Genomic DNA, 55,418 nt, shown 5'->3' on the forward strand with positions numbered 1-55,418 from the left:
CGCGGACGCTAGCGCATCCCGCAATGAATCGCGGTGTCGGTCGTCAGCGAACTCCTGGTACTCGATGGCCACGTGGTGCAGGTCGTGCGCCGCGACACCGAGGTAGTGCGCGCAGGTGCGCACGTGCGGCTCCAGGTGCTCGGCGACAGCGGCCAGGTCTTTTCCGTGCGATCGAAGTGGAACGTGCGGTTGATGCGGATCACCTGGTCGAACCAGGCTTGAGCGCGGCCGGCATGCGCAGGGCCCGCCAGCGCGCGAGGAATTCACTGGCCAGCCGGCGCGACAGGGACCGCTCGCGGCGCGGGCTGGCATTGATGACAAGTACGTTCATGCGGGTGCTTCCGATGGGGGTGGTGGGGACGCGATCGATCAGGGGCTCATTCATGGTCGGGGCCCAGCAACACACGCAGGTCGATGCTGTCCGCCATGGCCCGGTACCCGCTGTCGCCGGGATGCAGGTGATCGCCGGAATCGAAGGCCGCGCGCAGGCGGGTGGGACGGGACGGGTCACGCGCGAGCCGATCGAAATCGACCACGGCATCGAACGCGCCGGCGTGGCGGATCCATTCGTTGAGCCGCTGGCGCAGCGCCTCCTTCTGGGGGCTGTAGTGGCCTTCCAGCGGCGTGTCCTTGAGCGCGTCCTCGAAGGGCATGAGGGTCCCGCCGATCACCCGCACACCCCGCACACGCGCTTGCTCGATGAGCTGACGCAGGCCATCGGTGAGGCTGGACAAGGGCGGGAGCGCCTCGTTGGGCGCGAAGGCAGCCCCCGGCCAGCCGATGTCGTTCGTGCCGAGCAGCACGATGACCGCGCGCACGCCGGGGTGCTGCAGCGCGTCGCGCTCCAGTCTCGCCAGGGCGCTCTCGCCCATGCCCGGGCTCAGCAGGCGATTGCCTGAAATGCCTGCGTTCAGCACCGCAACGCCCCGCGGAGCAAGGCGGCGCGCCAGAAAGTCGGGCCAGCGGTGGTCCGCTCCCGGCGTGGACCCGTTGCCATCGGTGATGGAGTCGCCCAGCGCGACCACCGCCACCGGTGCGCGCGCGGATTCGACCAGCACGGCGGAGAGGAAGGCGCGCGTCGCCAGCTTCTCGCCGCCCTGCGCGGCCGCACGCCCCGCGACGTTGCCCGGCAGCAGCTGCGTCTGATCGCGCGCGTCCCAGTGGAAGCCCGCGATCGGCGTGCGATCGGGCAGGTAAAGGTCCACCCGAAGGCGCGCGCCCGCCGGCACGGCCACGGGGATCGGATCGCTGAGCGCCTTCGCGCCCGCGGCGACGGTGATCTGCTTCGACCCCTGGAAGCTGGCGTATGCGCCCGCGACCGATGCACCCGCTGCGCCCGATGCGTCGAATGCGACATGCGCGCTCGCCACCCTCAAGGGCGAGCGCCCGTATTCGTTGCTGACCACGAGGCGAAGGCGTTCGCCGCCGACGCTGACGCGCAGGTGCTGACGCACGGTCACGTCTTGCAAGGGCTGTGGCATGCCCAGGGGCAGCGCGAACCCGCTGTCCCACAGCGGCTGGGCTGGCGCGATCCAGCTCGTGGCCCACTGAGTTGGCGTTGGCGCTGCGGAACCGGTCGACGGTGGGCGGGCGGACGACAGGGCGGTGGCGCCTGCGAGAAGCAGCGCCAGGCCGAGGCGTGCGAAGGGGTGTCTCATGGGAAATCCGTGTGGATGGGGAAGTGCGGTGAATTTCCGGCATTCCCATTGAGATGAGAAGCGAAGAAAATGGAAGATCACCTCTTCTGAAATGGAATGACTCGATGGACAGGCTCAAGGCCATGGGCGCGTTCGTGCGCGCCGTCGAACTCGGCAGCCTCTCGGCCGCGGCGCGCGAGATGGGGACCACACAACCCACCCTCAGCAAGCAGGTGGCGTGGCTGGAGCGGGAGTTGGGTGCGCGGCTGCTGGAACGCAGCAGCCAGCGCGTCCTGCCGACGGAGGAAGGCGCACGCCTGCTCGTGCACGCCAAGCGGCTGCTGGAGGACTACGAGGATGCCGCGGCCGACGTGGCCAGCGGGGTGCGCGAGCCGCGAGGGCTGGTGCGCCTGTCGGCGCCGGTGGCGCTGGGGGAATTGCGCCTGAGCGCGCTGGTGCTCGAGATGCTGTCGACACTGCCGCAGCTGGAGGTGGAGCTGTTGCTGGAGGACCGCTTCGTCGACCCGGTCGAGGAACGCATCGACCTGACGATCCGCATCGGCGGCGTGCTGCCTGCCGATCTCGTCGCGCGCCCACTGGCGGTCTGGCCGCGCTACCTGGTGGCATCGCCCGACTACGTGCGCCGCAAGGGCCGGCCGCAGCGGCCGGGCGACCTGGCCGCACACGAGTACCTGCGCTACGCCGCGAGCGACGAGGTGCTGCACCTGCGCAGCGGCAGCGAGAGCGCCGCGCTGGAGCTCGCCACCCGCTACCGGGTCAACAGCGCGATTGCGCTGCTCGACGCCGTGCAATCGGGCGCGGGCATTTCACTGCAGCCCTGCTGGATGGTGGACGAGGCCTTGCGCCAGGGAACCCTGGTGCGCCTGTTGCCCCAGTGGACAGGGCCGGCCCAATCGGCGCACGTGGTGCATGCGCCGCGCCGCCGGCTGCCGGCCCGCGTGCAGGCCGTGATGGACTACCTGGTGGCCGCCGTGCGGCGCTGGTGAGCCGGATCAGCGCTTTTTCTCAAGCGGCGCCGCCGCCTTCGCATCGCACGGGTCGCCCTCTTCCTTCTGCCCACGCTCCACCAGCGGAATCACCGCCGCGGCCGGCCCCGCCGCCGCGCCCAGCGCGATGGCGCCGATGACGCGCCCCGCGAGCTTGCGGCCTTCGATGCCGACGTCCGGATCGCCCAGCGTGCCGGTGACGGTGACGGGTGTTCGCAGCGACAGGGGCGACCAGTCCTTGGGCTGCGTGACGAGGCGCAGGGCCAGGGATTCGTCGTTCAGATTGACCTGACCGTTGATGCGCACGGTGCTGTCGCGGTTGTCGAGCACCGCGAGCCGCGGCTCGACGACGCCGTTCCGCGCGAGCAGGTCAAAGCGCGCGCAGCGCAGCGGCAAGGGCTTGTCGCCGGTGATCACCACACCCAGCGCCTGCGCCAGGTCCAGGCCCATGGCCTCGGTGATGAGGTAGGACAAGGTGCCGTCGCGCAGCCGCAGGTCGATGGGCCCGTCGAGCGAGCCCAGGATCTGCGCCGTGGAGCTGCCCGCGCCGCGCACGTCCAGCCGGGCGTGCAGCACGCCGGTGAGGTAGGGCGAGGCCTGTTCGCGCCGCAGGCCGCGCACCCAGTTCGCCACGTCCACCCCGGCGATGTCGAGCGTCGCTTCCCATTTCGCGGGCCGCGCGTTGGCGTCGAGCTGGGTCATGCCCTTGATGCGGCCACCGGCCACCTTGGCTTCCAACTCATCCAGGCGCAGCACGCCGGCGCTCAGGCGAACGCGGGTCAGCAGGCCGCTCAGAGGTGTCATGGCCGGGGTGCCGAAATCGACCTCGTTGATGGCGACGCGCACGTCGGCGTCCATCGCGGCGAGGGACGGCAGGTCGAAGCGGCGCTGGGGCAGCACGCGGCGCGGCCTGGCGGACGCGGGTTGCGCGGCCTCGTCCTTCGCCCCGGCCTTCGCGTTGCCTGTTGCTTTGCCCGTTGCTTTGCCTGGTGCGTCAGTTGCCCCATCACCGCTCGCGCCGATGGCGGGCCCCAGGTCCGCGAAGGCGAGTTTCTTCCCCGTCAACTCGCCGCTCAGGCGGCGCGGTCGCTCCAGCGAATGGAAGCGCAGGTCGCCGCTCAGTCGGCTGGTGCCGACGTTGGCGCGCGTGGCCTGCAGGCGCCACACGCCCGCGTCCTGCGACAGGGTGCCGCGCAGATCGAAGGGCGGCGTCTGCGGCAGCGTGATGCCGAGCGGCCGGCCAACCGCCGCGAGCGAACGGCCCTGCAGTTCCAGCGCGCCCTGCAGCCGGGGCGTACCCAGCAAGGCGGCGGCCTGGCCGTCGAACAGCAGGCGCGACGTGGCCACCGCGCCTTCCACGCGCACGGGCACCCAGGGCGCGTCGGTGGCGGTGTCCGGGTCTTGCAGCAGGGGCAAGGTGCTGCCCGCGCGCACCTGCAGCTTCAAGGGCATGGCGCGGTAGCGGCCGTTGGCCGTGGCTTCGTAGCCGGCGCTCGTGGCGGCTTCGGCCTCGCCCTCGCGGCCCCGCAGGCGGATGTCCACGTCCACGTCGGCCACCGGGTCCTTCCAGTCGACCCGCCCCTGGCCGATGACCAGCGAACCGAAACGCGGCAGGCCACCCAGGGGCTCGGCCTCGGCCTCTTCGGGTCGGGGTTCGCGCGCGCCCAGTTGCCAATTGGCCGTGCCGTCGTCAAGCCGCCTCAAGCGCGCGTCCAGCGTGTCCGCCCGCAGGGCCTGCAGCCGCAGGCGTTCGCCACGCTGCCAGCGCCACACGTCGCCCCAGCGCCAGGCGAGCGAGACGCCGTGCGCGTCCAGCAGATGCGGCGCGCCGAAGCGCTCGGCCGAGGCGATGTTGAGGTGCTCGACTTCCAGCCGTGGGCGCCACAACAGATGCGCGCGAAAACGGCCTCGCAGCTGCACCGGCACCGCCGCATTGCGCGAGGCCGCCGCTTCAATGGGCTGGCGCAGGAACGGCCAACCGCTTATTTCGGCGAGCATGAGGCCCACCAGCAGTACCACCACCCCGGCGCCCGTCCACACCAGGCCGCGCCGGCGCCCGTTCATGCGGGCTCCACGGGCCGTGGGGTGCGGCCGATGCGTGGGAGGTGAACCAGACGCGACATTCCGATACGAGCCCCCCGTGCGAGGCGGGGTTCCGGCGCGGATGTGTCGGTCTGTGTCGGGTGCCGGTTTACTCCGGCGTGATGTTGGCCGCCTTGATCACCTGCGACCACTTCTTCGTTTCGCTCTCGATGAAGGCCGCGAACTCGGCCGAGGTGCCGCCGCGCACCTGCAGGCCCACGGCCTCCACCTTCTTGCGCACCTCCGCATCGCCCAGCACCGCGTTCGTCTCGGCGTTGAGCCGCTGCACCACGGCCGCCGGCGTGCCGGCCGGCACCATCAGGCCGTACCAGCCGTAGCCCACCACCGTGGGCAGGCCCGACTCGCGGAAGGTGGGCGCCTGCGGGTACAGCGGCGTGCGGTCTTCGTTGGCCACGGCCAGCACGCGCAGCTTGCCGCTCTGGATGTGCGGCAGCGCGGTGGAGATGGCGGTCAGGGTCGCGTCGATGCGGCCACCGAGCAGTTCGGTGTAGGCCGGCGCGTCGCCGCGGAACTGGATCACCACGCCCTCGGCACCGGCCGCGCGCATCAGCAGTTCGGCGGTGAGGTGCGGCGCCGAGCCCGAGCCGGGCGAGCCGAAGGTCAGGCCCTTGGGGTTGGACTTGCCGTAGGCGATGAACTCGGCCACGGTCTTGTAGGGCGCGCTGGCGTTGACGATGAGGAACAGCGGCGCGATGGCCGTGCTGAGCACGGGCACGAAGTCCTTCTTCACGGCGTAGGGCAGCTTGGGGTATAGCGCTTCTCCAATGGCGATGGGCGCCGCCGCGTGCAGCACGGTGTGGCCATCGGGCGTGGCGCGCGCCACGTACTCGTTGGCAATGCGCGTGCCCGCCCCGGCCTTGTTCTCGATCACCACGCTCTGGCCCAGGCGCGGCGCCAGGGCCTCGCCGAGCAGGCGGCTGAAGATGTCGTTGGAGCCGCCCGCGCCGTAGGGCGCGATGAGGTGGACGGGCCGGGCGGGCCAGGTCTGCGCGAACGCGGGCGCGTGGGCCAGGCCCAGCGAGGCGAGGCTGGCACCGATGAGGTGGCGGCGGTGGATGCTCATGGCGTGTCTCCTGTTGTGTGTGGGGGTCGGGGTCTTCAGTCGAGCCGCGTCAGCGCGGGGTAGGCGTAGCGGTGCTCCAGGTGCTCGGCCTGCGGCTGGTAGAGCCGCAGCACCACGTAGAACGGCTCGCCCTCGGGCGCGGGCAGCCAGTTGTGGCCGGGGCCGGGGTCGCGGGCCTGCAGGCGGATGGCGAGGCCGCCATCCGCTTCGTGCCGCAGGCCGGGCGTGCGATCGCCGATGGAGTAGCGGCCGATGGGGTTGGCGACGAAGAGGCAGTCGCTGCGGCGGTACATCGTCAGCGACCAGAAGGCGCCCACCTTCGGCCCGGCGCCGGGCGCGAAGCGCAGCTCGTAGGCGTGCGCGCCGCTCAGCGTGCGGCCCTGCGAGTCGACCTCGGCCGTGGGGTACATGGCCTCGTCGATGCCGAGCGCGCCGATGAAGTTGCGCGCCACGCGCGCGCGGGTCAGCACGTCCTCGCCCCAGTGCGTGCGCACCTCCAGCTGCAGGGACCAGCCACCGCCCAGTTGGCGCGGCTGATCGCGCTCGCGCAGCCCCTCGAAGACGCGCGGCAGCGCGCTCGCCACCTCGTCGGCGGGCGGCGGCCAGTCCAGCGATTCGCCCTCGGGCGGCGGGTTGCGTTCCAGCGCCGCGCTCACGGTGTCCAGGTACAGCGCGGCCGATGGCGTGGCCGTCGATCGGCCGTCCAGGCGGGTGTCGAATCGCTGCGCGGCGTCGCTGCCGTCCAGGCGCGTCATGCGCAGTTGCGCCTGCAACGCGCGCACGGTCTCGATGTCGCCGGGCGTGTCGTCCACCAGCAGGCGGCCGATGAGCCACACGTCATCGCCGGGCGCGGCGATGACCTGCGACACGCCGGCCGGCACCTCGCCGCGCCAGCGCGGGCCGTGCACCAGCGTGCGCTGGGCGCGGTTGCCGGTGCTGCGGCGGCCCACGTAGGCGAAGGGGTTGGTCCAGGCGTCCAGCAGGCCCAGGGTCCAGTAGCGCTCGCCCATGTCGGGCGTGTCGATGAGTACGGGGCCTTGCGAGAGATCGAGCCAGGCGTTGCTGTAGACGGTGTCGTTGTTGGGGCTCACGACCTCGCGGTCCTCGGGGCCGAGCTTGCGGTGCGTGTGCGTGAACTGGTTGACCCAGCGCATGGGCGAGGCGCGGTCTTCGCTCGCGTAGCCGAGCGTGGGGTGGCGGCGCGCGGTGGTGGCGGCGCGCATGCGCATCATCTCGAACAGCGGCAGGGTCTGGATGAGCGCCTCGGTCAGCGCTGGACTCACGGGGGTGTCGATGCTTGAAGTCATTGGGTCGGGTTCAGGCGATGACGCCGTCGCGCCGCAACGCGGCGATGTCGGGCGCGCCGTAGCCCACCTCGGCCAGCAGCGCGTCGGTGTGTGCGCCGCAGGCGGGTGCGGCGGGTGGCGCCGTGCGCGGCGCGTCGTCGATGCGGTAGGGCAGCCCCAGGGCCTGGTAGCGCGTGCCGTCGGCGCCCACGGCGTCCACGATCAGGCCGCTGGCCGCGAGGTCGGGGCTGTTGAGCACCTGCGCGTAGCCGCGCACGGCGCCGGCCACGATCTGCTGGCCCGACAGCAAGGCCACGCACTCCTCGCTGCTGCGGCTGGACAGGCACTCGCGCAGCACGGCGCGCAGCTCGGCGCGGTGGGCCACGCGGCGCTCATTGCTGGCGAAGCGCGGGTCGCTGGCCAGGTCCTCCCGCCCGATGACGCGGCAAAAGCGTTGCCAGTGTTCCTCGGCGTAGGCCGACAGCACGATGTGGCCGTCGCGCGTGGGCACCACCTCCGCGGCGGGCGCGTTGTGGGGCTGGCCGTCGCCGATGCGCGTGGGCTCGGGTCCGCCGCCCAGGTAGTCGGCCCAGGTGGCGGCCTGCAGGTGCATGGCCACGTCGAAGAGCGAGGTGTCGATGCTGGCGCCCTGCCCCGATTTCTCGCGGCTGTACAGCGCGGCCAGCACGGCCTGCGCGCCCAGGTGCGCGGCGGCGGCGTCGATGATGGGCACGCCCACCTTCTGCGGCGCCCGGTCGGGCTCGCCGGTGACGGACATGAGCCCGCTCTCGGCCTGCGCGGCGATGTCGTAACCCGGCCGTTCGCTGGACGGGCCGCGGCGGCCGAAGCCCGAGATGTCGAGACAGATGAGGCGCGGAAAACGCTCGCGCAGTTCGCGCGCGCCCAGGCCCAGCTTGTCGATGGCGCCGGGGCGCAGGTTCTGGATCACCACGTCGGCGCGGGCGATGAGCCGCAGCGCGGCCTCGCGGCCGGCCTCGCGCTTGAGGTCGAGCGCGATGGAGCGCTTGCCCCGGTTGTAGGCCCGCACCATGGATTCGCCGTAGCGCCCGATGTGGCGCGCCTGGTCGCCCGCGAGCGGCTCGATCTTGGTGACGCTGGCGCCCAGTTCGGCCAGCACCATGGCGGCGCCGGGGCCGGCGATGTACTGGCCGAGGTCCACCACGCGCACGCCAGCCAGCGGCGCGACCGGCGTGTCGGTTCCGGGTTGGGGTCCGGCTGTTGTCATGCGTGTCTTGTCTCCTGTATGGCCGCACGATAGGTGAGCCCGGCATTCCTGAAAATTGAATAATGCTGATGCCGTGATCACACTGGGTGATCACCCCTCTGGAGCGATCCGAACCATGAGCCCGGGCTTCGACCACCTCGTGCGCCGCCTGCGCCTGCGCCACCTGGAGCTGCTGCTGGCCCTGGCCGACGCGGGCACCATGCGCGCCGCCGCCAGCCGCCTGCACCTGAGCCAGCCTGCCATCAGCAAGATGCTGGCAGAGGCCGAGGAGGCGCTGGGCGCGCGCCTGTTCGAGCGCAGCCCGCAGGGCGTGCTGCCCACCCCGGCCGGCGCGGCCGCCGTGCACCGCGCGCGCGTGGCGCTGGGCGAGCTGGCGCACGCGCGCGACGAAGTGCAAGCCATCCACCGCGGCGCCAGCGCGGTGCTGCGCGTGGGCGCCTTCTCGGTCACGGCGGTCGTGCCGGCGGCGGTGGTGCAGTTGCGCCAGCGCCTGCCCGGGGCGGTGGTTCATATCCACGAGGGCCGCGTGAACGAGCTGATCCAGCGCCTGCTGGATGGCGACCTGGACTGCGTGTTCGGCGCCCTCACCACCGAGACGCTCACCAGCGAGCGGCTGAGCCTGCTGCAGTCCGAGGCGCTGCTGGAGGACCGGCTGTGCGTGCTGGCCGCCAGCGACAACCCGCTGGTGCGCCGCCGCCGCCTGCGCTGGACGGACCTGCGCGAGGCCGCCTGGGTGGCGCCGCCGCGCCAGACCCTGGTGCGCCAGGCCTTCATGGGCGCCTTCCTCAACGAAGGCCTGGACCCGCCAGTGCCCGTGATCGAGGCGATCTCCTCCATCACCATCGGCGCCGTGCTGCGGCTGGACCGGTCGCTGCTGTGCGCGGTGCGCTTCGAGCACGCGCGCGACGAGGTGGCGCGCGGCGGCGTGAAACGCCTGTCGGTGCTGCCCGAGATCCCGCTGCCGCCACTGGGCCTGTTCACGCGGCGCGGCGAGGTGCCGGCCACACCGGTGGTGCAGGCGTTTGCGCGGGAGATCCGCAAGGCCGGCACCCGCTCGGTCTGATGGCGCAGCAGGGGCTGGGTCAGGACGCCGCGTCCGACGGCGACAGCAGCAGTGCCAGGCGGTCCAGCCCCTCCTGCGTGCCCCGGATGCGCTGTTCGCGGTCTTCGTGCCCGTCCAGGTAGGCCAATTGCTCCGTGTAGACCATGCGCGTGCCACGCGCGCTCGCGAAGAATTCCACCGTCACCAGCGACACCGACAGCGGCCTGCCGTCGAGCCGGATGTCGTAGCCGAAGACGATGCGCCGGTCGGCCACGATGTCGAAGTACACGCGGTCGATGCTCTGCGCGCGCCCGTCGGGGTGCACCACGCGATGGGTTTCGCGCCCCATGGGTCGGAAGTCGAAGCGCGCTTCGCTGCCCTGTTCGCTGTGGCAATCGGACCAGTTGCGCCGCGCCTGCGGATCGGCCCAGGCCTGGAAGACGGCGTCGGGCGCGGCGGCGAAGCGGCGCTCGATGACGAAGTCGGTGTGGGTGCTGGGAAGGAATGTCATCGGCGGGCCTTGGCTTTCTGTTGGACGAGGTAGGCGTCCAGGCGGTCGAACTGGGCCTGCAGCAGCGCCTTGTGCCGTTGGACCCAGGCCTGCATGGCGTCGAAGGCGGCCGGGTCGACTTCGTAGGTGCGCACGCGCCCGGTTTTGGTGGAGGCCACGAAGCCGCCCTGCTCCAGCACCGCCAGGTGCTTGACGGCCGACGGCAGGGCCAGGCCCAGCGGCTCGGCGAGTTCGCTCACCGAGGCCGGGCCGGCCCCCAGCCGCTGCAACATGTCGCGCCGGTGCGCGTCGGACAGCGCGAAGAACAGGCGGTCCAGCCGCTCGGCGTCCAGGCGCGCGCGCATCTCAGCCTGCCTCCGGCACGTAGAAGCGGCGCGACAGGCCGGCGCGCCCCGGGAAGAAGCGGAAGAAGGGCCTGGCCTGGTCGACCGTGCGCGCCACCGAGGGCCGCTCCATCAGGCGCTCGAAGTACGCGGCCAGTCGCCCATGCCCGGCCGGCAGCGGCACGTAGCTCACCGCATAGAACAGCGAGGGCGCGGCCGCGCAGTCGGCCAGGGTGAAGGCCTCGCCGGCCGCCCAGGTGCGTCCCTCCAGGTGGCGGTCGATCATGGCGTAGGCGGTGAGCAGGCCCTCGCGCGCCTTGGCCACGTTCACGGGGTCGCGCTCGCCTGGCGGGCGCAGCAGGTCGGCCGTGTGGGCCTGCATCGGCGTCATCACGTAGAGATCGAACAGGCGGTCCCACAGGCGCACCTCGAGCGCCTGCTCGGGGTCCGCGGGAATGAGGGCGCGACCGGCAGGCGCATGGCAGCGCTGCAGGTGCTCGATGATGATGCTGGTCTCCAGCACCGGCCGGCCCTCGTCCACCAGCAGCGGCATCTTGCCCATGGGGGACTGCGCCACGAAGGCCGCCCGCTCGGCCGGGCCCCCCAGGTTCAACAGTTGCTTGTCGACCTCGACGCCGAGTTCGTCGAGCGCGATCAGCAGCTTGTGGCAGTACGAGGACAGCGGGTGGTAGTGGAGCGTGGGTCGGGTCATGGAAGGCTCAAATAGTTTCTTGATTCGGAAAGTATTGCCGCTCTATTCGCGAAGCGTCAAGTCCTTTGTCCGGCGGGACGCGCCAGGCCCTCAGGCGCGTCCCGGCGCGCGCTGCCCGGCGGCACGCCAAAGTGGCGCTTGAACGCGCGGCAGAACGCGGCCTCGGATTGATACCCGACGCGCCCGGCCAGTTGCGCCAGCGGCTGCGGGCCTTCCTGCAGCCAGGCGCGCGCCAGTTGCAGGCGCCATTGCGTGAGGTACTGCAGCGCGGGTTCGCCCACCAGCGCGGTGAAGCGCGCCGCGAAGGCCGAGCGCGACATGCCCACCTCGCGCGCGAGCGACTCCAGGCTCCAGGCCGCTTCCGGCTGCGCGTGCATCAGCGCCAGCGCCTGGCCGACCTGCCAACGAACACCTGAGCGAGGGCGTGCAGCAGGCCCTGGGCCGCGCGCCGCGCGACTTCGCGGACTTCTGCCGTGAGAGTGCACGCGCGGGTGTGTGGGCGGGTGCGGACGCAGCGCGCTGAGGCCGAAGACCTGTGCTCATCAGTCGCGGGGCCGCGCCGCCGCCGCCCGCCGCCCCGCCCGCTTCTTCCACCAGATGTAGACGCCCGTGCCGCTGAGCCCCGCGCTGGCCAGGCCCAGCAGGAAGACGAGCACCTTGAACGGCTGCCCCCAGACGTCGGCCATGTGCAGCGCCAGCAGCCAGGTGGTGAAGGTGTCGCCGCCCGATTCGCCGGTGGGCACGTAGTGGCCCAGCAGCGCGCCGGTGGCGGCGTCGAAGTCCAGCGTGGTGATGCCTCGGCGGTCGCGGATGTCCCGGTCGCTGCGCACGCGATAGTGGAAGCTGCCGCGGTGCGGGCTGTAGGACAGGCGCTCCTCGTTGAGCACCACGAAGCCCTTGTCGCGCGCCACCGATGCCATCAGTTCGCGCCCGCGCGCCAGGCCGGCGTCCCAGCCCATGGCGGGCTCGTCGCGCGGCACCGGCTTCACGGCCGGCGCGGCGGGGCGCTCCTGCGTGCCGGCGATGGCGTGCATGGCCGGGTAGTAGACGCTGCCGAGGTTGAAGGCCACGCTGGACCAGGCGAAGACGAACATCCAGGCCCACAGCCACAGGCCGCCCGCGCGGTGCAGGTCGAACCAGCGCTTGTAGCGGCCATGGTTCCAACGCAGCCGCCAGGCCGGCCTCCAGCACCGCCACCACGAGGCCTTGCCCGGCGACGACGGCGCTGGCGAGCGGGGCAGCGTGAGCGCCGCGCCCACGAAGCAGTCCAGCGTCCACAGCAGCGCGATCACGCCGAAGACCGTGGTGCCCACCGCGCCCAGCGCCACCTCGTAGTGCAGGCGGTAGATGAAGGGCATGAGGTTGCTCCAGCCCTGCGTGATGTCGCCCCAGCGGCGCCCGCCCAGCACCTCGCCGGTGTACGGGTTGACGAAGACCTCGTCCTCCTCGATCGGCAGGTGCTCGCCGGTGACCGGATCCTCCGGGCCGGCGATGAAGAACACGGCCGGCGCGCCCGGCGTGTGCCTGAGCGGCACGAAGTTGACCTCGGCCCCAGGGTGCCGTTCGAGCACGCGCTCGCGCAGCAGCAGCGCCGGCAGCGCGTGCGCCGACGGCGACGGCGGCTGCACGCGCAGCCACTGCGGGTTGATGGCCGCGTCGAAGGCGTGGTACCAGGCCAGCACCGCGCCGGTGAGGCCGGCCAGCACGATGAAGGCCGCCATCACCAGCCCCACGTACCGGTGCAGCCACACCAGGCCGGCGCGCAGGCGCTGGGGCATCAGAAGCGCAGCGTGGCGGTCAGGCGGAACTCACGCCCCGGCTCGCGCGAGCCGACGATGCCTTCGTAGTCGGGGATGTGCTGGAAGTCCTCGTTGCTGGCGTGGTCCAGGTAGTCCTTGTCGAACAGGTTGGCGATGACGAAGTTGAGCGTGAAGCGCTCGCTGCCCGTGGGGCGCCAGGTGGCGTAGACGTCGTGCACCGCGTAGCCCGGCTTGCGCACGCGGCCCACGGGCGTGTCGAGCGAGCCGATGGTCTGCACGAAGCGGCCGGCCCAGCCCAGGTCCAGGCGCGGGTTGACGCGCCAGTCCACGCTGGTGGTGAGGGTGTTGCCCATGCTGGCGCCCAGGCCGTTGTGGTCGTAGACGTTGAGGCGTTCGCCATTGAGCGTGGCGCGGTTGTGGTGCAGGCTGGCGCCCAGTTGCACGGCCTTCCAGTCGTAGGTGGTCTGCAGCAGCGCGCCGCGCGAGCGCAGTTCGCCCACGTTGAGGTAGCGCGCCGGGTTGCCGATGGGGTCGGCGATGACGTCGCGGATGGTGGTGTCGTAGATCTTGCCGTTCAGGCGCCAGGCGCCCTGCCCGTACTCGAAGCCCACTTCCGAGGTGCGCGCGCGTTCGGGGCGCAGGTTCGGGTCGTTGGTGATCGTCTCGAGCTTGAAGGCGTCGCGGATCTTGGGCCCGCGCAGCGCGCGCGAGTGGCCGGCCAGCAGCGCCAGTTGCGGCGTGAGCGCGTAGCGCAGGCTGGCGTTGGGGCTGGTGCCGCTGTGCTCCAGCGACAGGCCGTTGGCGTCCTTGAGCGTGTAGCGGTCGTGGCGCGCGCCCAGGTCGAGCGTGAGCGCCTGCGTGAGCGTGATGCGGTCCTGCACGTACAGGCCGCTCACCTGGCCGTCTTCCTTCTCGGTGCGCGGGTTGGTCGCCGGGCCGGCGGTGCTGCGGTCCTCGCGGTGGTCCAGGCCCACGGTGATCTCGTGGCGCTCCAGGTGGAAGGTGTTGCGCAGGTCGGCGCCGGTGGAGGCGATGCTGCCCTGGTAGCGGCCCCAGCGGCCGATGACGTTCTGCTCCAGGTCGGTGTCGGTCTGGTAGAGGTTGAAGGCCAGGTCGATCAGCGGGTTGGCCGGGCGCCAGGCGTAGCCCAGGTTCCAGGTGGTGCGCTCGGTTTGCAGCGGGTAGGCGCGGTTGAAGCTGCTGGGCACCCACTGCGGGCGCTGCGAGCGTTCGCCTTCGTCCTCGTGGCGGTCGTAGCTCAGGCGCACGGTGTGGTCGGGCGTGAGCCTGCCCACGAGCTTGAAGAAGCCCAGTTGCTGCTCGGCACCCGTGGCGGCGACGCGGCGGCCCGCGCCGTCCTCGTAGTCGTCCAGGTCCTGGCTGGTGAGCGCGGCCAGGGCCGACCAGTTGTCGGTGAGGCGGCCGTAGACACTGCTGTGCCACTTGAAGCCGTCGGCGTTGCTGAAGTAGCTGCCCTTGAGCATGGCGCCCACGCGCTGGCCGTCGCGCAAGAGGTCTTCCGGGTCCTTGGTGACGAAGCGCACCACACCGCCCAACGCGCCCGGGCCGGCGGTGGCGTCGCCCGTGCCGGGGCGCACCTCCACGCGCTTGATGAGCTCGGGTTCGAGTTGCACGCGCCCCGTGTGGTGGAAGGCCTGCCCGGCCTGGCCGGCGCCGTCGATGGTGACGTTGAGCAGGGTGTCCTCGATGCCGCGCAGGTAGATCTTCTGCGCCACCGAGTGACCACCGCCCACGGCCACTTCGGACTGGCCGGCGAACACATCCTCCAGGTCGTTCGCGGCGGTGCGTTCCAGCGTGCGCGCGGTCACGATGCCGGGCTCCACCGGCCCGGGCTCGCCGCGCAGGCGGAAGGTGCCGGGGGCGTCGCGCTCGGCCACCACGTTCACCTCGCGCAGGGTGCGATCGGCCGCTGGCGCAGCGGACGCGGGCGGCGCGGCGCGCAGGACCACGCCACCGCCCTCTTCGCTGGCCGCCAGGCCGCTGCCGGCCAGCAGGCGCTGCAGGGCCTCGCGCAGGCTCATGGTGCCGCTGAGCGCGGGGGCCGTCTTGCCGGCCACCAGGTCGGCGTTCACCGAAATGGCCACGCCGGCCTGGCGCGCCAGCGCGTTGAGCGCCTGGCCCAGGGGCTGCGCGCTTTGCGAGAAGGCTTGCGACCGGGACAGCGCCGCGCCGGGCGCGGCGCTCGACGCGGCACCTTGGGCGAAGGCCTGCGAGGCCTGCAGCGCGGCGAGCGCGGCGGCGCAGGCCAGCACGGTGGCGGGCCAGCGGCGGCGGGGCGAAGCGACGAGCGAATCGGCGGGGGAACGGGGCATGGGAAACGTCCTTTCAGCGGCTTGATTGCCGTGAAGACGCAGCACGCGCCGAACACCGGACAAATTTTTTTCAGCGGCGCGCGAGGATGCGCACGCTGCCATCGGCCGCGCGCTCGGTGCGCACCGGCAGGATGCCCGGCAGGGCTTCGACGAAGGCGCCGGGCGAGCGCAGCGGGAAGCTGCCCGTGAGACGCAGGCGGCGCAGCGCGGGCTCGTCGGCCAGGTGCAGCGGCGCGTTCAGGTAGTCGTTCCAGCGCGCCACGGCCTCGGGCAGGGCCGTGTTGTCGAACACCAGCCAGCCCTGGCGCCAGGCGCCCACCTGGCCGGGCTGCACGCCGTGCACCGGGGCCAGCGCGCCGTCTTGCGTGAACACGGCCTGGCCGGCCTCCAGCACGGTCTGCGCCGGCTCGCCGAGCGTGGCGGGCACGCCGCCCGCTGGCAAGGCACCGGCCCAGACCGCCACCCGGCCTTGCGCGACGGCCACGCGCATGCGGTCGTGGCGGGCCTCGACAGTGAACACCGTGCCCAGCACACGCACGCGGCCGAAGGGCGTCACCACCACGAAGGGGCGGCTGGCGTCGCTGGCCACGCTGAAGCGCGCCTCACCCTCGTCCAGCCAGGCCTCGCGGCGGTCGCGGTACAGGGCAATGCGCAGGCGCGTGCGCGCGTCCACGGCCAGGCCGCTGCCATCGGGCAGCGTGGCCGTGCGGACCTGCCCGCGTCCGGTGCCGAGCGCGAGTTCGTGCAGGGGCTGGCGCCAGTGCCAGCGCGCCAGGGCGCCGGTGCCCATGAGCAGCGCGCCCAGGCCCAGCACCGACAGCGCCTTGCGCCGGCCGGTGCGCAGGCGCTGCTGCTGCGTGGGCGGCACCGGCACGTCGCCGCGCAGCGCGTCGGCGCAGGTCGCGTCCCAGCCGGCGCGCGCGGCGCCATAGGCGATCTCGTGGTCCGGGTGGGCGGCGCGCCAGCGGGCCAGGGCCTCGCGGGCGGTGTCGGCGGTGCGCGGATCGCCGCCGTTCATGCGTGCGATCAGCAGCAGCGCGTGCTCGAGCTGCGCGCGCGGCGAGGCGGGCATGGGGCCGGTGGCTGGGGCGCGTGCGCTCGGCATGGTCTCGGCGGGTTCAGGCGGCGTGCGCGCTGGCCAGGTCCATCAGATCGCACACGGCGCGCACCACATGCTTCTCGATCGCCTCGACGCTCACGCCCTGGTGCTCGGCTGCCTGCGCGTGCGAGTAGCCGTAGACGCGCACCAGGATGAAGGCCTCGCGGCGGCGGCCGGGCAGGCGGGCCAGCCGTTGCGCCAGGCGCGCGAGCTGCTGGCGCGCACTGACCACGCGGTCGGCGGACGGCGCCTCCTCGCGCTGCAGCAGGCCCAGCGTCTCCAGCATGCCAGCCTCCACCCGGCGGCGGCGCGCCTCGTCGATCACGATGTTCTTGCCCGTGCGGTACAGCAGCGCGCGCATGTCCTGCACCAACGCGTGCGTCTGCATGCCCAGCACGCGGGCGTAACTCTCCTGCACCACGTCGGCCGCGGCGTCCCGGCTCTGCAGGGCGCGCGAGAAGTAGTTCAGCAGTTCGGCGTAGTAGTGCGTGGCCACGGGGTGTGGGTAAGCCGGGTTTGTCGCAAATGAGATTTATTCTCATTATGGAGCATTTCGCCGGTTCGCCACCGCCCAGGCCTTGGCGTGGCCCAGGACGAACCGCACGAAGCTCTCGACGGCCGGGGACACGGAAGGCCGTTCTCGCACGAACACCGCGGCCCGCCAGCTCACCTGCGGCTGCTTCAAGGGCCGGAACACCAGGCCGAAGCCGTGCACGAGGCGCTCGGTCAGCGCGGGGCTGACCACCGCACCGGCGCCCACGCTGAGCATGGACAGCGCGGTGTTGACCCGGTGAACGGGCTGGATGCGGCGCGGGTGGTGGCGCGGCGGCACATGGCTCAGCACGTGCGTCGCGAAGTTGGGCATGTAGTTGATGAGCGGCGTGTCGCGCAGGTCCTTCCAGCTCACCGCGTCCTGGCGGCTCAAGGGATCGGCCGGGTTCAGGGCCACGCACATCGGGTCGGGCCACAGGGGATGCTCACGCACGCGGTCGTCCTCCAGCACGCCGGCGGGTCCGAAGCCGACATCGGCGCTGCCCTGCTGCAATGCCGCCAGCACCTGTTCGATGGGCACGTCCTCGAACCGGACCTCGATGCCGGGCTGGGCGGCGCGGTAGCGGGCGATGAGGTCCGGCATGAGCGTGCAGGAGATGGGCTCGGGCGCCGCCACCCGCACCACGCCTCGGCGCAACTCCTTGAGGTCCGACAGGCTGTCCAGGGCTTCGTCCAGCGTGGCAAGCACGCGCCGCGACATCGGCTCGAACGACTGCCCCACGCTCGAGAGCGCGACGCTGCGGGTATTGCGGTCCAACAGGCGCACGCCCACGCGGTCTTCCAGCTCGCGGATCAGTCCGCTGAGCGCGGCCTGGGACAGATTCATGGCCTTCGCCGCCTCGGAAAAACTGCCCGCGTCGACCACCGCCAGAAAGGCGCCCAACTGGCGCAGCGTGACATGCATCGTCATGAGGATCGTCCTGTGGGTGGGGCGTGCAACTTATCGGCAAAAGCGATAGATTGCTCAAAAAAAGCAAATTGTCCGATAGGGTGAGTCCCACTATCGTGCGCGCACCGCCACCCGCGGCGATCGGGTGCCAGCGGATGTTCACAACGAGGAGACACCCATGTCGACACTGCGCACGTCCGCCCTGTGCCTGCTGCTGGCCGGTCTTGCCGGCTGCGCTGCCATGAATGGCGACGCTCCCATCACCCAGCGCCACACCACCCATGGCCCGGTGATCGGCGTCGACGACTCGGGGACCACGGGCACCTATCAGTGGAAGGGCATTCCCTTCGCGGCGCCCCCGGTGGGCGAGCGGCGCTGGCGGGCGCCAGCCGACCCTGCCCCGTGGCGCGCGGTTCGCGCCGCAACGGCATTCGCTCCCGCCTGCGCGCAGTCGGGCCGCCTCTACGGGCCGGGGCTGAACAACCGCTACGACGCCACCATCGGCAGCACCCTGGGCCAGACGCTCGGCTCCGAAGACTGCCTCTACCTCAACATCTGGCAACCCGCGGCCGCCTCCAGCCGGCCACGGCCCGTGATCGTGTGGGTGCATGGGGGCAGCAACATCACGGGCTACGCGGCCGACCCGGTGTACGACGGTGCGGCACTCGCCAGGACGGCCGATGCGGTGGTGGTCTCCGTGCAGTACCGGCTGGGCATCTTCGGCTTCCTCGACCTCGACGCGCTCAAGACCGGTCAACCCGACGAGGACTCGGGCAACTTCGCCCTGCTCGACATCGTGAAGGCGCTGGGGTACGTGCAATCGAACATTGCGCGCTTCGGCGGCGATCCGGCCCGTGTGACGCTGATGGGCGAGTCCGCTGGTGCGGTGAACGTCTACGCCCTGCTCGCCTCGCCCATGCTGGCCGGGCGCGAACCCCAGTTGTTTCACCGCGTGATTGCCTTGAGCGGTGGCATCTCCTCGGCCGCCACGCTGCCCCCGGGCTCGATCCCGGGCATCCTGCCCCGCACGGTGTGGCGCCAGCGCGGCCAGGGCCTGCTGGAGCATTCCCTGATCGCCGACGGCAGCGCGAAAGACGAGGCAGCGGCCAAGGCGGCGGTGGCTTCACGCCGGCCCGAGGATCTGGCGAAGTACCTGCGCGCGCGATCGGCAGACGAACTCCTGACCACGGTGCAGAGCCGGCTGGTGCCGGCGCGCCTGACCGGCTCCAACCCCATCCCCGATGGCCACGTCGTGGCGCCCGATCCCATCGCGGCCATCCGCGCCGGGCGTTACGTCAAGGGACCCGTGCTGGCGGGCAACACCCGCGACGAAACCAAGCTGTTCCCCACCTTGCTGGCCATCCGCCCCTCGCTCGGTGGCGTGAGCGGTCGACTGCTCGACGACGCGGCCGTCTTTCGCATCGCCCACACGTACGACCCCGAGGCGGCACCCGCCACCCGCATCGAGGACTGGATTCCCAAGAGCCTGCTGCCCACGGACGCCCCTGGCACCGGCTTCGACGCGCGCAGCCGCGAGCTGGACCGCATCTGGTTCGGCGCCATCCGCGACGACGTGCTCAACGCCCTGCGCTCGCAGCAGCCCCAGGTCTGGCACTACCGCTTCGACTGGGACGAACTGCCCGCCCCGTTCGACCAGGTGTTCGGCGCCGCGCACGCCTTCGACCTGCCCTTCGTCTTCGGCAACTTCGGGCCCTCGCTGTTCGCCAACATCTCGTTCACCCGCGCCAACCGGCCTGGGCGCGAGGCGCTCTCGGCAGCGATGATGAAGTCGCTGGGCGCCTTCGCGCACCACGGCGACCCGAACCACCCCGGCCTGGGCACCGCCTGGCCTCAGTGGCCCGCCAGCCTGGTGTTCGATGCGGACCCGCAACGCGCGCGGATCGGGCTGAAATAGCCCGCGATCGCCAGGCACGCGCCGCACGGCCTCGCGGCAAGCGCGGCCAGCTTCGGATACCCCATCGGAGTACAGCGTCTGCGCGGCGCATAAAGTACCAATTTTTGGTACCATTCAATTCACGTGAAGCGCAGCCACGAACGCACGCTGGAGCAGCTCTGGGCTCATCCGGTCAGCGCGAACCTCGCCTGGAACGACATCGAGGCGCTGTTTCGAGCACTGGGTGCCGACATCTCGGAAAGGGAAGGTAGCCGGGTGGCCGTGGTGCTCTTCGGCGAGGTCAAGGTGTTTCATCGACCCCATCCTTCGCCGCACACAGACAAGGGAGCGTTGGCCAGTATCAGGCGCTGGCTGGAACAACACGGAGTGAAACCATGAACGTCATGACCGTTGATGGCTATCAGGCCCGCATCGAATACGACGCCGAGACCGACCAGTTTCGCGGCGAGATCCTCGGGCTCAACGGCGGCGCCGATTTTTACGGCCGCAACCCGAAGGAACTGCGAGCGGAGTTCCGCAAATCGCTGGCGGTGTTCCTTGAAGTCTGCCGAGAGAAAGGCATCGAGCCCCGTCGCAGCTACTCGGGCCGGTTCAACCTGCGCATCCCGGCCGAACTGCACGAACGCCTGGCGATAGTGGCGCAGGCCGAGGGCAAGAGCATCAACACGGTGGCGCAAGAGGCGCTGCTGCAAAGATTGGCCGCCTGAGCACCTTCATTTCACCTCAGCTCAAGCCTGCGGCCGCTTCACCCGGAACCACGCCGCGTACATCGCCGGCAACGCCAGCAGCGTCAGCACCGTCGCCACGATCAGGCCGCCCATGATGGCCACGGCCATCGGGCCCCAGAACACGCTGCGCGACAGCGGGATCATGGCCAGCACCGCCGCCGCGGCCGTCAGCACGATGGGCCGCATGCGGCGCACGGCGGCCTCCACGATGGCGGTCCAGGCCGGCACGCCGCGCGCACGGTCCTGCTCGATCTGGTCGATGAGGATGACCGAGTTGCGCTGGATCATGCCCATGAGCGCGATGACGCCCAGCAGCGCGACGAAGCCGAAGGGCCGGTTGAGCAGCAGCAGCGCGCCGGCCACGCCGGCCATGCCCATGGGGCCGGTGAGGAAGACCAGCATCGAGCGGCTGAAGCTCTGCAACTGCACCATGAGCAGCGTGAAGACGATGAAGAGCATCAGCGGCACGCCCACCGCGATGGAGGCCGATCCCTTGCTGCTCTCCTCCACCGCGCCGGCCACCTCGATGCGGTAGCCGGTGAGGCCCTCGCTCAGCCAGCGGCGCTGGATGTCGTTGAGCTGCGGCTGCAGTTGCGCGGTGACGGTGGCGCCCTGCAGGCCCTCCACCACGTCGCTCTGCACGGTGATGGCGTACTCGCGGTTCTCGCGCCACATCACGCCGGGCTCCCAGCCGAAGTGCACGCGCACCACCTGCAGCAGGGGAATGGCCTGGCCGCTGGCGGTGGGCAGGTAGGCGTTGGCCAGGTCGGTGATGGCGTCGCGCTCGTCCAGCGGCTGGCGCAGCACGATGTCGATGAGCTCGTCGCCCTCGCGGTACTGGCCCACCGTGGTGCCCACGAGGATGGTGCGCGCGGCCTGCGCGATGCTGGCGCTGGTGACGCCCAGCGCGCGCGCCTTGGCCTGGTCCACCTCCAGACGGATCTGCTTGACGGCTTCGTTCCAGTTGTCGTTCACGCCGCGCGCGTTGGGGTTCTTCGCCATGGTGCGCTTGACCTCGTCGGCCAGGCCGCGCAGCACCACCGGGTCGTCGCCCACCACGCGGAACTGCACCGGATACGGCACCGGCGGCCCATTGGGCAGCAGCTTCACGCGGCCGCGTACCTCGGGGAATTCGGTGGCCAGCACGGCGGGCAGCGCCTTGCGGATGCGCTCGCGCTCCTTCACGCTGGTGGGCAGCACGATGAACTGCGCCACGTTGCTCTGCGGAAAGATCTGATCGAGCGGCAGGTAGAAGCGCGGCACGCCCGAGCCCACCCAGGTGGTCACGCCCTTGACGCCGGGCTCCTTCATGAAGCGCTGCTCGACGCGGCCGGCCACCTCGTCCATGGCGCGGATGCTGCTGCCTTCGGGCAGCCAGATGTCGACCAGGATCTCGGGCCGGCTCGAATCGGGGAAGAACTGCTGCTGCACCTGGCCCATGCCGGCCAGGCCCAGCACGAAGGTGAGGATGGTGGCGCCGATGGTGAGCCAGCGGTGCTCCACGCACCAGTCCACCGCGCGGCGAAAGCGCACGTAGAAAGGGCCGTCGAAGACCTCGTGCGGTTCGCCTTCCACCTTCGGTTTGATCTTCAGCAGCTTCACGCCCAGGTAGGGCACGAACATCACCGCCACCACCCAGGAGATGAGCAGCGCGATGACCGTGACGGCGAAGATGGCGAAGGTGTATTCGCCGGTGGTGGAGTTGGCCAGGCCGATGGGCAGGAAGCCTGCGGCCGTGATGAGCGTGCCCGTGAGCATGGGCATGGCGGTGGCGTCCCAGGTGAAGGTCGCCGCGCGCACCATGTCATAGCCCTCCTCCAGCTTTCTCACCATCATCTCGACGGCGATGATGGCGTCGTCCACCAGCAGGCCCAGGGCGATGATGAGCGAGCCCAGCGAGATCTTGTGCAGGCCGATGCCGTAGTAGTTCATCGCCAGGAAGGTGATGGCCAGCACCAGCGGGATGGTGATGAACACCACCAGACCGGGGCGGATGTCCAGCACATAGCGGCGCAGGCCCTTGCCACCAGGGCGCCGGTGCAGGCCCAGGGCCAGGAAGCTCACCGCCAGCACGATCACCACGGCCTCGATCAGCACCTTGACGAACTCGTTCACCGAGGCGGCCACGGCGGAGGGCTGGTCCTGCACCTGCACGAGCTTCATGCCCGCGGGCAGCGTGCGTTCGATGCCCGCTACCGACACCTTCAAGGCCTCGCCGAGCGCGATGATGTCGCCGCCCTTGGCCATGGAGATGCCCAGCGCGATGCTGTCCTGCGCGTCGTGGCGCACCAGGATCTCGGGCGGGTCGATGGTGCCGCGCACGATGTCGGCGATGTCGCCGAGGCGGATGGTGCGCCCGCTCGCGGCCGAGCGGATGGGCATGGCGCGCAGGTCGTCCACCGAGTTGAAGCTGCCGTCCACGCGCACCTGCACCACGTCCAGCGGCGTCTGCACCGCGCCGGCCGAGGCCACGGCGTTCTGCTGGCCCAGCTGGTCGAGCACGGCGTTGAGGTCCAGGCCCAGCGTGGCCAGGCGCTTCTGAGAGACCTCCACGTAGATCTTCTGGTCCTGCACGCCAAAGAGCTCGACCTTGGCGACGTCGTTCACGCGCAGCAGTTGCTGGCGCACGGCCTCGGCCACGTCCTTGCGCTCGGCGTCGGAAAAGCCCTCGCCCTGCAGGGCATAGATGACGCCATAGACGTCACCGAACTCGTCGTTGAAGAAAGGGCCGATCACGCCCTGCGGCAGTTCGCCGCGCATGTCGCCCACCTTCTTGCGCACCGTGTACCAGATGTCCTGCACCTCGCCCGGCGGCGAGGAATCGGCGAGCTGGAAGATGATCAGCGCCTCGCCGGGCTTGGTGTAGCTGCGGATCTTGTCGGCGTAGGGGACCTCCTGCAGCGTGCGCTCGATGCGGTCGGCCACCTGCTCGGCCACCTGCGGCGCGGTGGCGCCGGGCCAGAACACACGCACCACCATGGCGCGGAAGGTGAAGGGCGGGTCCTCGTCCTGCCCGAGCTGGAAGTACGCGGCGATGCCGAAGAGCATCAGCACGATCATGAGGTAGCGCGTGAAGGCGGGGTGGTCCAGCGCCCAGCGCGAGAGGTTGAAGCGCGAGAACGGACCCGGCTTCGCGTCGGTGGTGTCCTGCATGGGCGGGCTCACTGCGCGACGAAGCGCGTGACTTTCTGGCCTGCGCTGAGCACATGGCCGCCCGCGGCCACCACCTCATCACCGGGTTTCAGGCCGCCTGCGATCACCACACGGTTGCCGTCCGCCCCGGCCACCTGCACGGGGCGCGGCTGCACCGTGCCGCTGCCCTGGTCGAACAGCCAGACGATGCTGCCGCGTCGGTCGCCCTCGGCGGACTGCATCACCGCCGTGGTGGGCAGGGTGATGGCGGCCTGGCCGGTGTGCGGCGTGTCCAGCGTGACGTAGGCCGTGGCGCCCAGGGGCAGCTTCGCTTCGGCCGGCAGGGCCAGCTTCACCTGGTAGGTGCGCGTGGCCGGATCGGCGCTGGCCGCCACCTCGCGCACGGTGGCCTTGAGGTCGGCGCTGCCGTCGCCGTGCGCCCAGGGCCGCACGCGGGCCGGGGTGCCGGGCCGCACCTGGGCGAGCCGGTCCTCGGGCACGGCGATCACCACGTCGCGCTCGCCGTCCTGCGCCAGCACCACCACAGGGCCGCCGGCCTGCACCACCTGGCCGGGCTCGGCCTGCACCGCCGTCACCACACCGGGCGCGTCGGCCAACAGGCGCGCGTAGCCCGTCTGGTTGCCCTGAACGGAGCTTTGCGCCTGCGCCTGGCGCAGCGTGGCCTCGGCGGCGTCCAGCGTGGCCTGGCGGCGGTCGATCTCGGCCTGGCTCACGAAGCCCTGGGCCAGCAGGCCCTTGAAGCGCTCGAGGTCGGCGCGCGCCAGGTCGCGCTGGGTGAGCGCGGCCGTGGCGGCGGCCTGCGCGGCCTGGCCGGAGAGCGCCAGGTCCTGCGCGTCCAGGCGCGCGAGCAACTGGCCCGCTTTCACGCGCTGGCCCACCTCGGCCGGGCGCTCCACCAGCTTGCCGCCCACGCGAAAGCCCAAGCGCGATTCGACCCGGGCACGAACTTCGCCCGCGTATTCGCTGGCGGCGTTCAGGCTCGACGGCCCCACGGTGAGCAGCTTGACCGAGCGCACGGGCTCGGGCGCCGGTTCGGGGCGGGCGCAGGCGGCCAGCACGGCCGCACTCGCCAGTACGCAGACAATCAGCGTCGTTCTCATCGGATTCCCTCGCGTTCGGGCCGGATGCGGCACCACCAATTAATGACTGACCGGTTAGTAAGAGAAATTCTAGTGCAAACCCCCCGCCGTACCGACGCCACCCCTCCCGATACCGGGGTTGAGGCCACGCCCGCATCGGCGATGGCACCTGTCGGGCCCGCCCGCCCCGAGGGCCCGGCCGCCTTTGGCGCCTCGGTCGAGCACTACGAAAACTTCCCCGTGGCGAGCTGGCTGTGCCCCGCCCCGCTGCGCCCGGCCGTGGCCGCGCTCTACCACTTCGCGCGCACGGCCGACGACATCGCCGACGAGGGCGAGGCCGACGCCCCGACGCGCCTGGCCGATCTGGCGGCCTACCGCGCCGCGCTGGACGAGGCCTTCGCCGGCCGGCCGGTGCCGCCGCGCTGGCAGGCCGTGTTCACGCCACTGGCCGCCGCCCAGCGGCGCCACGCCTGGCCCGTGGCCTTGCTGCACGACCTCATCAGCGCGTTCGAGCAGGACGTGCGTCACACCGCCAGCGGCCACCGCTACACCGACCTGGCCGAGTTGCTCGACTATTGCAAGTTGTCGGCCAACCCGGTGGGCCGGCTGCTGCTGCATCTGTGGGGCGTGGACGCGCACGCCGCGCTGGAGCGCAGCGACCGCATCTGCAGCGCCCTGCAGCTCATCAACTTCTGGCAGGACCTGAGCCGCGACCTGCCGCGCCAGCGGGTCTATCTGCCGGCCGACGTGCTGCGCCGCCACGGCGTGGCGGTGGAAGACTTCTTCCCCGGTGCCGATGCCCACGACCGCGAGCGCGAGGCGGTGGTGGCCGAGCTGTGCGCGCACGCGCGCGGCCTGATGCAGATGGGCGCGCCGCTGGTGCACCAGGTGAATGGCCGCGCGGGCTGGGAGCTTCGGCTGGTGGTGCAAGGCGGCCTGCGCGTGCTCGACCGCATACAGGCCATCCGGCACCGCAGTTGGGCGCAGCGCGTCACGGTGGACAAGGGCGACCTGCCCTGGCTGCTGTGGCGCGCGCTGTGGATGTGAAACCCGCGGGGTCGCCCGGTCAGCTGATCGCGCGGGCCCGCGCCATGCGCCGCAGGGGCTGCTCTGGCGGGGAAGGCAGCACGAGGTCGGCCAGTGTCACGGCGTCCAGCCGCGCCAGGTAGGCCTTCAGCGCATCGCCCAGCACATGCTTGAGGCCGCACACGCCGGCGATGCGGCATTGGTTCGTCTGCGCGTCAAAGCACTCCACCAGGTTGAAGTCCGTCTCGGTCTGTCGAACCACCTCGCCCAGCACAATGTGCTCCGCGGGCCGCAACAGGCGCAGCCCGCCGCCACGCCCCCGCGTGGTTTCCAGATAACCCAGGGCCGATAGCGTCATCACGATCTTGGTGAGGTGGCTGCGCGAGATGCCGTGCGCCTCGGCGATCTCGGTGATGGTGACCGGCTGCTCACGGTGCTGGTGCACGGCGCAATACATCAGCACGCGCAGGCTGTAGTCGGTCCATTGGGTCAGTCGCATGGGCGTTGCGGACGTGCCGATAAAAGGTTCATCGCAAGTGAATTTTAAATGCTCTAATAGGTGCACACCAAATGAATCTTTAAGGAGTGCTCCATGTCATTGGTCATCGATGCCGAACCCGTCAACACCCTGGCGATGCAAAGCCTGGGCCACATCGCCGTTCACCGCCCAGGCGCCACCGCCGTGCTGCGCCGCCACAAGCTGGACTTCTGCTGCGGCGGCCAGGTCAGCCTCGCCGACGCGGCGCGGCAGAAGGGCCTGTCCATGGACGCGCTGGTGGCCGAACTCGAGGCGCTGCCACAGGGCAATGCCGAACCCGACGGCCGTACGCCGGGCGAGCTGGTGGACCACATCCTGGTGCGCTACCACGCCGTGCACCGCGAGCAGCTGCCCGAGCTGATCCGCATGGCGCGCCGCGTGCAGGCGGTGCACCGAGAGCACCCCGAGGTGCCGCGCGGCCTGGCCGAGTTGCTGGAAACCATCGAACACGAAATGCTCGCGCACATGTCGAAGGAGGAAATGGTGCTGTTTCCCGCGTTGCGGCGCGGCCCCAGCCCGATGCTGGCCGGGCCGATCGGCATGATGCGCCACGAGCACGTGGACCACGGGGCCCAGCTGGAGCAACTGGCGCGCCTCACGCGCGACCACACGCCGCCAGCCGACGCCTGCAACACCTGGCGCGCGCTGTACGCCGGCACCCGCCAGTTCAGCGAAGACCTGATCGCCCACATCCACCTGGAGAACAACCTGCTGTTCCCGATGTTCGAATCGGCGTGCGGCAACGCCAACGACCCCTGCGGCTGCGCATGACGGCCGCTCGCGCCGACGAACTGCTGCAGCACGCGCGCGCCAGTAGCATGCGCCCGCTCGCGCTGCGCGGGCGCACGCTGCTGCCCGTGGTGCAGGGCGGCATGGGCGTGTGTGTGTCCGCGTCGCGCCTGGCGGGCACGGTGGCCGGCCTGGGCGCCATGGGGGTGCTCTCGGCGCTGGAGTTGCGCCGCCTGCACCCCGACCTGATGGCGGCCACCGCCCACCTGGACAAGCAGGCCGATGCGCGCCAGCGCATCGATGCCGCCAACCTGGAGGCCCTGCGTCGCGAGATCGCGCGGGCGCGGGCGCTTTCGGAGGGCCGCGGCTTGCTGGCCATCAACGTGATGAAGGCCGTCAGCGCCTACGAGGACTGCGTTCGCGAGTCCCTGGCGGGCGGGATCGACGCGATCGTGGTGGGCGCCGGCCTGCCCCTGGACCTGCCGGACCTGGCCCGCGATCACCCGGACGTGGCGCTGATCCCCATCCTGTCGGACGCGCGCGGCGTGCAGCTGCTGCTGCGCAAATGGGCACGCAAGGGGCGCCTGCCGGATGCCATCGTGATCGAGCACCCGCGCCTGGCCGGCGGTCATCTGGGCGCCGCCAGGCTGGCCGAGTTGCGCGATCCGCGCTTCGACTTCGAGCGGGTACTGCCGGCCGTGCGCGCCCTGCTCGAGGACATGGGCGCGGAGCGCGAGGTGGCCCTGATCGCCGCGGGCGGCATGCACGCCCCGGGCGATGTGCTGCGCATGCAGGCGTTGGGCGCCGACGCCGTGCAGCTGGGCACCGCCTTCGCCGTGACCCGCGAATGCGACGCCCACGACCGGTTCAAGCAGGTGCTGGCCCAGGCCCGCCCCGAGGACATGGTGGAATTCCTGAGCGTGGCCGGCCTGCCCGCGCGCGCCGTGCGCACGCCCTGGCTCGACAAGTACCTGCGCCTGGAGGACAAGCTGCGGGCCGCCGCCCACCCCAAACGCCGCTGCAACATGGCTTTCGACTGTCTGAGCGTGTGCGGCCTGCGCGACGGCCTCGGCGAGATGGGCCAGTTCTGCATCGACCAGCAGCTGGGCCACGCGCTGCAGGGCGACGCGCAGCGCGGTCTGTTCTTCCGGGGCGCCGGCCCGCTGCCCTTTGGCACCGCCATCCGGCCCGTCGTGGACCTGCTGCGCTGGATGGTGGGCGCGCCGATGCCTGTCACAACCGGCGTGGCCGCTTCGTCTTGAAGGGCAGAGGACGCCGGATCGGCCTGCGCCGCGACCGCGGGTCCTCGTCATTTCAACGAACGAAGGACCTCAAATGAAAGTCGTGATCATCGGAGGCACCGGCCTCATCGGCACACAGGTCGGCGCGCTGCTGCGCCAGGGCGGGCACGAGGTGCTGACCGCCGCGCCGTCCACCGGCGTCAACACCCTCACCGGCGAAGGCCTGGCCCAGGCGCTGCAGGGCGCGCAGGTGGTGGTGGACGTGAGCAACTCGCCCTCCTTCGAGCCGGCGGCGGTGATGGACTTCTTCCAGACCTCCACGCGCAACGTGCTGAAGGCGGCCACGGCCGCCGGTGTGCGCCACCTCGTCGCGCTGTCGGTGGTGGGCACCGATCGCCTGCCCGAGAGCGGCTACTTCATGGCCAAACTGGCGCAGGAACAGCTCATCCGCGCCAGCGCCCTGCCCCACACCGTCGTGCGCGCCACGCAGTTCCACGAATTCCTCGGCGCCATCGCCGACGCCGCCACGCGCGCGGGCCGCGTGCACGCGCCCTCGGCCGGCATCCAGCCCATGGCCTCGTCCGACGTGGCCGCCGCCGTGGCGCGCGCCGCCACCGCCGAGCCCGTGAACGGCCTCACCGAGATCGCCGGCCCGGTGGCCTTCCGCATGGACGAGCTGCTGCGCGGCCTGCTGCAGCAGCGCGGCGATACCCGCGAGGTGGTGACCGATGAGAGCGCCGGTTACTTCGGCGCGCCGCTCAAGGCGGATTCGCTGCTGCCCGCGGCCGGGGCGTGGCTGGGCTCGGTCACGGTGCAGGCCTGGACGGCCGCGCAGCCGGCCCGCGCCGCCTGAAGCGGCGCCCGCGCCGTCACGGTTTCTCAGTCCTCGCGCAGCGCGGCGAAGCGCTCGGCCAGGTGGTCGATCAGCAGCCGCACCGCCGGCAATTGCCCGCGCCGTGAAGCGAAGACCACGTGGATGAGCTCGCGGCGCGGCGCCCAGCCGTCCAGCACGGGCACCAGCTCGCCCGGCCCGAACTCCGCCGTGAGCATCATGCGCGGCAACTGCACGATGCCCACGCCCGCCACCGCCGCCGCGCGCAAGGCCAGCATGCCGCGCGTGACGTAGCGCGGCCGGTGCCGCACCTCGGCGCGCGCGCCGTTGGGGCCCTCCAGCACCCACTGGTGCACCTCCTGCGGCTGGCCCAGGTCCATGCTGGGAAAGCGCCCCAGATCGCCCGGGCCCTGCGGCGCGCCCAGGCGCTCGATCAGCGCCGGGCTGGCCACCAGGCACTGGCTGCGCTCGGCCAGCACGCGCAGCGCGAGATCGCTGTCCTCCAGCGGCGGCGGGCGCACGCGCACCGCCAGGTCGAACCCTTCGGCCACCACGTCCACGCGGCGGTTGGTTTCCTCCAGGTGCAGCTCCACGCGCGGGTAGCGCGCCAGGAAGTCGCCCAGCATGGCGCCCATGCGCGTGGCCAGCAGCGCCACCGGGCAGCTCATGCGCACCACGCCGCGCGGCTCGCCGCGCGCCAGGGCGATGGACTCCTCCGCCGCCTCGGCCTCGGTCAGCATGGCGCGGCAGTGCTGGTAGTAGCCGCGCCCCGCCTCGGTCACGGAAAAGCTGCGCGTGGAGCGCAGGATCAGCCGCGCGCCCAGGCGCTCTTCCAGCAGGGCGATGCGCCGGCTCAGGCGCGACTTGGGAATGCCCAGCGCCCGGCTCGCCGGGGCGAAGCCCCCGTGCTCGACCACTTGGGCGAAGTAGTACAGGTCGTTGAGATCGGGCAGGGCCATCGTTCTACCTGTAGAACAGTGAAGGCGATTATCGCGGTCTACTCAGACAATTGTTCCACCGATATGCTTCATTCATTCCCCGTCCCACCGGGGTGACCCTCAGGAGAAATCCATGCTCAAGCCGATCCAGGGTGTCTACAGCGCCCCCCGCCCGCACTGGGTGGGCGACGGTTTTCCGGTGCGCTCCTTGTTCAGCTACGGCGACCACGGCGCCCAGCTCAGCCCCTTCCTGCTGCTCGACTACGCCGGCCCGGCGCAATTCCCGCCGGCCGAGCGGCCGCGCGGCGTGGGGGTGCACCCGCACCGCGGTTTCGAGACCGTGACCATCGTCTACAACGGCGAGGTCGCGCACCGCGACTCCACCGGCGCGGGCGGACTCATCGGCCCCGGCGACGTGCAGTGGATGACGGCCGCCTCGGGCATCCTGCACGAGGAGTTCCACTCACCGGCGTTCACGCGCACGGGTGGCGCCATGGAGATGGTGCAGCTCTGGGTGAACCTGCCCGCGCGCAGCAAGATGGAGCCGCCCGGCTACCAGAACATCCTGGACGGGCAGATCCCGTCCGTGGACCTGGCCGATGGCGCGGGCCGCGTGCGCGTGATCGCGGGCGCCTTCGATGGTCACCGGGGGCCGGCGCGCACGCACACGCCGATGGACGTGTGGGACCTTCGCCTGAACGCCGGCAAGACCGTGCGCCTGCCGCTCATCCAGGGCCATACCGCCGCGCTGGTGGTGCTGGCCGGCACCGTGCTCGTCAACGGCGAGGCCGTGGCGCGCGAGGCGCAGCTGGTGCAGTTCCAGCGCGACGGTGAGGCGCTGGAGATCGAGGCCAACAGCGACGCCAAGCTGCTCTTCCTGGGCGGCGAGCCGATCGAGGAGCCCGTGGTGGGCCACGGTCCCTTCGTGATGAACACGCGCGAGGAGATCGTGCAGGCCTTCCACGACTTCCAGAACGGCAAGTTCGGGCGCATGACGGCAAGCGCCTGAGGCCGCCAAGCGCCTGCGAAGGCCCCGCGATGCGGGGCCTTCGCACGGACGCACCTGGGCGACAGTGCATCGGATGGTCGATGGTAGATTCGGCCATGACTTCCTCGATTGCTCCCAATTTCGTAGTGCGAAACCCCTCGCAGGCCAAGGCTTGCCTCGGGGTCATTGCTGTTTGTGGGATGGCCCTGCTGGCGGCGTGCGGCGGCAACCACGGCAGCGCCCCGCCCACCGCGTTGAGCTACGACACGCCGCAGGCGCTGTACGTGACGGGCGAAACCATCGCACCCAACCAGGCGCGGATCACCGGTGGCAAGCCCACCTCGTTCGAGGTCTCGCCGGCCTTGCCCGACGGACTGAGCCTCGACACGCGGACCGGCTCGATCACGGGCCAGCCGACCACGCGGCAACGGCAGACCAGCCACACTGTCACCGCCCGCCACGTCCTGGGCTCCGTGCAGACCGAGCTTCGCCTGACGGTTACCGCGCGCGGTGCCTGGGCATCGGTGGGCACCGTGCCCACGCCGAGGCACTACTCGACCCTGTCGCGCCTGCTCGATGGTCGCCTGCTGCTGGCCGGTGGCATAGGCGGCGCGGGCCCCTCCGGCGAGGCCGATCTCTACGACCCCGCCAGCGGCACCTGGAGCGCCGCGGCGCCCATGCTTCACCTGCGCTCCGACCCTGGCGCCGTGCGCTTGACGGATGGGCGCGTCCTGGTTTTCGGCGGCGATGGCGTCGGCCTGAACACGACGGTCGCCGCGGAGCTCTATGACCCCGTGGCCAACACCTGGACGGCGACCGGCTCCATGAACGAGCCGAGAACGCGTGCCACCGCGCACCTGCTGCCCAATGGCAAGGTGCTGGTCGCGGGGGGCTATGACCGGACAGGGGCGCTCAGCTTCTCCAACACGGCCGAGGTGTACGACCCGGCCACCGGCACCTGGTCACTGCTGGCCACACCCTTGTCTGCCGCACGCGCGCAACATGCGGCGGAACTGCTGCCGGACGGCACCACCCTGCTGGTCATGGGCGGCGTCAACGCCTCGGGCTTCGTCACGACAGCCGAACGCTACGCAGTGGATGGCACCGCCACCACGCCGATCGCTTTTGCCGGCAGCGGCAACGTGCACCAATCGGTCCGCCTGGACGATGGCAGCGTGCTCGTGGTGTCCGACGCAGGCACCACGGCGCGACGCTTCGACCCATCCACCTCGACCTGGACCACCAGCACCCTGAGCAGCACGCGCAGCCTGCCCACGATGACCCTGCTGGCAGACGGCCGCGTGCTGCTGGCCGGGGGGTCGAGCCTGAACAGCGCCGAGATCTACAACCCAGACGTCAACGTCTGGACCACCGCCACGCCCATGGCCAACGTGCGCCGCGCCGCGGTGGCCCAGTTGCTCGGCGACGGCCGCGTGCTGGTGGTGAGCGGCTTTGACGGCGTGGGTGAGGTCAACTCGACCGAGCGCTACACGCCCTGAGTGCGGGGCCGACCCGGCCGGCGCGCGGCCGGGCTGCGGCTCAGCCCAGCGCGCGCAGCGGGTGCGCGTGCGCCGGCCACGGCGATTGGAAGAACGCGGCGACCTGTTCCTTCGTCACGTCCTCGATGCGCGCCGGGTTCCACTTCGGCGCGTGGTCCTTGTCGATGGCCAGCGCGCGCACACCTTCCACGGTTTCGCTCGCGGCACCCGGGCGCAGGTGGAAGCAGTGGTGCACCAGGTCGCGCTCCATGCGCAGGTCGTCGGCCAGGCCCACGCCGCGCGCGCGGCGGATCTGCTCCAGCACCACGTGCAGCATCAGCGGCGAGCGCTGGCGCAGCACCTGCAGTGTCTCCTTCGCCCACTCGCTGCCGCTGGCCTCCAGCGCCGCCACCATGGCCTTCACATCGCCCAGGCCGAAGACGGCATTGACTTCCGCCGTGGACCAGGGCGCCGCGGGCACGGTGGCCTGCAGGTGGCTCTGCACCCAGCGCTGCACGGCCTCACCGTTCTCGAAGGGTGTGGTGGCCAGGCTGTCCCAGAGCTTGGGCAGGCGCTGGGCCTCGATGTGCCCGTCGGCCAGGCCGACCGACAAGGCCTCGCGGCCCTGCAGCAGGCGGCCCGTGAGGCCCAGGTACTCGCCCACGTGGCCGGCGCAGCGGCTCAGGAAGTAGCCGCCGCCCACGTCGGGGAAGAGGCCGATGTTGGTCTCGGGCATCGCCAGCTTGCTGCGCTCGGTCACCACGCGCAGGCTGGCCCCCTGGCTGATGCCCATGCCGCCGCCCATGCAGATGCCGTCCATGAAGGCGATGTAGGGCTTGGGGTAGGTGTGGATCAGGTGGTTGAGCGCGTACTCCTCGGTGAAGAAGTCCTCGAGCTCGGGGTCGCCGGCCAGCGCGGCCTGGTGGAAGAAGCGAATGTCGCCGCCCGCGCAGAAGGCGCCGAAGGGGCCCTCCTTGCCCATGCCGCGAACGGCCACGGCGAACACGGCCGGGTCCTCGCGCCAAGCCCGCAAGGCGGCGGTGATGTCGCGGATCATGCCCAGCGACAGCGCGTTCAGCGCCTTGGGCCGGTTGAGCGTGATCAGGCCCACGCGGCCCTGCACTTCGGCGATCACGAGCGATTCGTTCGATGACATGCGACTACCTCCAGCGACGGTTCTTCGGGATTCTTCTTCAGCGCCCGCGCGATTCCCGGGCGTCCAGGGTCTGCAGGCGCGGGGTGCCGTTGCGCGAACGCCAGCCCAGCAGTTCGTTGACGAACAGCGCGCCGATGACCAGCGTGCCACCGATCAGCACCTCGGCGCCCGGCGTTTCGCCGGCGCCCAGCCAGGCCAGCAGGATGCCGAAGATCACCTCCAGCAGCGCCAGCAGCGACACCTCGGGCGCCTTGAGCGAGCGCGCGCAGGTGACGGCCAGCGCGCAGGGAATGGCCAGTTGCACCAGGCCCAGCAGCGCGAGCCAGGCGATGTCACTGCCCGTGGCCTGGAAAGGCACGGCCAGCGGCAGCGTCAGCAAGGAAGAAATGAGCCCGCCCAGCAGCACCGAGGGCACCAGGTCGATCTTGTGGCCCTGGGTCTGGCTGCGTTGCATCACCGTCCAGTTGACGGCGCCCGCGACGGGCACGCACAGCGCCACCAGCGAGCCGATCACCAGCGAGCCGGTGTCGATGTCGGGCGTGGTGAAGGCCTGCAGGAACTGGCTGCCGTACATGTAGGCGATGCCCAGGCCGGCGGCCACGATGGCGGCCCAGGTGCGCGGTGCCAGCGTCTGGCCAATGGTGAAGCGCGCCAGCAGCGCCGTGAACAGCGGCCCCACCGCCATGATGATGAGCACGTTGGCCACGGTGGTGAAGGTCAGCGCCAGCATGAAGGCAGTGAACATCACGCTCCAGCACACGCCGCTGAGCCAGAAGGCCGCGGACCCGGCCTGCACGCCCCAGTGGCGCTGCAGCGGGCCCTGCCCCGGTTCGTCCGCGACGCTGCCCGCCGCGCGGTCGGCCGAACGCCACAGGGGCAGGATGACCAGGAGCGACAGCGCGGTGAAGGCGCTGCGCCAGAAGGTCACCTCGAAACGCGCCGCCGATTCCAGCTGGCGCGTGACCACGCCCGCGATGGACCACATCAGGGTCACCGCCACCATCAGGAAGACCGCCTGCGTGTGCGTCAGGCGGCTCAGCAGGCGAAAGGGCATCAGGCGTCTCGGGAAGCGCGCTTGCGCTCGTGCTCTTTCAGGAAGCGCTTGCGCAGGCGGATGCTCTTGGGCGTGATCTCGACCAGTTCGTCGTCCTCGATGAACTCGACGCCGTATTCGAGCGTGAGCTGGATCGGCGGCGTGATCTTGATCGCGTCTTCCTTGCCGCTGACGCGGAAGTTGGTGAGCTGCTTGGTGCGTGTGGCGTTCACCACGAGGTCGTTGTCGCGGCTGTGGATGCCGACGATCATGCCCTCGTACACCGGGTCGTTGGCCTTGACGAACATGCGGCCACGGTCGTCCAGCTTGCCCAGGGCGTAGTTGAAGATCTCGCCGTCGTCCATGCTGATCAGCACGCCGTTCTTGCGGCTGGCCACCTCGCCCTTGTGCGGTTCGTAGCCGTCGAAGATGTTGGCGATCAGGCCCGAGCCGCGCGTGAGGTTGAGGAATTCGTTGCTGAAGCCGATGAGGCCACGCGCGGGGATGCGGTACTCCAGGCGCACGCGGCCGCGGCCGTCGGGTTCCATGTTGACCAGTTCGCCCTTGCGCTCGCCCAGGGCCTGCATCACGCCGCCCTGGTGCTGTTCTTCCACGTCGGCCGTCACCATCTCGATGGGCTCGTGGCGCTCGCCGTCGATGTCCTGGAACACCACGCGCGGCTTGCTCACGGCCAGTTCGTAGCCTTCGCGGCGCATGTTCTCCAGCAGGATGGTCAGGTGCAGTTCGCCGCGGCCCGAGACCTCGAACACGCCGTCCTCGTCGGTGTCCTTCACGCGCAGGGCCACGTTGCTCTGCAGTTCCTTCTGCAGGCGATCCCAGATCTGGCGGCTGGTGACGAACTTGCCTTCGCGGCCCGCCAGCGGGCTGGTGTTGACGCAGAAGTTCATGGTCAGCGTGGGCTCGTCGACCTTGAGCATGGGCAGCGGCGTGGGGTTGGCGGGATCGGTCAGGGTGACGCCGATGCCGATTTCCTCGATGCCGTTGACCAGCACGATGTCACCCGGCAGGGCTTCGCTGGTCTGCACACGGTCCAGGCCCTGGAAGGTCAGCACCTGGTTCACGCGTCCCTTGAAGCTCTTGCCATCGGGGCCTTCCATCACCAGCACGTCCATGGACGGCTTGAGCGTGCCGGCATTGATGCGGCCCACGCCGATGCGGCCGACGAAACTGGAGTAGTCCAGCGCCGAGATCTGCAGTTGCAGCGGCGCGTTCGGGTCGCCCTGGTGCGCGGGCACGTGCTTGAGCACGGTCTCGAACAGGGCCGACATGTCGGGGCCCCATTGCTCGCCGGCCGGGCCTTCTTCCAGTGAGGACCAGCCGTTGATGCCCGAGGCGTAGACCACGGGGAAGTCGAGCTGCTCGTCGTTGGCGCCGAGCTTGTCGAACAGGTCGAAAGCGGCGTTGATGACCTTGTCGGGCGCGGCGCCCGGCTTGTCCACCTTGTTCACCACCACGATGGGCTTCAAGCCCAGCGCGAGCGCCTTCTTCGTCACGAAGCGCGTCTGCGGCATCGGGCCTTCCTGGGCATCGATCAGCAGCACCACGCCGTCCACCATGGACAGCGCGCGCTCGACCTCGCCGCCGAAGTCCGCGTGGCCGGGGGTGTCGACGATGTTGATGTGCGTGCCCTTCCAGCTCACGGCGCAGTTCTTGGCCAGGATGGTGATGCCGCGCTCGCGTTCGATGGCGTTGTTGTCCATCACGGTGTCGACGACCTTCTCGTGCTCGGCGAAGGTGCCGGACTGGCGCAGGAGCTGGTCGACCATGGTGGTCTTGCCGTGGTCGACGTGGGCGATGATGGCGATGTTGCGGATGGGTCTGGTCATGGTTGTGCCTCGCAGGCTTCGAGGATTTGCTGGATATCGGTGGGGCTCAGCAGGCGCCCCGCAATGAGTTCGCCGCCCTGCGTGTGGGCCGTGCCCAGCAGAACGGACTGCGTCGGATCGGCGGGCGACGGGCCGAAGACGGCCACGCGCTCGCGGTTGGGCCAGTCGCCGCGGCGGCGCACACCGCTCAGGAACCGGCCGGCATGCTCCGCATCGAGCGTGACGCGCTCGTGACCCGGGAGCAAATCCTCCAGGGGCCGCAGGACATGCAAGCGCTGATCGTCGGCCATGGACTCGAGCGCGTCGAGCGTGGTGGCCTGGCTCACGTCGAAGGGGCCGGTGGCCGTGCGGCGCAGGGCGATCAGGTGGCCGCCGCAGCCCAGTGCCTCGCCGATGTCTTCACCCAGGGTGCGGATGTAGGTGCCCTTGCTGCAGCGCACGCGCAGGCGCAACTGCGGGGCCTCGCCCGCCAACTGCATGTCGATCAGTTCGATGTCATGGACCGTCACGCGGCGCGGTTCGCGCTCGATGGTTTCGCCGTCGCGGGCGTATTCGTAGAGAGCCTTGCCGTCCTTCTTGAGCGCGCTGTGCATGGGCGGCACCTGGTCGATCTCGCCCATGAAGCGGTCGAGCACCTCCACCACCTGGCCCACGGTGCAGTTCACCGGGCGGGTGTCGATGACCTCGCCCTCGGCGTCGGCCGTGCTCGTGCGCACACCCAGGCGCACGGTGGTCTCGTAGGTCTTGTCGGCGTCCAGGTGCAATTGGCTGAATTTGGTGGCGGCGCCGAAGCACAGAGGCAGCACGCCCGTGGCCAACGGGTCCAGCGTGCCGGTGTGGCCGGCCTTGTCCGCGCGCAGCAGCCACTTGGCCTTCTGCAAGGCCTGGTTGCTGGACAGGCCCAGCGGTTTGTCGAGCAGCAGCACCCCGTGCACGGGGCGCCGTTGCACCCTCGTGCGTTGGCGCTCCATGCTCAGTCCTCGTTCTTGGAACGCGAAGCGACCGCCTTGGAGATCAAGGCGTTCATGTCGGCCGCGCGCTCGGTGGTGCGGTCGAACACGAAGTGCAGCGTGGGCACGGTGTGGATGTGCAGGCGCTTGAACAGCGCGTTGCGCAGGAAGCCCGCCGCGGCGTTGAGGCCCTCGGCGGTTTCTTCGGGGTTGCCGGTGAGCAGGCTGAAGAACACCTTGGCGTGCGCGTAGTCGGGGGTGACCTCGACCGCGTTGAGCGTGACCATGCCCACGCGCGGATCCTTCAACTCGCGCGCGATCAGCTCGGCCAGATCGCGCTGGATCTGGTCGGCCACGCGGTAACCGCGGTTGGGGACGGACGACGCCTTGCGGGGCATGGTGATTTCGCTTTGCCTGGGTTCTTACAGCGTGCGCGCCACTTCCTTGACCTCAAAGAACTCGAGCTGGTCGCCCTCTTTGATGTCGTTGTAGTTGCGCAGCTTGATACCGCACTCGAAGCCTTCCTTGACCTCGCGCACGTCGTCCTTGAGGCGCTTGAGCGACTCGAGTTCGCCGGTCTGCACCACCACGTTGTCGCGCAGCAGGCGGTAGTGCGCGCTGCGCGTGACGAAGCCCTGCGTGACCATGCAGCCCGCGACCGTGCCGATCTTGGAGGCCACGAACACCGTGCGGATCTCGGCCATGCCGATGACTTCTTCGCGCTTCTCGGGTGCCAGCATGCCGGACATGGCGGCCTTCAGGTCGTCCACCGCGTCGTAGATGATGTTGTAGTAGCGCAGGTCGACCTCGTTGCCCTCGGCCAGCTTGCGCGCGCCGGCATCCGCCCGCACGTTGAAGCCGATGACCACGGCACCGGCCGCGATGGCCAGGTTGACGTCGCTCTCGCTGATACCACCCACGCCCGCGTACACGAGCTGCACCTTCACCTCGTCGGTGGAGAGCTTGAGCAGCGAAGCGGCGAGTGCTTCCTGCGAGCCCTGCACGTCGGCCTTGAGGATGATCGGCAGGGTCTTGACCTCGCCAGCGGCCATGTCGGAGAACATGTTCTCCAGCTTGGCGGCCTGCTGCTTGGCCAGCTTGGTGCTGCGGTACTTGCCCGCGCGGTAGGTCGCGATCTCGCGCGCGCGGCGCTCGTCGGACATCACCATGAACTCGTCGCCGGCCTGCGGCACCTCGGCCAGGCCCTGGATCTCCACGGGAATGGAGGGACCGGCTTCCTTGGTGGCCTTGCCGTTCTCGTCGAGCATGGCGCGCACGCGACCCGAGGTCTGGCCCGCCAGCACCACGTCGCCCACCTTGAGCGTGCCGCTCTGCACCAGCACGGTGGCCACGGCGCCGCGGCCCTTGTCCAGGCGCGCCTCGATCACCAGGCCCTTGGCCATGGCTTCCACGGGGGCCTTGAGCTCCAGCACCTCGGCCTGCAGCAGCACCTGCTCGAGCAGTTCATCGATGCCCATGCCGGTCTTGGCCGACACCGCCACGAAGGGCGATTCGCCGCCGAATTCCTCGGGCACGACTTCCTCGGCCACGAGCTCGGATTTCACGCGCTCGATGTTGGCCTCGGGCTTGTCGGCCTTGGTCATGGCCACCACGATCGGAACGCCCGCCGCCTTGGCGTGCTTCACGGCTTCTTTGGTCTGCGGCATCACGCCGTCGTCCGCTGCGCAGACGAGGACGACGATGTCGGTGGCCTGCGCGCCGCGGGCGCGCATGGCCGTGAAGGCCTCGTGACCCGGGGTGTCGAGGAAGGTGACCATGCCGCGCGGCGTGTCGACGTGGTAAGCACCGATGTGCTGCGTGATGCCACCGGCCTCGCCGGCCGCCACCTTGGTGCGGCGGATGTAGTCGAGCAGCGAGGTCTTGCCGTGGTCCACGTGGCCCATGACGGTGACCACGGGCGCGCGCGGCATGGCCTCGGCCTGCTGTTGCGACACTTCTTCGTCGGTGAAGGCCTCGGGGTCGTCCAGCGCGGCCACCACGGCCTTGTGGCCCAGTTCCTCGACGAGGATCATCGCGGTGTCCTGGTCGAGCGACTGGTTGATGGTCACCATCTGGCCCAGCTTCATCAACTGCTTGATCAGCTCGGACGACTTCACCGACATCTTGTGCGCGAGCTCGGAGACCGTGATGGTCTCGGGCACGTGCACCTCGATCTGCTTGAACTCGGCCGGTGCCTGGAATGAACCCTGGCTGTCGCGCGAGTCGCGGTCGCCACGGCGGCCACCGCCGCCGCGCGGGCCGCTGCGCCAGTTGCCGCGGCCCGAGCTGGTGTCGCCGCGGGTCTTGATTTCCTTCTTCTTGGCCGCGTCGTCCTTCCAGGTGGAGGACAGGTTCTCGGACTTGACTTCCTTCTTGCCAGCGCCGGCGGTGGTGCCGCCCGGCGCGGCCGCGGGAGCCTTGGCGGGCGTGCCCGCCGGCTTGTGCAGCGTGCCCTTGAGGCCCGCCTTGGCGTCGGCCGGCGGCTCGGGCTTCTTGGCCACCAGGGTTTTGGCCGGTGCGGCCATCATGGCGCGGATGTTCGCGGCCTCGGCCTCGGCCTTGCGGCGGCGCTCCTGCAGTTCGGAGGCGCGCTGCTCCTCGGCCTTGCGTTCCTCGGCGGCCTTGTCGGCGGCGGCCTTCGCCGCGGCTTCCTTGTCCGGCCCCTTGACCTTCACGGCCGTGGTGGCGGGCTTGGCGGGCGCGGGCGCCGCCTCGGCGGCCGGCGCAGCCTGCGCCGCCGCAGCGGCGGCGGCCTCTTCGCGTTCCTTCTTGGCAGCGGCCTCGGCCGCGGCCTTGGCTTCCTCGGCTTCGCGCGCGGCGCGCTTGGCGGCCAGTTCCTCTTCCTGACGGCGGATCAGTTCGGCCTGGCGGCGCGCTTCCTCTTCGCGGCGCGAGAGCTCCGCTTCATCCACCACCGGAGCGGCCGGCGCGGCGGGTTCTTCCGCCACGGCGGGCGCGGCCACGGGTTCATCGTCGCGCTTGATGAAGGTGCGTTTCTTGCGCACCTCGACCTGGATGGTGCGCGCGCGGCCCATGGCGTCGGCCTGCTTGATCTCGGACGTGGACTTCTTGACCAGCGTGATCTTTTTGCGCTCGCCGCCGGTGTTGCCGTGCGCGGCCTTGAGGTGGCCAAGCAACTGCTGCTTGTCCAGCTCGGTGATGGGATCGGACGGCGCGGCCTTGCGCACGCCCGCGGCCGCGAGCTGCTCGAGCAGCACGGCGGCGGGTTTGTTCAGCTCGGCGGCGAATTCGGCGACGGTGTTACTGGTCATGTGTTCTTTGCTCCGTGGGCCTCCGGGTGATCAGGACTGGGACTGCGCTTCGTCACCGGTGAACCAGTGCGCGCGCGCCTGCATGATCAGCTCGGTGGCTTGCGCTTCCGACTGGCCCGTGATCTCGGTGAGTTCGTCCGTCGCGAGATCGGCCAGGTCGTCGCGGGTGTGGATGCCGGCCTCGGCCAGCTTGGCGATCAGCTCGGGCGTGAGGCCGGTCAGGTCGCGCAGGTCCTGCGACACCTCCTCCACGCTCTCTTCGCGGGCGATCTCCATGGTCAGCAGCGCGTCCTTGGCGCGGGTGCGCAGCTCGTTCACGGTCTCTTCGTCGAAAGACTCGATCTCCAGCATTTCCTGCAGCGGCACGTAGGCCACTTCCTCGAGGCTGGTGAAGCCTTCCTCGATCAGGATGTCGGCGATCTCCTGGTCGACATCGAGCTTGGCCATGAACACCGAGCGGATCGAGTCGGCCTCTTCGGCCTGCTTCTGGGCCGATTCGTCGGCTGTCATGATGTTGATGCGCCAGCCGGTGAGTTCGCTCGCCAGGCGCACGTTCTGGCCGCCGCGGCCGATGGCGATGGCGAGGTTCTCCTCGTCCACCACCACGTCCATGGCGTGGCGCTCCTCGTCGACCACGATGGAGACCACGTTGGCCGGCGCCAGCGCGCCGATGACGAACTGCGCCGGGTCTTCCGACCACAGCACGATGTCCACGCGCTCGCCCGCCAGCTCGTTGGTGACGCCGTTGACGCGGGAACCGCGCACGCCCACGCAGGTGCCGATGGGGTCGATGCGCTTGTCGAAGCTGTGCACGGCGATCTTGGCGCGCGAACCGGCGTCGCGGGCGCACTTCTTGATCTCCAGCAGGCCTTGTTCGATCTCGGGCACTTCCTGGCGGAACAGCTCGATCATGAACTCGGGCGCCGAGCGCGACAGCAGGATGGGCGCGCCGCGCAGCGTCAGGTCGACTTCCATGATCATGGCGCGCACGCGGTCGCCGGTGCGGAAGTTCTCTTTGGGGATCATCTCGCCGCGCTTGAGGCGGCCTTCGACCCGGCCGCTTTCGATGATCAGGTCGCCCTTGTCCATGCGCTTGACGGTGCCGACGAAGATCTTGTCGCCGCGCGACATGAAGTCGTTGAGCAGCATCTCGCGCTCGGCGTCGCGGATCTTCTGCAGGATGACCTGCTTGGCGGCCATGGCGCCGATGCGGCCGATCGGCACGCTTTCCACCGGCTTCTCGATGTAGTCGCCCTCTTCGATGTCGGCGATCTCGTCGCGCGCATCGGAGAGCATTTCCTCGGCGTCGGGGTTCTGCAGGCCGGCCTCGTCGGGCACCACCAGCCAGCGGCGGAAGGTTTCATAGGCACCGGTGTCCGGGTCCATGGCGACGCGGATGTCGACCTCGCCCTTGTAGAGCTTCTTGGTGGCCGAGGCCAGCGCCTGCTCGACCGCGCCCAGCACCACGTCGCGCTCGACGTTCTTCTCGCGCGAGATGGCATCGATCAGCATCAACATTTCGCGGTTCATCGTTCAGCCCACCTTTCCAATCCAGTACGGTCTGTTTGTTATGTCCTGTCGGCATCCTCGGCGCCCGCCTCGCTGGCGGCGCCCCGGCCTTTGAAGTTCACGATCGGCGCCAGTCGCGCCTGTGAAATCTCGTCGAGCGTGAAGCCCAGCGCCTGCAGCGGCGCGGGCTCGCGCTTCTTGCTCACGCGCTGGCCCGGCTTCACCGGGGGCGCATCGCTCCAGACGATCTGCCAGCCCCCTTCGGCCACGCGCTCCAGCGTGCCGCGGAATTTCTTGCGGTTGGCCGCCACCGCGCCGTTGGCACCCAGCGGCGCCTTGAGCGTGATGTCGACCACCTGCCCTTCGAAGCGAAGAAAGTCGTTCTCGTGCCGCAGCGGGCGGTCGATGCCCGGCGAACCAACTTCCAGGCGCCGGTAGTCCATGCCCTCCACCTCCAGCGCGTACTGCAACTGGCGGGTGATGCGCTCGCAATCTTCAACGGTGACGAAGCGCTCGGGCGGCAGCGGCTGACCTTCGGCCGGCGGCGACCACGGCCAGTCGATCGTCACGCGCAGAAGGCCGCCGGCGGACCGCTCCAGGTCCACCAGATCGAATCCCTGCGCGGCAACGATTTGCGCGACGGTGTCTTGCCAGCCCATGTATGAAGTGCGTCCGGCCGGCATCGGTTTCCCGCCCGGCCAAAAAAAAAGGGCCGGTGATTACCCGCCCATTTGGTCGTGAAGCGCGCATTGTAGCGCGCCCGGCGGGGCCTAGCAAGCTGCGAGCCAGCTTTTCCCACCCGCGCGGCGGATGCCCCGACCCGCCGCCGATCAGGCCGCTGCCTGGACCAGCAGCCGCGTGTAGGGGTGCTGGGGCGCGGCCAGCACCTCCAGCGCCGGGCCGCGCTCGACGATGGCGCCGTCCTTCATGACGATGACCTGGTGCGCCATGGCGCGGATCACGTCCACGTCATGGGTGATCAGCAGGTAGCTCAGGCCCCGGTCGCGCTGCAGGCGCTGCAGCAGGGCCAGTACCTGCTTCTGCACGGTCACGTCGAGCGCGCTGGTGGGCTCGTCGAGCACCAGCAGTTGCGGCTCGACGATGAGGGCGCGCGCGATGGCCAGGCGCTGGCGCTGTCCGCCCGAGAACTCGTGCGGGTAGCGCTGCAGCCAGTCGGCGCCGCGCTGCGGGTCGTCCACCAGGCCCACCTCGGCCAGCAGCGCGGCCACGCGCTCGCGGCGCTGAGCGGCCGGCAGATCCGGCCGGTGCACGGACAGGCCTTCGCCCACGATCTGCTCGACGGTCAGGCGCGGCGAGAGCGAGGAGAAAGGATCCTGGAACACCACCTGCACGCGCTGGCGCAGCTCGCGCAGGCGCTTGTCGCGCGTGGCCTCGGCCCAGCCGCTGCCGGCCACGTCCAGCCGCCCCTCGAAGGGCAGCAGGCCCAGCGCGGCCAGGGCCAGGGTGCTCTTGCCCGAGCCGGACTCGCCGATCACGCCCAGCGTGCCGCCGGCCGGCACGGCCAGGTCGGCGCCCTGCACCGCCGTGAACGAGCCCTTGCGGAACCAGCCCTTGAAGCCGGGCAAGGGCACCGAGTAGCTCACGCGCAGGCCCTCGGCTCGCATCACGGGCGGGGCGTCGGCCGCGGGCTCGGCCACGGCGCGCTCGGGCCGGCTGGCCAGCAGCTTGCGGGTGTAGGCGTGCTGCGGCCGCTCGAACACCTCGGCCACGGCGCCCTGCTCCACCAGGTGGCCCTTTTCCATCACGGCCACGCGGTCGGCGAAGCGGCGCACCAGCGGCAGGTCGTGCGTGATGAGCAGCAGCGCCATGCCGTGCTGGCGCTGCAGGTCGGACAGCAGCTCCAGGATCTGGCCGCGCAGGCTCACGTCCAGCGCGGTGGTGGGCTCGTCGGCGATCAGCAGTTTCGGCCGGCTGGCCAGGGCCATGGCGATCATGGCGCGCTGGCGCTGGCCGCCGCTCAACTGGTGTGCAAAGGCGTCGACGCGGCGCTCGGGCTCTGGGATGCCGGTGGACGCCAGCAGCTCCACCGCGCCGGCGCGCGCCTGGCGCGGCGTCAGGCCGCGCTTGAGCTGCAGCACCTCGCCGATCTGGTTGCCGACGGTGTAGAGCGGGTTGAGCGCGGTCATGGGCTCCTGGAAGATGACCGCCACCTCGTCGCCGCGCACGCCACGCAGTTCGCGCTCGCTCAGGGCCAGCAGGTCGCGCCCGTTCAGCCGCGCCTGACCCGACACCTCGGCGTTGACCACCAGCCGCAGCAGCGACAGCGCCGACACCGTCTTGCCCGACCCCGATTCGCCCACCAGCGCGAGCTTCTCGCCCGGGGCGATCGAGAAATCAATGCCGTGCACCACCGGCTCACCGCCGAAGGCGATGCGCAGGCCGCGGACGTCGAGCAGGAGCGCGTCGCTCATCGGTCGGCCTTTCGCGGATCGAGCGCGTCGCGCAGCGCGTCGCCCATGAAGGTGAGCAGCAGCAGCGTGAGCACCAGCACGCCGAAGGTGGACAGCGAGATCCACCAGGCGTCGATGCTGTTCTTGCCCTGGCTGAGCAGTTCGCCCAGCGAGGGTGTGCCGGGCGGCACGCCCAGGCCCAGGAAGTCGAGCGAGGTGAGCGCCAGGATGGCCGCGCTCATGCGAAACGGCAGGAAGGTCACCACCGGCGTCAGGCTGTTGGGCAGGATGTGGCGCCAGATGATCTGGGCGTTGGACAGGCCCATGGCGCGCGCGGCGCGCACGTAGTCGAGCTGGCGGTTGCGCAGGAACTCGGCCCGCACGTAGTCGGACAGGCCCATCCAGCCGAACAGACTGAGCAGGATGAGCAGCAGCCCCACGCTGGGCGCGAACACGGCCGAGAAAATGATGAGCAGGTAAAGCTCGGGCATGGCGCCCCAGATCTCGATGAAGCGCTGGAAGGCCAGGTCCGTCTTGCCACCGAAGAAGCCCTGGATGGCCCCAGTGAGCACGCCCAGCACGACGCCGATGGCCGTGAGCGCCAGCGCGAACAGCACGCTCACCCGAAAACCGTAGATGAGTTGGGCCAGCAGGTCGCGCCCGCGGTCATCGGTGCCGAACCAGTTGGCGCCGCTCGGCCCGGACGGATTGGGCTTCTCAGCGAAGTAGTTGATGGTCTGCGAGCCGTAGGGGTTGGGCGCGTAGAGGGCCCAGTTGTCGCCCTTCGTGATCTGCTCGCGGATGAAGGGGTCGAGGTAGTCGGTGGCGGTCTGGAAGTCGCCGCCGAACACGGTCTCGGGCAGGTCCTGCACGATGGGGAAATAGGTCTGGCCTTCGTAGCGCACGATCAGCGGCCGGTCGTTGGACAGCACCTCGGCGAACAGGCTGGCCACCACCAGCGCGCAAAAGATCACCAGGCTCCAATAGCCCAGCTTGTTGCGCTTGAAGCGAAGCCAGGCGCGCCGGCCGGGGCTGAGAGATGCGGCCGCCATCAGTCGAACTTCACGCGCGGGTCCACCCACACGTAGCAGAGGTCGGAGATCAGCTTGGTGAGCAGGCCGATCACGGTGAACAGGAACAGCGTGCCCAGCACCACCGGGTAATCGCGGCGGATCACGCTCTCGTAGCTCAGCAGGCCCAGGCCGTCGAGCGAGAACAGGGTCTCGATGAGCAGCGCGCCGGTGAAGAAGGCGCCGATGAAGGCCGCCGGGAAGCCGGTGACGATGGGGATGAGCGCGTTGCGGAACACGTGCTTCCACAGCACCTGGCGCTCGCCCAGGCCCTTGGCGCGCGCGGTCATCACGTACTGCTTGCGGATCTCTTCGAGGAAGGCGTTCTTGGTCAGCATGGCCGTGACCGCGAAACTGCCCAGCACCATGGCCGTGACCGGTAGCGTGATGTGCCACAGGTAGTCCACGATGCGCGCACCCCAACTGAGCTCATCCCAGTTCGCCGAGGTAAGGCCGCGCAGCGGAAACCACTGCAACTGCCCACCGAAGATGACCAGCAGCGCCACGCCCAGCACGAAGCCCGGGATGGCGTAACCGACCAGCACGATCAGCGTGCTGATCAGGTCGAAGCGCGTGCCCGCGCGCACCGCCTTGGCCACGCCCAGCGGCACGGCCACGCCGTAGCTGATGAGGAAGGTCCACAGCCCCAGGCTGATGGACACGGGCAGCTTCTCCACGATGAGCTCACTCACCGGCTTGTTCTGGAAGAAGCTGGTGCCCAGGTCGAAGCGCGCGAAGCGGCCGATCATCTCGACGAAGCGCTGATGCGCGGGTTTGTCGAAGCCGTAAAGCGCCTTGATCTGCTCCAGCCGCTGCGGGTCCACGCCCTGCCCGCCGCGGTACACCGAGCCGCCCTCCGCGCCCGTGCCGCCGGCGGCGCGCGCCTCGGCCAGGTACTGCTCCACTGGCCCACCGGGCACGAACTGGATCACCACGAAGGTGATCAGCAGCACGCCGAACAGCGTGGGCAGCATGAGCAGCAGGCGCTTGAGGATGTAGGCCCACATATCAGGTCAGAAGAAGTCCAGGCGGGAAACACCGCGGAACTGGCTTTGCCAGGCCGCAGGTGTTGCCCCCTTTGAGGGGGTGACGCGCGAAGCGCGGCGCGGGGGTGTTCATTGTTTTGCCCACCAGGTGTCGATGGCCCAGGCTTCGCCGGTGGCGTAGGGTGGCATTTCAGGCGGGCGTTGCAGGCGCCAGGCGTTGTAGGCCATGCGGTGCGTGGACGCCGACCACTGCGGGATGAGGACGTGGCTGTGCGAAATGGCGCGGTCCAGCGCGCGGCAGGCGGCGATGAAATCGGGCTTGGTCTTGGCGCCCACCATGCGGGTGAGCAGGCGGTCCACCGCCGGATTGGCGATGCCGGAGAAATTGCCGGAATCGGGCGTCTTGGCGGCCTGGCTGCCGAACAGGTCAGCGTACTCGGCGCCGGGGTTGGGCGTGCCCTGGAAGTTGATCGAAATGATGTCGAAGTCGAAGGTGCGCAGGCGCTGCTGGTACAGCGCGAAGTCCACCGGCCGGAAACGCAGGGTGATGCCCAGCTTCTGCAGATTGCGGATCCAGGGCGAGACCACGCGCGCGCCGGTCTCGTTGCTGTCCAGGTACTCCAGCACCATGGGCTCGCCCTGGGCGTTCTTGAGCACACCGTCCTGCACCGTCCAGCCCGCCTCGCGCAGCAGGGCCTGCGCCTGGCGCAGGTTGTCGCGCAGGGAGTGGTCGCCGTCGGTGCGCGGCGGCGAGACCATGGGCCCGAACACGGCCGGCGGCAACTGCGCGCGGCCGGGCTCCAGCAGGGCCAGCTCCTCAGGCGATGGCGTGCCATCGGCCGCGCATTCGGTGTTGCCGAACAGGCCGCGCACGCGCTGGTAGGCGCCATAGAACATCTGGCGGTTCATCCACTCGTAGTCCACCGCCAGGCCCAGGGCCTCGCGCACGCGGATGTCGTCCAGCGGCTTGCGCCGCGTGTTGAGCACGTAGCTCTGGAAGCCCGTGGGCAGCTTGTGCGTGAACTCGCCCTTGACCAGCTCGCCGCTGTCGAACTTGCGGCCATTGACGCGGCGCGCCCAGTCGCCGGCCGAGAAGAAGCGCATGAGGTCGAACTCGCCCGCCTTGAGCGCCTCCAGCCGCGCGGTGCTGTCCTTGTAGATCTTGACCGTGATGCGGTCGAAGTTGGCCGTGCCGCGGCGCACCGGCAGGTCGCGGGCCCAGTAGCCCGGGTCGCGCACGTAGGTGATGTCGCGGCCGAACTTCACCGGGCCGATCTTGTACGGGCCGCTGCCGATGGGCGGATCCATCACCACCTTGTCGAAGGTCTTGCGCTGGCCGGTGGCCGGATCCACCTCGTTGCCCCACTGCCGGCTGAAGACGGGGATGGCGCCCACGGTGAGCGGCAGCTCGCGGTTGGGCAGCTTGAAGCGAAAGCGCACAGTGCGCTCGCCCAGCACGTCCAGGCCCGCCACGTCGGCCAGGATGGTCTTGTAGGCCGGCGAGGTGTGCGGCCCCAGCAGGGTGTCGAAGCTGAACTTCACGTCGGCGGCCAGCACCGGGTCGCCGTTGTGGAATTTGGCGGTGTCGCGCAAGCGAAACACCACCGACAGGCCGTCCGGTGCGGCCTGCACGTCCTCGGCCAGCAGGCCGTAGCCGGCCCCGTTCTCGTCCAGCACGCCGGTCAGCAGCGAATCGAACATCAGGCCGCTGAGGTAGGCCGGGGCGCTGCCACGCAGGGTGAAGGGGTTGTACTTGTCGAAGGTGCTGACGCGCAGGTTGCTCACCAGCCGCAACTCGCCCCCCTTGGGGGCCTGCGGGTTCACGTAGTCGAAGTGGGTGAAGCCGTCCGGGTACTTCAGATCACCCCAGATGGAGTAGCCGTGCGCCGCCCACAGCGCCGGCGCCGCCAGGGCCAGCGCCCCCGCCACGGCCCAGCGGCGCAGCGTGCGGGGGAAAGGACGGCTCATGACGTGCATGCGACAATTCTGCGTGATATTTTTCCGGAGTCCGATCAATGGGTTTTCTCGCTGGCAAGAAGTTCCTCATCACCGGGGTGCTGTCCAACCGTTCCATCGCCTACGGCATCGCCAAGGCCTGCCACGAACAAGGCGCCGAACTGGCCTTCAGCTACGTGGGTGAGCGCTTCAAGGACCGCATCACCGAATTCGCCGCCGACTTCGGCTCCCAGTTGGTGTTCGACTGCGACGTTGGCGACGACGCCCAGATCGAGAAGCTCTTCAGCGATCTCTCCCAGACCTGGCCCAAGTTCGATGGTTTCGTGCACGCCATCGGCTTCGCCCCGCGCGAGGCCATTGCGGGAGATTTTCTTGATGGTTTGTCGCGCGAAGCCTTCAAGATCGCGCACGACATCAGCGCGTACAGCTTCCCGGCCATGGCCAAGGCCGCCCTGCCCCACCTGAACGAGCGCGCCGCCCTACTCACGCTGAGCTACCTGGGCGCCGAGCGCTGCGTGCCCAACTACAACACCATGGGCCTGGCCAAGGCCAGCCTGGAAGCCTCGGTGCGCTACCTGGCGGAGTCCCTGGGCCCCAAGGGCATGCGCGTCAACGGCGTGAGCGCCGGCCCCATCAAGACGCTCGCCGCCAGCGGCATCAAGGGTTTCGGCAAGCTCATGAACCTGGTGGCCAACGTGTCGCCGTTGCGCCGCAACGTCACCATTGAAGACGTGGGCAACGCCTCGGCCTTCCTGCTGTCCGACCTGTCCTCGGGCATCACGGGCGAGATCATCTACGTGGACGGCGGCTTCAGCCACGTGGTGGGCGATTCGAGCCAGGCCGAATGACCCGACCCATCTGAGCACGCAGGACCCGCCACCCGGCGGGTTTTTTTCGGCCGCTCAGCGCGGCGCGTCAGGGCGCACGCGAACGAAGCTGGCGAAGCGCGGCACGCCACTGTCGTTGAGCCCCCGAAAGCGGTAGGTCACCCAGGTACCCACGGCGGGTGGATTGTCGCGTTCGGCATCGGTAAAGCCCGTGCCCAGCTTGAAGCGAACCCCTTCGGCGGTTTGCACCAGCAAGGCCCCCATGCGGCCCGCGTGCCGGCCCTTGCCGGGCACATGCCCGATGACGCGCGCCTCGGCGTCCTCGTGGGTCTTCACCTTGAGCAGGTCGTCGTTGCGCACCGCGCGGTACGGTGCGTCGCCCCGGTGCAGCATCAGGCCTTCCCCGCCTTCGCGGACCACGCGGTCGAGCCGCGCCATCAACTCGGCGTGGCTGCCGATGCGCTCCTGCGGCACGGCCTGCACCCAGGCCTGGTTGATGTCCCGCACCCGTTGGCCGTAGGCGTGGATGCGCTCGGTGAAGACACCGGGGTGGGTGGGCAGGTCGAAGACCATGAACCGGATGCGGCGCCAGGCCGCGTCGTCTGGCGTGAGCTGGCGCACCGTCGACAAGGCCTCTTCGAAACGGCCGCGCCCGGCCCAGAGCTCACCGTCCATGGGTTCGGTGGGCCACTGGGCGGTGAACCAGTCGGGGGCGGCGATGGTCTCGCCGCCGCGCGTGCGCAGGCGCTGCCCATCCCAGAAGGCGCGCAGGCCGTCGTACTTTTCACTGAGCCAGTAGTCGTCGAGCCGGACGCCCGGGCGGTAGACATTGGCCAGCATCAGCGCGGGCGCGTCCGCCGACCAGGCCGCCAGCGGCGCGAGGCCCGTCCCCAGCAGCGCGGCGGCCAGGCCGCGCAGCAGCACCCGTCTTGCGAATCTCACGTGCGCGGGGGCTCAGGCCTTCACGCAGTCGGCGAAATAGGCCTTTCGACCTTGATCGTCCGCGGTCTCCACCAGGCCGTGGATGTCGGTCTCGAAGCCCGGGCACTCGCGTGCGAATTCGCGGTTGAACTTGAGGTAGTCGACGATCTTGCGGTTGAACACCTCGCCCGGGATCAGCAGCGGAATGCCCGGCGGGTACGGCGTCACCAGGCTGGTGGTGATGCGCCCTTCCAGCTCGTCGATCGGCACGCGCTCGGTGGTGCGCTGCGCGATGTGCGCGAAGGCGTCGGTCGGCTTCATCGCGGGCGTGAGGTCGCTCAAATACATCTCGGTCGTCAGGCGCGCGATGTCGTACTTGGCGTAGAGCGCGTGCACGTGCTGGCACAGGTCGCGCAGTCCCATCTGCTCGTAGCGCGGCTGCTTGGCGCAGAACTCCGGCATGATCCGCCACATCGGCTGGTTCTTCTCGTAGTCGTCCTTGAACTGCTGCAGCGCCGTCAGCAGCGTGTTCCAGCGGCCCTTGGTGATGCCGATGGTGAACATGATGAAGAAGCTGTAGAGGCCGGTCTTCTCCACCACCACGCCGTGCTCGGCCAGGAACTTGGTGACGATGGACGCGGGGATGCCCGTCTCGCCGAAGCTGCCGTCCATGTTGAGGCCGGGCGTGACGATGGTGGCCTTGATCGGGTCCAGCATGTTGAAGCCCGGCGCCATGTCGCCGAAGCCGTGCCAGTCGCGCTCGGTGTGCTGCTCGGCGTTGGCGTCGCGGCGGCGGTTGAGCACCCAGTCCTTGGCCTCACCCACGCCCTCCTCGGCCAGGTGGTCGGGACCCCAGACCTTGAACCACCAGTCGTCGGTACCGAAGTCGTCCTCGACCTTGCGCATGGCGCGGCGGAAGTCCAGCGCTTCGAGCAGGCTCTCTTCCACCAGCGCGCGCCCGCCGGGCGGCTCCATCATGGCCGCGGCCACGTCGCAGCTCGCGATGATCGCGTACTGCGGGCTGGTGCTGGTGTGCATCAGGTACGACTCGTTGAACAGGTGGCGGTCGAGCTTGACGTTCTGCGAGTCCTGCACGAGCACGTGGCTGGCCTGGCTGATGCCCGCCAGCAGCTTGTGGATGGACTGCGTGGCGTACACCACGGACTCCATGGGCCGCGCGCGCTTCTTGCCCATGGCGTGGTAGTTGCCATAGAAGGGGTGGAAGGCCGCGTGCGGCAGCCAGGCCTCGTCGAAGTGCAGGTTGGCCACGTAGCCGTCCAGCATCTGCTTGATGGCCTCGGTGTTGTAGAGCACCCCGTCGTAGGTGCTCTGCGTGATGGTGAGCACGCGCGGTTTCACGGCCTCGGCGTCCACGCCCTTGAGCAAGGGATTGGCGCGGATCTTGGCCTGGATCGCCTCGATCTCGAACTCGCTCTGCGGGATCGGGCCGATGATGCCGTAGTGGTTGCGCGTGGGCTTGAGGAAGACGGGCACGGCGCCCGTCATGATGATGCTGTGCAGGATGGACTTGTGGCAGTTGCGGTCCACCACCACCACGTCGCCCGGCGCCACCGTGTGGTGCCACACCATCTTGTTGCTGGTGCTGGTGCCGTTGGTGACGAAGAAGCAGTGGTCGGCGTTGAAGATGCGCGCCGCGTTGCGTTCCGACGCGCCGATGGCGCCGTTGTGGTCCAGCAACTGGCCCAGTTCTTCCACCGCGTTGCACACGTCCGAGCGCAGCATGTTCTCGCCGAAGAACTGGTGGAACATCTGGCCCACCGGGCTCTTGAGGAAGGCCACGCCACCCGAGTGGCCCGGGCAATGCCAGGAATAGGAACCGTCCTCGGCGTAGTCCAGCAGGGCCTTGAAGAACGGCGGCTGAATACCTTCGAGGTAGCTCTTGGCCTCGCGGATGATGTGGCGCGCCACGAACTCCGGCGTGTCCTCGAACATGTGGATGAAGCCGTGCAGTTCGCGCAGCACGTCGTTGGGCAGGTGCCGGCTGGTCTTGGTCTCGCCGTAGATGTAGATCGGCACGTCGGCGTTCTTGCGGCGCACTTCCTCGATGAAGTTGCGCAGGTTCAGCACGGCGGGGTCGAGGTCGGGCCCGTGGCTGAATTCCTCGTCGTCGATGGACAGGATGAAGGCGCTGGCGCGGCTTTGCTGCTGCGCGAACTGCGACAGGTCGCCGTAGCTCGTGACACCCACGACCTCCATGCCCTCGCTCTCGATGGCCTGCGCGAGCGCGCGAATGCCCAGACCCGAGGTGTTCTCGGAGCGGAAATCCTCGTCGATGATGACGATGGGGAAACGGAACTTCATGCGGCTCTCCTGGCGAAGCGCGCAAGTGTACGGAAAACACATGTCCGTCCTGCCGTGTCGGACCTGGTTTGACGCAGAATGTGACAAGTCCCGACCGGGGATGCTTTCAAGGAGACATGGCACATGGCCGATTCGACCTGGTGGTGGCTGCTGGCGGGCGCGCTCGTGGGCGCCGAGCTGCTCACCGGCACGTTCTATTTGCTCATGCTCGCGCTGGGCGCCGCCGGCGGCGCCATCGCGGCTCACCTGGGCCTGCCGCTCACCGGGCAGATCGTGGTGGCCGCCGTGCTGGGCGCTGCGGCGGTGGCGGGCTGGTACCTGCATTCCCGCCGCCGGCCCGGCGACCCGTCGGTGCGCGGCCTGCGCAGCGTCAACCTCGACGTCGGCGAAGTCATCCAGATCGAACAATGGAACGCCGATGGCACCGCCACGGTCAAGTACCGCGGTGCCGCCTGGACCGTCATCCAGCGGCCCGGCAACGCACCCGCGCCCGGCGCCTACCGCGTCACCGAACTCGTTGGCAACCGCCTGCTGGTCGAGAAGGCCTGAGCCCAGGCCACCCCGCAACCCGAACCACCGAACAGAACAACACCATGGAACTCGCCATCCTGCTCATCGTCATCGCCGTCATCTTCGTCTCGCGCGCCATCAAGATCGTGCCGCAGCAGTCCGCGTGGGTGGTCGAGCGGCTGGGCAAGTACCACAGCTCGCTGGCCCCGGGCCTGAACATCCTGGTGCCCTTCATCGACAAGGTGGCCTACAAGCACAGCCTGAAGGAAATCCCGATGGACGTGCCCAGCCAGGTCTGCATCACGCGCGACAACACGCAACTGCAGGTGGACGGCATCCTGTACTTCCAGGTGACCGACCCCATGCGCGCCAGCTACGGCTCGTCCAACTACCTCATGGCGGTCACGCAGCTCGCGCAGACCTCGCTGCGCTCGGTCATCGGCAAACTGGAACTCGACAAGACCTTCGAAGAGCGCGACATCATCAACGCCCAGGTGGTGCAGGCCATCGACGAGGCCGCGCTCAACTGGGGCGTGAAGGTGCTGCGCTACGAGATCAAGGACCTGACGCCGCCGGCCGAGATCCTGCGCGCCATGCAGGCGCAGATCACGGCCGAGCGCGAGAAGCGCGCCCTGATCGCGGCCTCGGAAGGCCGCCGCCAGGAGCAGATCAACATCGCCACCGGCGAGCGCGAGGCCTTCATCGCGCGCTCCGAGGGCGAGAAACAGGCCGAGATCAACAAAGCGCAGGGCGAGGCCGCCGCCATCCTCGCGGTGGCCGAGGCCACGGCCGGCGCGATCCGCCAGGTCGCCGAGGCCATCCGCCAGCCCGGCGGCCAGGAGGCGGTGCAGCTCAAGGTGGCCGAGAAGGCGGTGGACGCCTACGCCAGCGTGGCGGCCGACGCCACCACCACGCTCATCGTGCCGAGCAACATGACCGAAGTGTCCGCCCTCATCGGCTCGGCCATGAAGATGGTGCAGGCGGGCAAGACGACAGGGGGCTGACATGGACGACCTCGCGCACAACGTGCTGGGTGGCGAGCTGCAGGCCTGCTCGTTCGACCCGCTGACCGGCTTCTACCGCGACGGCTGCTGCCACACCGGTGCCGACGACGAAGGCACGCACGTGGTCTGCGCGCGCGTCACGCGCGAGTTCCTCGATTTCTCGGTTCAACGCGGCAACGACCTCGTCACGCCGCGGCCCGAACTGCGCTTCGCCGGCCTGAAGGCGGGTGATCGCTGGTGCCTGTGCGTGAACCGCTGGCTGGAGGCGCTGGAGGCCGGCGTCGCCCCGCCGGTGGTGCTGGAGGCCACGCACCAGAACACCTTGCAGCACGTCGGCCTTGACGTGCTGCAGCGCCACGCCTGGCGCAAGGCCGAGGACGGCAGCCACACCGGCTGACAGCCCGCCGAGGGCGCTGCCGAGTGAGCTACAATCCCGCGCTTCGCGGAGAGGTGGATGAGCGGTTTAAGTCGCACGCCTGGAAAGCGTGTGTGGGTTAATCCCCACCGCGGGTTCGAATCCCGCCCTCTCCGCCAACCATCACGCTCAGAACGACCCAGGTCGTTTCACCCAGAGCCCTGAAAGCCCCGTCGACCCTCGTGTTGCGGGGCTTTTTTGCCAGCGGTCAAGTAGTCAAGTGGTCAAGACCGAGGGGCAGCGCCATCGGCAGCGGTCAGCACCCCATGCCAGCGATCGACCTTCCTGAACCGCCCCATGTCGATCAGGATCGCTATATGCCTCGCCACCGTCTCTCGGCGCGCGCCCAGCACGTTGGCCAGTTCGGTGTGGCTGGGAATGCGAAAGGACGGGCTGCCCTCCTCGGCCGCGATCATCTGCAACGCCGCACCCACCTTGGCGAGGTAGCTGTCCTCGCGCAGCAGGCGCGACCAGTCGGCCATGGCGCCGACGAAATCGGCAATGGCCCGGTAAAGCGCCTGCTGGAACGGTTCGAAGGGCATGGCCATTTCCCGGACCACCCGAACGTCGATCTCACAAACGCGCGTCGGCGTGATGGCCACCAGGCTCAGCAGCGCAGCCTGCCCGAACGGCAGCGTAAAGCCCACCAGCCGCCCCTTGCCCATCAGAAGCACGCTCTTGCCTTCCTCGCCGGGACTGCCCCGCAGCCCCCTGAGCAGCCCCACCTTGACCACCCCCAGCGTCTTCCCCAGGCTGCCCTGAGCTTCCAGCGTTTCGCCAACGGCCACCGCGCGCTCGCGAATCAGCGTGCGCAAGCGCTCGTGTTGCGGCAAGTTGAGCACCGAAAAGAGGCAGCGGCCCCGCGTTGAACAGTGCTCACAAACGACCGTCCCGCCCGGTCCAACCATCCGCGGGATGTTCCTGCTCATGTGTGCGCGAGTTCCGGACGTTCTTGATCCATGGCCCAACGAGTGCATTGCCGGTCCGATGGCGTTTCGCGGACAACACCACCACCTTCAGC

Annotated in this window: 49 protein-coding genes and 1 tRNA gene; 16 read left to right on the plus strand and 34 right to left on the minus strand. The window is 69.9% G+C overall.

Features of this window, described 5'->3' with window-relative positions:
• Positions 1 to 199: 199 nt before the first annotated feature.
• Positions 200 to 331 carry an NAD(P)H-dependent oxidoreductase gene (locus tag VLG41_RS13150; RefSeq protein ID WP_325349855.1) on the minus strand — a complete coding sequence of 44 codons (132 nt, stop codon included), beginning with the start codon at positions 329 to 331 and terminating at the stop codon, positions 200 to 202.
• A 46-nt stretch (positions 332 to 377) separates the two neighbouring features.
• On the minus strand, positions 378 to 1,658 hold the full coding sequence (locus VLG41_RS13155) for an SGNH/GDSL hydrolase family protein (RefSeq protein WP_325349856.1): 1,281 nt from the start codon (positions 1,656 to 1,658) through the stop codon (positions 378 to 380).
• A gap of 104 nt (positions 1,659 to 1,762) precedes the next feature.
• Between VLG41_RS13155 and VLG41_RS13160 the strand changes: the two genes are divergently transcribed.
• Positions 1,763 to 2,644, plus strand: a complete 882-nt coding sequence (locus tag VLG41_RS13160; protein WP_325349857.1) for a LysR family transcriptional regulator — start codon at positions 1,763 to 1,765, stop codon at positions 2,642 to 2,644.
• Between the two features lie 6 nt (positions 2,645 to 2,650).
• Here the strand turns inward: VLG41_RS13160 and VLG41_RS13165 are convergent, their stop codons facing one another.
• The 4 genes from VLG41_RS13165 to VLG41_RS13180 form a co-directional block, all read right to left on the minus strand.
• A complete protein-coding gene (locus tag VLG41_RS13165) occupies positions 2,651 to 4,708 on the minus strand; it encodes an AsmA family protein (RefSeq protein WP_325349858.1) in 2,058 nt (685 codons plus the stop codon).
• 127 nt (positions 4,709 to 4,835) lie between these two features.
• Positions 4,836 to 5,810, minus strand: coding sequence for a tripartite tricarboxylate transporter substrate binding protein (locus tag VLG41_RS13170; protein WP_325349859.1), 975 nt, complete (start codon positions 5,808 to 5,810; stop codon positions 4,836 to 4,838).
• Between the two features lie 35 nt (positions 5,811 to 5,845).
• Positions 5,846 to 7,117, minus strand: a complete 1,272-nt coding sequence (locus VLG41_RS13175) for a DUF1254 domain-containing protein (protein ID WP_325349860.1) — start codon at positions 7,115 to 7,117, stop codon at positions 5,846 to 5,848.
• Between the two features lie 10 nt (positions 7,118 to 7,127).
• Positions 7,128 to 8,342, minus strand: coding sequence for a CoA transferase (locus VLG41_RS13180; protein ID WP_325349861.1), 1,215 nt, complete (start codon positions 8,340 to 8,342; stop codon positions 7,128 to 7,130).
• 115 nt (positions 8,343 to 8,457) lie between these two features.
• Between VLG41_RS13180 and VLG41_RS13185 the strand changes: the two genes are divergently transcribed.
• Positions 8,458 to 9,405, plus strand: coding sequence for a LysR family transcriptional regulator (locus tag VLG41_RS13185; RefSeq protein WP_325349862.1), 948 nt, complete (start codon positions 8,458 to 8,460; stop codon positions 9,403 to 9,405).
• A gap of 19 nt (positions 9,406 to 9,424) precedes the next feature.
• On the opposite strand, the gene VLG41_RS13190 is transcribed toward VLG41_RS13185, so the two are convergent.
• From VLG41_RS13190 to VLG41_RS13230, 9 genes are all read right to left on the minus strand, one after another.
• Positions 9,425 to 9,895, minus strand: a complete 471-nt coding sequence (locus VLG41_RS13190; protein WP_325349863.1) for an SRPBCC family protein — start codon at positions 9,893 to 9,895, stop codon at positions 9,425 to 9,427.
• Entirely contained in the window at positions 9,892 to 10,239 is a 348-nt protein-coding gene (locus VLG41_RS13195; protein WP_325349864.1) for a metalloregulator ArsR/SmtB family transcription factor, read from the minus strand. Before VLG41_RS13195 ends, VLG41_RS13190 begins: the two co-directional genes overlap by 4 nt.
• Before the next feature lies 1 nt (position 10,240).
• Positions 10,241 to 10,930: a glutathione S-transferase family protein gene (locus VLG41_RS13200; RefSeq protein ID WP_325349865.1), complete on the minus strand. Its 690-nt coding sequence runs from the start codon at positions 10,928 to 10,930 to the stop codon at positions 10,241 to 10,243.
• 56 nt (positions 10,931 to 10,986) lie between these two features.
• The gene (locus VLG41_RS13205; protein ID WP_325349866.1) at positions 10,987 to 11,307 is read right to left on the minus strand and encodes a helix-turn-helix transcriptional regulator; all 321 of its coding nucleotides are present in this window, start codon (positions 11,305 to 11,307) and stop codon (positions 10,987 to 10,989) included.
• A gap of 165 nt (positions 11,308 to 11,472) precedes the next feature.
• Complete coding sequence (locus VLG41_RS13210; protein ID WP_325349867.1) at positions 11,473 to 12,708, minus strand: PepSY-associated TM helix domain-containing protein; 1,236 nt, start codon at positions 12,706 to 12,708, stop codon at positions 11,473 to 11,475.
• Positions 12,708 to 15,023, minus strand: a complete 2,316-nt coding sequence (locus VLG41_RS13215; protein WP_325349868.1) for a TonB-dependent receptor — start codon at positions 15,021 to 15,023, stop codon at positions 12,708 to 12,710. Before VLG41_RS13215 ends, VLG41_RS13210 begins: the two co-directional genes overlap by 1 nt.
• A gap of 70 nt (positions 15,024 to 15,093) precedes the next feature.
• Positions 15,094 to 16,128 (minus strand): FecR family protein, encoded by a 1,035-nt coding sequence (locus tag VLG41_RS13220; RefSeq protein WP_325349869.1) that lies wholly within the window; start codon positions 16,126 to 16,128, stop codon positions 15,094 to 15,096.
• 13 nt (positions 16,129 to 16,141) lie between these two features.
• Positions 16,142 to 16,618, minus strand: coding sequence for a sigma-70 family RNA polymerase sigma factor (locus VLG41_RS13225; protein ID WP_325349870.1), 477 nt, complete (start codon positions 16,616 to 16,618; stop codon positions 16,142 to 16,144).
• 45 nt (positions 16,619 to 16,663) lie between these two features.
• A complete protein-coding gene (locus tag VLG41_RS13230; RefSeq protein WP_325349871.1) occupies positions 16,664 to 17,584 on the minus strand; it encodes a LysR family transcriptional regulator in 921 nt (306 codons plus the stop codon).
• Positions 17,585 to 17,741: 157 nt separating this feature from the next.
• Between VLG41_RS13230 and VLG41_RS13235 the strand changes: the two genes are divergently transcribed.
• The 3 genes from VLG41_RS13235 to VLG41_RS13245 all read left to right on the plus strand — a co-directional run bounded on the left by VLG41_RS13235 (position 17,742) and on the right by VLG41_RS13245 (position 20,185).
• Entirely contained in the window at positions 17,742 to 19,478 is a 1,737-nt protein-coding gene (locus tag VLG41_RS13235) for a carboxylesterase/lipase family protein (RefSeq protein WP_325349872.1), read from the plus strand.
• 123 nt (positions 19,479 to 19,601) lie between these two features.
• The gene (locus tag VLG41_RS13240; RefSeq protein ID WP_325349873.1) at positions 19,602 to 19,856 is read left to right on the plus strand and encodes a type II toxin-antitoxin system HicA family toxin; all 255 of its coding nucleotides are present in this window, start codon (positions 19,602 to 19,604) and stop codon (positions 19,854 to 19,856) included.
• Complete coding sequence (locus VLG41_RS13245) at positions 19,853 to 20,185, plus strand: type II toxin-antitoxin system HicB family antitoxin (RefSeq protein WP_325349874.1); 333 nt, start codon at positions 19,853 to 19,855, stop codon at positions 20,183 to 20,185. Before VLG41_RS13240 ends, VLG41_RS13245 begins: the two co-directional genes overlap by 4 nt.
• A gap of 21 nt (positions 20,186 to 20,206) precedes the next feature.
• Here the strand turns inward: VLG41_RS13245 and VLG41_RS13250 are convergent, their stop codons facing one another.
• Both VLG41_RS13250 and VLG41_RS13255 read right to left on the minus strand, forming a co-directional pair.
• Complete coding sequence (locus tag VLG41_RS13250; protein WP_325349875.1) at positions 20,207 to 23,359, minus strand: efflux RND transporter permease subunit; 3,153 nt, start codon at positions 23,357 to 23,359, stop codon at positions 20,207 to 20,209.
• Between the two features lie 8 nt (positions 23,360 to 23,367).
• Positions 23,368 to 24,459, minus strand: a complete 1,092-nt coding sequence (locus VLG41_RS13255) for an efflux RND transporter periplasmic adaptor subunit (protein WP_325349876.1) — start codon at positions 24,457 to 24,459, stop codon at positions 23,368 to 23,370.
• Between the two features lie 141 nt (positions 24,460 to 24,600).
• Between VLG41_RS13255 and hpnC the strand changes: the two genes are divergently transcribed.
• Positions 24,601 to 25,485: a squalene synthase HpnC gene (gene hpnC / locus VLG41_RS13260; protein ID WP_325349877.1), complete on the plus strand. Its 885-nt coding sequence runs from the start codon at positions 24,601 to 24,603 to the stop codon at positions 25,483 to 25,485.
• 19 nt (positions 25,486 to 25,504) lie between these two features.
• On the opposite strand, the gene VLG41_RS13265 is transcribed toward hpnC, so the two are convergent.
• A complete protein-coding gene (locus VLG41_RS13265) occupies positions 25,505 to 25,963 on the minus strand; it encodes an Rrf2 family transcriptional regulator (RefSeq protein ID WP_325349878.1) in 459 nt (152 codons plus the stop codon).
• 93 nt (positions 25,964 to 26,056) lie between these two features.
• On the opposite strand from VLG41_RS13265, the gene ytfE reads away from it, so the two are divergent.
• The 3 genes from ytfE to VLG41_RS13280 all read left to right on the plus strand — a co-directional run bounded on the left by ytfE (position 26,057) and on the right by VLG41_RS13280 (position 28,825).
• Positions 26,057 to 26,773 (plus strand): iron-sulfur cluster repair protein YtfE, encoded by a 717-nt coding sequence (gene ytfE / locus VLG41_RS13270; RefSeq protein WP_325349879.1) that lies wholly within the window; start codon positions 26,057 to 26,059, stop codon positions 26,771 to 26,773.
• Positions 26,770 to 27,993 carry a nitronate monooxygenase family protein gene (locus VLG41_RS13275; RefSeq protein ID WP_325349880.1) on the plus strand — a complete coding sequence of 408 codons (1,224 nt, stop codon included), beginning with the start codon at positions 26,770 to 26,772 and terminating at the stop codon, positions 27,991 to 27,993. Before ytfE ends, VLG41_RS13275 begins: the two co-directional genes overlap by 4 nt.
• Positions 27,994 to 28,066: 73 nt before the next feature.
• Positions 28,067 to 28,825, plus strand: coding sequence for an SDR family oxidoreductase (locus VLG41_RS13280; RefSeq protein WP_325349881.1), 759 nt, complete (start codon positions 28,067 to 28,069; stop codon positions 28,823 to 28,825).
• Positions 28,826 to 28,851: 26 nt separating this feature from the next.
• Here the strand turns inward: VLG41_RS13280 and VLG41_RS13285 are convergent, their stop codons facing one another.
• Positions 28,852 to 29,763 (minus strand): LysR family transcriptional regulator, encoded by a 912-nt coding sequence (locus VLG41_RS13285; RefSeq protein ID WP_325349882.1) that lies wholly within the window; start codon positions 29,761 to 29,763, stop codon positions 28,852 to 28,854.
• 112 nt (positions 29,764 to 29,875) lie between these two features.
• On the opposite strand from VLG41_RS13285, the gene VLG41_RS13290 reads away from it, so the two are divergent.
• Together VLG41_RS13290 and VLG41_RS13295 are read left to right on the plus strand one after the other, a co-directional pair.
• The gene (locus VLG41_RS13290; protein ID WP_325349883.1) at positions 29,876 to 30,751 is read left to right on the plus strand and encodes a pirin family protein; all 876 of its coding nucleotides are present in this window, start codon (positions 29,876 to 29,878) and stop codon (positions 30,749 to 30,751) included.
• Between the two features lie 179 nt (positions 30,752 to 30,930).
• Positions 30,931 to 32,229, plus strand: coding sequence for a Kelch repeat-containing protein (locus VLG41_RS13295; protein ID WP_325349884.1), 1,299 nt, complete (start codon positions 30,931 to 30,933; stop codon positions 32,227 to 32,229).
• Positions 32,230 to 32,269: 40 nt separating this feature from the next.
• Here the strand turns inward: VLG41_RS13295 and VLG41_RS13300 are convergent, their stop codons facing one another.
• From VLG41_RS13300 to VLG41_RS13355, 12 genes are all read right to left on the minus strand, one after another.
• Complete coding sequence (locus VLG41_RS13300) at positions 32,270 to 33,364, minus strand: enoyl-CoA hydratase/isomerase family protein (protein ID WP_325349885.1); 1,095 nt, start codon at positions 33,362 to 33,364, stop codon at positions 32,270 to 32,272.
• A gap of 37 nt (positions 33,365 to 33,401) precedes the next feature.
• Positions 33,402 to 34,418 (minus strand): DMT family transporter, encoded by a 1,017-nt coding sequence (locus tag VLG41_RS13305; RefSeq protein ID WP_325349886.1) that lies wholly within the window; start codon positions 34,416 to 34,418, stop codon positions 33,402 to 33,404.
• Positions 34,418 to 36,244 carry a translational GTPase TypA gene (gene typA, locus VLG41_RS13310; protein ID WP_325349887.1) on the minus strand — a complete coding sequence of 609 codons (1,827 nt, stop codon included), beginning with the start codon at positions 36,242 to 36,244 and terminating at the stop codon, positions 34,418 to 34,420. Before typA ends, VLG41_RS13305 begins: the two co-directional genes overlap by 1 nt.
• Positions 36,241 to 37,215 carry a tRNA pseudouridine(55) synthase TruB gene (gene truB / locus VLG41_RS13315; protein ID WP_325349888.1) on the minus strand — a complete coding sequence of 325 codons (975 nt, stop codon included), beginning with the start codon at positions 37,213 to 37,215 and terminating at the stop codon, positions 36,241 to 36,243. Before truB ends, typA begins: the two co-directional genes overlap by 4 nt.
• A gap of 2 nt (positions 37,216 to 37,217) precedes the next feature.
• Positions 37,218 to 37,592 carry a 30S ribosome-binding factor RbfA gene (gene rbfA / locus VLG41_RS13320; protein WP_070398620.1) on the minus strand — a complete coding sequence of 125 codons (375 nt, stop codon included), beginning with the start codon at positions 37,590 to 37,592 and terminating at the stop codon, positions 37,218 to 37,220.
• Positions 37,593 to 37,616: 24 nt separating this feature from the next.
• Positions 37,617 to 40,466, minus strand: a complete 2,850-nt coding sequence (infB, locus tag VLG41_RS13325) for a translation initiation factor IF-2 (RefSeq protein ID WP_325349889.1) — start codon at positions 40,464 to 40,466, stop codon at positions 37,617 to 37,619.
• Between the two features lie 30 nt (positions 40,467 to 40,496).
• On the minus strand, positions 40,497 to 41,996 hold the full coding sequence (nusA, locus tag VLG41_RS13330) for a transcription termination factor NusA (RefSeq protein ID WP_325349890.1): 1,500 nt from the start codon (positions 41,994 to 41,996) through the stop codon (positions 40,497 to 40,499).
• Positions 41,997 to 42,034: 38 nt separating this feature from the next.
• Positions 42,035 to 42,634, minus strand: a complete 600-nt coding sequence (gene rimP, locus VLG41_RS13335; protein WP_325349891.1) for a ribosome maturation factor RimP — start codon at positions 42,632 to 42,634, stop codon at positions 42,035 to 42,037.
• 171 nt (positions 42,635 to 42,805) lie between these two features.
• Complete coding sequence (locus VLG41_RS13340) at positions 42,806 to 44,407, minus strand: dipeptide ABC transporter ATP-binding protein (RefSeq protein ID WP_325349892.1); 1,602 nt, start codon at positions 44,405 to 44,407, stop codon at positions 42,806 to 42,808.
• The gene (locus VLG41_RS13345) at positions 44,404 to 45,438 is read right to left on the minus strand and encodes an ABC transporter permease (RefSeq protein ID WP_325349893.1); all 1,035 of its coding nucleotides are present in this window, start codon (positions 45,436 to 45,438) and stop codon (positions 44,404 to 44,406) included. The genes VLG41_RS13340 and VLG41_RS13345 overlap by 4 nt, the downstream gene beginning before the upstream one ends.
• Complete coding sequence (locus tag VLG41_RS13350; protein WP_325349894.1) at positions 45,438 to 46,463, minus strand: microcin C ABC transporter permease YejB; 1,026 nt, start codon at positions 46,461 to 46,463, stop codon at positions 45,438 to 45,440. Before VLG41_RS13350 ends, VLG41_RS13345 begins: the two co-directional genes overlap by 1 nt.
• A gap of 108 nt (positions 46,464 to 46,571) precedes the next feature.
• Positions 46,572 to 48,410 carry an extracellular solute-binding protein gene (locus VLG41_RS13355; RefSeq protein ID WP_325349895.1) on the minus strand — a complete coding sequence of 613 codons (1,839 nt, stop codon included), beginning with the start codon at positions 48,408 to 48,410 and terminating at the stop codon, positions 46,572 to 46,574.
• Positions 48,411 to 48,457: 47 nt separating this feature from the next.
• On the opposite strand from VLG41_RS13355, the gene fabI reads away from it, so the two are divergent.
• Complete coding sequence (gene fabI, locus VLG41_RS13360; RefSeq protein WP_325349896.1) at positions 48,458 to 49,246, plus strand: enoyl-ACP reductase FabI; 789 nt, start codon at positions 48,458 to 48,460, stop codon at positions 49,244 to 49,246.
• A gap of 54 nt (positions 49,247 to 49,300) precedes the next feature.
• Here fabI and VLG41_RS13365 read toward each other — a convergent pair whose 3' ends face one another.
• Both VLG41_RS13365 and VLG41_RS13370 read right to left on the minus strand, forming a co-directional pair.
• The gene (locus VLG41_RS13365) at positions 49,301 to 50,167 is read right to left on the minus strand and encodes a DNA ligase (protein WP_414652495.1); all 867 of its coding nucleotides are present in this window, start codon (positions 50,165 to 50,167) and stop codon (positions 49,301 to 49,303) included.
• A gap of 12 nt (positions 50,168 to 50,179) precedes the next feature.
• On the minus strand, positions 50,180 to 52,468 hold the full coding sequence (locus tag VLG41_RS13370; RefSeq protein ID WP_325349897.1) for an arginine/lysine/ornithine decarboxylase: 2,289 nt from the start codon (positions 52,466 to 52,468) through the stop codon (positions 50,180 to 50,182).
• 123 nt (positions 52,469 to 52,591) lie between these two features.
• Between VLG41_RS13370 and VLG41_RS13375 the strand changes: the two genes are divergently transcribed.
• The 4 genes from VLG41_RS13375 to VLG41_RS13390 all read left to right on the plus strand — a co-directional run bounded on the left by VLG41_RS13375 (position 52,592) and on the right by VLG41_RS13390 (position 54,516).
• The gene (locus tag VLG41_RS13375) at positions 52,592 to 53,017 is read left to right on the plus strand and encodes an NfeD family protein (protein ID WP_325349898.1); all 426 of its coding nucleotides are present in this window, start codon (positions 52,592 to 52,594) and stop codon (positions 53,015 to 53,017) included.
• A gap of 44 nt (positions 53,018 to 53,061) precedes the next feature.
• Complete coding sequence (locus VLG41_RS13380; RefSeq protein WP_325349899.1) at positions 53,062 to 53,982, plus strand: stomatin-like protein; 921 nt, start codon at positions 53,062 to 53,064, stop codon at positions 53,980 to 53,982.
• A 1-nt stretch (position 53,983) separates the two neighbouring features.
• The gene (locus VLG41_RS13385; RefSeq protein WP_325349900.1) at positions 53,984 to 54,379 is read left to right on the plus strand and encodes a DUF2237 domain-containing protein; all 396 of its coding nucleotides are present in this window, start codon (positions 53,984 to 53,986) and stop codon (positions 54,377 to 54,379) included.
• 47 nt (positions 54,380 to 54,426) lie between these two features.
• Positions 54,427 to 54,516, plus strand: a tRNA-Ser gene (locus VLG41_RS13390).
• A gap of 105 nt (positions 54,517 to 54,621) precedes the next feature.
• On the opposite strand, the gene VLG41_RS13395 is transcribed toward VLG41_RS13390, so the two are convergent.
• Positions 54,622 to 55,326, minus strand: a complete 705-nt coding sequence (locus tag VLG41_RS13395) for a Crp/Fnr family transcriptional regulator (protein ID WP_325349901.1) — start codon at positions 55,324 to 55,326, stop codon at positions 54,622 to 54,624.
• Between the last annotated feature and the right edge of the window lie 92 nt (positions 55,327 to 55,418).

Origin of the sequence: Hydrogenophaga sp. (assembly GCF_035481345.1) — a bacterium.
Classification (GTDB): Bacteria; Pseudomonadota; Gammaproteobacteria; order Burkholderiales; family Burkholderiaceae_C; genus Hydrogenophaga.

Bases quoted from the DNA above. Each gene is read 5' to 3' on its own strand.
- VLG41_RS13190 (WP_325349863.1), bottom strand. From the start codon at position 9,895: ATGACATTCCTTCCCAGCACCCACACCGACTTCGTCATCGAGCGCCGC.
- VLG41_RS13285 (WP_325349882.1), bottom strand. From the start codon at position 29,763: ATGGCCCTGCCCGATCTCAACGACCTGTACTACTTCGCCCAAGTGGTC.
- VLG41_RS13230 (WP_325349871.1), bottom strand. From the start codon at position 17,584: ATGACGATGCATGTCACGCTGCGCCAGTTGGGCGCCTTTCTGGCGGTG.
- VLG41_RS13290 (WP_325349883.1), top strand. From the start codon at position 29,876: ATGCTCAAGCCGATCCAGGGTGTCTACAGCGCCCCCCGCCCGCACTGG.
- VLG41_RS13185 (WP_325349862.1), top strand. From the start codon at position 8,458: ATGAGCCCGGGCTTCGACCACCTCGTGCGCCGCCTGCGCCTGCGCCAC.
- VLG41_RS13295 (WP_325349884.1), top strand. From the start codon at position 30,931: ATGGCCCTGCTGGCGGCGTGCGGCGGCAACCACGGCAGCGCCCCGCCC.
- VLG41_RS13160 (WP_325349857.1), top strand. From the start codon at position 1,763: ATGGACAGGCTCAAGGCCATGGGCGCGTTCGTGCGCGCCGTCGAACTC.
- VLG41_RS13355 (WP_325349895.1), bottom strand. From the start codon at position 48,410: ATGAGCCGTCCTTTCCCCCGCACGCTGCGCCGCTGGGCCGTGGCGGGG.
- VLG41_RS13220 (WP_325349869.1), bottom strand. From the start codon at position 16,128: ATGCCGAGCGCACGCGCCCCAGCCACCGGCCCCATGCCCGCCTCGCCG.
- VLG41_RS13385 (WP_325349900.1), top strand. From the start codon at position 53,984: ATGGACGACCTCGCGCACAACGTGCTGGGTGGCGAGCTGCAGGCCTGC.
- VLG41_RS13175 (WP_325349860.1), bottom strand. From the start codon at position 7,117: ATGACTTCAAGCATCGACACCCCCGTGAGTCCAGCGCTGACCGAGGCG.
- infB (WP_325349889.1), bottom strand. From the start codon at position 40,466: ATGACCAGTAACACCGTCGCCGAATTCGCCGCCGAGCTGAACAAACCC.
- VLG41_RS13180 (WP_325349861.1), bottom strand. From the start codon at position 8,342: ATGACAACAGCCGGACCCCAACCCGGAACCGACACGCCGGTCGCGCCG.
- VLG41_RS13345 (WP_325349893.1), bottom strand. From the start codon at position 45,438: ATGGCGGCCGCATCTCTCAGCCCCGGCCGGCGCGCCTGGCTTCGCTTC.
- VLG41_RS13375 (WP_325349898.1), top strand. From the start codon at position 52,592: ATGGCCGATTCGACCTGGTGGTGGCTGCTGGCGGGCGCGCTCGTGGGC.
- VLG41_RS13250 (WP_325349875.1), bottom strand. From the start codon at position 23,359: ATGCAGGACACCACCGACGCGAAGCCGGGTCCGTTCTCGCGCTTCAAC.
- VLG41_RS13200 (WP_325349865.1), bottom strand. From the start codon at position 10,930: ATGACCCGACCCACGCTCCACTACCACCCGCTGTCCTCGTACTGCCAC.
- rbfA (WP_070398620.1), bottom strand. From the start codon at position 37,592: ATGCCCCGCAAGGCGTCGTCCGTCCCCAACCGCGGTTACCGCGTGGCC.
- rimP (WP_325349891.1), bottom strand. From the start codon at position 42,634: ATGGGCTGGCAAGACACCGTCGCGCAAATCGTTGCCGCGCAGGGATTC.
- VLG41_RS13300 (WP_325349885.1), bottom strand. From the start codon at position 33,364: ATGTCATCGAACGAATCGCTCGTGATCGCCGAAGTGCAGGGCCGCGTG.
- VLG41_RS13170 (WP_325349859.1), bottom strand. From the start codon at position 5,810: ATGAGCATCCACCGCCGCCACCTCATCGGTGCCAGCCTCGCCTCGCTG.
- typA (WP_325349887.1), bottom strand. From the start codon at position 36,244: ATGACCAGACCCATCCGCAACATCGCCATCATCGCCCACGTCGACCAC.
- VLG41_RS13275 (WP_325349880.1), top strand. From the start codon at position 26,770: ATGACGGCCGCTCGCGCCGACGAACTGCTGCAGCACGCGCGCGCCAGT.
- VLG41_RS13370 (WP_325349897.1), bottom strand. From the start codon at position 52,468: ATGAAGTTCCGTTTCCCCATCGTCATCATCGACGAGGATTTCCGCTCC.
- nusA (WP_325349890.1), bottom strand. From the start codon at position 41,996: ATGAACCGCGAAATGTTGATGCTGATCGATGCCATCTCGCGCGAGAAG.
- VLG41_RS13265 (WP_325349878.1), bottom strand. From the start codon at position 25,963: ATGCGACTGACCCAATGGACCGACTACAGCCTGCGCGTGCTGATGTAT.
- VLG41_RS13215 (WP_325349868.1), bottom strand. From the start codon at position 15,023: ATGCCCCGTTCCCCCGCCGATTCGCTCGTCGCTTCGCCCCGCCGCCGC.
- truB (WP_325349888.1), bottom strand. From the start codon at position 37,215: ATGGAGCGCCAACGCACGAGGGTGCAACGGCGCCCCGTGCACGGGGTG.
- VLG41_RS13280 (WP_325349881.1), top strand. From the start codon at position 28,067: ATGAAAGTCGTGATCATCGGAGGCACCGGCCTCATCGGCACACAGGTC.
- VLG41_RS13350 (WP_325349894.1), bottom strand. From the start codon at position 46,463: ATGTGGGCCTACATCCTCAAGCGCCTGCTGCTCATGCTGCCCACGCTG.
- VLG41_RS13150 (WP_325349855.1), bottom strand. From the start codon at position 331: ATGAACGTACTTGTCATCAATGCCAGCCCGCGCCGCGAGCGGTCCCTG.
- VLG41_RS13395 (WP_325349901.1), bottom strand. From the start codon at position 55,326: ATGAGCAGGAACATCCCGCGGATGGTTGGACCGGGCGGGACGGTCGTT.
- VLG41_RS13235 (WP_325349872.1), top strand. From the start codon at position 17,742: ATGTCGACACTGCGCACGTCCGCCCTGTGCCTGCTGCTGGCCGGTCTT.
- VLG41_RS13155 (WP_325349856.1), bottom strand. From the start codon at position 1,658: ATGAGACACCCCTTCGCACGCCTCGGCCTGGCGCTGCTTCTCGCAGGC.
- VLG41_RS13380 (WP_325349899.1), top strand. From the start codon at position 53,062: ATGGAACTCGCCATCCTGCTCATCGTCATCGCCGTCATCTTCGTCTCG.
- fabI (WP_325349896.1), top strand. From the start codon at position 48,458: ATGGGTTTTCTCGCTGGCAAGAAGTTCCTCATCACCGGGGTGCTGTCC.
- ytfE (WP_325349879.1), top strand. From the start codon at position 26,057: ATGTCATTGGTCATCGATGCCGAACCCGTCAACACCCTGGCGATGCAA.
- VLG41_RS13305 (WP_325349886.1), bottom strand. From the start codon at position 34,418: ATGCCCTTTCGCCTGCTGAGCCGCCTGACGCACACGCAGGCGGTCTTC.
- VLG41_RS13210 (WP_325349867.1), bottom strand. From the start codon at position 12,708: ATGCCCCAGCGCCTGCGCGCCGGCCTGGTGTGGCTGCACCGGTACGTG.
- VLG41_RS13255 (WP_325349876.1), bottom strand. From the start codon at position 24,459: ATGAGAACGACGCTGATTGTCTGCGTACTGGCGAGTGCGGCCGTGCTG.
- VLG41_RS13165 (WP_325349858.1), bottom strand. From the start codon at position 4,708: ATGAACGGGCGCCGGCGCGGCCTGGTGTGGACGGGCGCCGGGGTGGTG.
- VLG41_RS13195 (WP_325349864.1), bottom strand. From the start codon at position 10,239: ATGCGCGCGCGCCTGGACGCCGAGCGGCTGGACCGCCTGTTCTTCGCG.
- VLG41_RS13245 (WP_325349874.1), top strand. From the start codon at position 19,853: ATGAACGTCATGACCGTTGATGGCTATCAGGCCCGCATCGAATACGAC.
- VLG41_RS13340 (WP_325349892.1), bottom strand. From the start codon at position 44,407: ATGAGCGACGCGCTCCTGCTCGACGTCCGCGGCCTGCGCATCGCCTTC.
- VLG41_RS13205 (WP_325349866.1), bottom strand. From the start codon at position 11,307: ATGCACGCGCAGCCGGAAGCGGCCTGGAGCCTGGAGTCGCTCGCGCGC.
- hpnC (WP_325349877.1), top strand. From the start codon at position 24,601: ATGGCACCTGTCGGGCCCGCCCGCCCCGAGGGCCCGGCCGCCTTTGGC.